Consider the following 57183-nt stretch of genomic DNA (forward strand, 5'->3'; position numbering starts at 1 on the left):
TTTAAATTGTTAAAGAGCGCTAGCGTTTTGTGATTCACATCTCAGTCGCTAGGGGTGCGTACTATACCTGCACCACTTTGAGAGTCAAGGGTTATTTTCAAACTCTTTTTCTCTACCGATTTCGCTGTGTGACTTTCGTCTCACTCCGTGTCGGTGAGGCGGCATTATAGAGAGATTGAGATGGAGCACAAGGGCTTTTTGAAATAAAAGTTTTGTTCGCCTAAAAAGCCACCAGATCCGCATTTTTCGAATAAAAACTAAACATTTGAGACGTATCACAGCAATACATTGGCAAAATGGAAACCATGAACGTAAGATTCATGTATCTATTTTGTTAAGAGTAGATGCGTCTATTTCGTTTATTAATATGTAGTATTCCGATATGAACTCAAAAAAATCGATGTTGTTAATTGTCGCACTAGCTGTTCTAGGTGGCATTGTTTTCTCTCAGGTAGATATATCGCCTGCAATTACCTTTATCCTTGGTGTCTTGGCTTCCGCTTTTGTTGTTAACTTTTCAAGCACCGACTCAAAATCAGATTCAGAACCTAAGGCATCAACAAAAACACTTTATGTAGGTAACCTTCCATACAAAGCGAATGAATCACACGTACGTGAATTATTCTCAGAGTATGGTGAAGTATTTGCAGTACGCTTAATGAAAGACAAACGTACTGGTAAAAGAAGAGGCTTTGGATTTGTCGTAATGGCTAGCAATGATGTAAATCATGCTATTTCAGAACTTAACGATAAAGATTACATGCAACGAACTTTAAAAGTGCGAGTTGCAAATGATCCTAAACATCCAGAAACGGACGAAGCTGAACTGAGCTAAATCCTAACTGCTTTAACATGCTATTTAGTGCACTTTCTTTCTTAGGAAGTGCACTACAAAAAACCTCGCGCACTCCCCCTTCTTTATTACCACTTTCCAAATCCAATAAATCTTGAACTCGCTTCGCAATCGCTTTACCAGAATCTATCAGCACTACACTTTCACCTAGTACTTGTTGAATCTCAGATTTGATCAATGGGAAATGAGTACATCCTAATACAGCCACATCAATCGTGTTGATCATCGGTTGAAGGATTTTCTGTAACTCTTCAAGGCTAATTTCCTCACCTCTGAGTTTATCTTCGGCCATATCCACCAGTCGAGTAGAACCCAACAGCTCTACTCTTTTATTACTCGAGAAGTTTTTGATGAGCTCGTGTGTGTATTCACGAGTAATCGTCGCAGGGGTTGCAATAAGTCCAACCGCTTTATTAGCCAGTAACGAGGCAGGTTTGATTGCCGGGACAACACCGACAATAGGGATAAGGTTATTAGCGCGAAGTGCAGGCAGGACTATCGTACTGGCCGTATTACAAGCTATCACCACAATATCAATAGCGTGACTCGCAACAAAACTGGCGACGATACTTTGGACTCGCTGAATGAGGACTTGCTGATCGAGCTCACCATATGGGTAAGCCTCGTTATCGAATACATAGATATAGTTGTGATTTGGTAGTAACTGGCTTATCTCTTTATATACAGAGAGGCCGCCAACTCCAGAATCAAAGACCAATATGTTTTTTTGTATGCTTTTCGACACAACCATTACCTGTAAGAAGTTCCGCAGCAATGATACCCCTTCACTTAGTTTTCGCCAATCATCACTCTATATAATGCAAGCTCGGTAGCGTTGATGCCCAAAGCGCTCACCCTGCTCTACATTTTCTAGCTCTATCTTAAGCTTACCTTTAAAGCATGGCGCTGACGTGACTAAGGTATGGAACTCACCATCTTCTCCACATGGGTCGACGTGACTTGGCAAACTGTCTATTAGTTCAGGCGTGTATTCTTTCCCGCAATAGCTCATGTCTAATGCATCGCTATCAACTGTGACGAGAAAGGTTTCGATTCCTCTATTTATGATTTCTTGAGCCAGAGTTTGGCTACTCTCTCCCAGTAGAGGAAATACACACTCCCAGCCCGCAGGTTCTATATAACTTCTTCGGTAGTCAGCAATACCATTGCAAAACATATCGCCGAATGCCACGGCATCAATAGATAAACCCGATCCTTTAAGCGCCGTAACAATCGTACTTTGATAGATCTCGTTACTTGGGAAGACTTCCGGCAGCTCAATCGTTATTAATGGCAAGCCGAACAATGTTGCCTGCATTCCGACAACCTCGATTGACGTGACTTGGAAAGGAACCTCATCACCAACATACGTAGTATAGAGAGCAACAACTTCATACTCGGTGCTTTCAAGTAGACGTTCTAGGGTTAATGTAGAGTCTTTACCATTATGTGCAAGCTTTTCTTACGGTAAATCGAAATGTTCATTGATATACCCAATAAGAAAAAACCGCCCGAAGGCGGTTTAGGTGATAATTAGAATTGGTAAGTAGCATTCACGTAATATGTACGCTCTGGTGATGGGTATCCACCAGCAGTCTCGTACTCTTCGTCAGTTAAGTTATCCACTCGACCATTTAAAGTAAGGTTTTCATTCGCATAGTAGTTCACTGAAACATCAAACAAGCTATACGCTGCGAGATCTTCAGAGAAGTCCGGTCTCTCACCTACATATTGGAAACCTAATGAAACATCAACATCATCGAAACTAGCCACTGCATTATACTTGTAAATCTTCTTAGCTCGGCGTATCAGTTGCTCACCAGATTGATCTTCTGGGTCTTGGAAATTAGCGCTCACTTGGTGGTTAATAAAGCTAGTATCAAATCCAACGACCATTTCCACACCACGTAATTGGCTTTCGCCATCGGTATTGTAGTACTTACTTGTCGCGTAGTTGTAATCAATTAAGTCTTCGACGTTCGTGTCATAGCCAGTAATCGACCAATCAACATCCTTGATTAAGCCACCAAAAGTCAGTTCAAATGAATCTGCCTTTTCAGCTTCTAACTGTGCATTACCGTAGTAGCTATATAGTTGATACAAGTTAGGTGCTTTGAAGGATGTGCCATAAGCTGCTTTTACAACAAGCCACTCAGCATAACGATAGCCTAACCCTGTGTTGTAAGTAGTTTCTGTACCAAACTGCTCATTGTCATCAACACGAAGACTCAGTTCTCCGAACACTTTATCCGCATCTGCGTTTAATGCAGCGAAGTACGCAACATTCGTTCTGTCGTATTCAGTATTCGAAGGCTTAACAATATAAGCCTCATCACGCCAATCTACACCACCACTAAGAGTCAGTGACGACGTTAGTTTGTATGAATTCACCCATTGAACATTTAGCTGTTCAAGCTCATCAGATGTTGCTGACGCTGAGTTCTTGCCTAAAGACTGTTCGTAGTTCCAGTTATCTTGATTCTGATAGTTAACTAAGAAATCAGACTTAAGTTCACTGCCACTATATTTAGCACCAGTAGCAAAGGTCGAATTTTGAACTTCAGCTTCTTTGTAAGAATGGTCTGTACCAAATGAACCATCGTACTGAGAAATGGTTTCAAACATACGGAAATTCGCGAAGCCACTCCATTGCTGATCAAAATTATGAACATAACCAATTAGAGCATTGCGTGATTCAAAACCATGGCGATCACCATCATTAACACCTGGTAATGGATGAACGTTGTATCCCTCATCGGAATCGTAACCAACAGATACGTTCAAGTGACCATTTTCACCGACCTTAGTACCACTAACAAAGCTCAGCTCTTGGTAATCTAAGCTTCCTAAACCTGCACTAACTGCCGTTTTTTCATTGTCAGAGTTTGCAACAGTAATAATGTTGATAACACCGCCGATAGCTTCTGAGCCATACATAGCGGCACGAGCTCCTCGAACGTATTCCACTCGGTCAACGAATGTAATTGGTAACTGGCTAAAATCGACACCACCCTTTGCAGCTCGCGCAAAACGAATACCATCAATGAGAACAAGCACTTGATCAGAGTTAGCACCACGAACAAAGATCGAAGCTTGCTGTCCTCGGCCTCCATTTTGTGAAACCTGAATACCCGTCAATCGTCTAAACACATCTGTTAGAGACTTAGCTTGAATTCGATCGATATCTTGGCGTGTTACTACTTCAACTTGAGCGACAACACTTTCCGTGCTTTGCTCAAAACGGTTAGCCGTAACCACCATGGTTTCGTCGGCAGATGCTTGTTGGGCGTGTAAATTGGAGATAGGTGAAAGCAGCGATGCTACAGCAACCGCTAAAAGGGATTTGTTCATGTTGTGATCCTAAATCGCGTAAATTCCTACCAAACCACATGTCATGGTTTAGCCGCTGGCAGGTATTCGGACTCAAGAGCACAACCTTATGGTTACCTGATATTCGACTTCCCACAAAAAGCTATTTGCAGTGTCTGATGAATACTCGTTCTCTTTTACCGCTGCGCGTCAGTTCTGGATTCACACCAGATTCCCTCTTCAGCCATCTATACATCTAAATGGCACCAGCTTGCCGGAGATAGTATTGACCTCTGAATCATTTGTCTAGTCTAAGATAGTTATAAGCTATAGTTTTCATGGTCGATTTACATTGAATGGCGCTCAACACTGGACAAGCGCCTGTGATTGAATAAAATCTGCGCTCTTGATTTAAAAGCACGACAGCAAAAGGCATAACCATGGCGAATTTAGATGTAAACCCGCAACGCTACCAAGAACAACTGGCAGAAAAGACAGAGCGTCTTACAGAAATGTTCTCAGAATATGATGTGCCTGAACTGGAAGTGTATGAATCTCCAGAACAACACTACCGCATGCGTGCTGAGTTCCGCGTGTGGCATGAAGGTGACGATATGTATTACGTCATGTTCAATCAAGAGACTAAAGAAAAATACCGCGTAGACCAGTTCCCTGCAGCTAGCCGTCTTATCAATGACCTAATGCCTCTATTAACAGATGCAATGAAGGACAACCACTCTCTGCGCCACAAGCTATTCCAAGTAGACTTCCTTTCTACGTTAAGCGGCGAAATTTTGGTGTCATTGCTTTACCACCGTCAATTAGGTGAACAGTGGATTCAAGATGCTAAAGCACTTAAGCAGCAATTAAACGATGAAGGTTTTAACCTAAACCTGATTGGCCGTGCGCGTAAGATGAAAATCGTACTGGACCGCGACTACGTAATTGAAAAGCTAGATGTGAATGGTGATAGCTACATCTACCAACAAGTAGAGAACAGCTTTACTCAACCCAACGGCAAAGTGGCAGAGAAAATGTTGGAATGGGCTGTCGATTGTACTCAAGACAGCAAAGGCGACTTACTTGAGCTTTACTGTGGTAACGGTAACTTCTCATTAGCGCTAGCACAAAACTTCGAGCGTGTACTGGCAACTGAACTGGCGAAACCGTCAGTAGAATCTGCGCAATACAACATCGCTGCGAACAACATTGAAAATGTTCAGATCATCCGTATGTCTGCAGAAGATTTTACTGTAGCAATGGAAGGCAAGCGTGAGTTCCGTCGTCTACAGCAAGCGAACATCGATCTTAAGAGCTACAACTGCAACACTATCTTTGTTGATCCACCGCGTTCAGGTATGGATGTTGATACTTGTAAGATGGTTCAAGGCTACGAGCGTATCATGTACATCTCTTGTAACCCTGAAACATTGAAAGAGAACCTAGACATCCTAAGCGAAACGCACGACATCACTCGTTTTGCTCTGTTTGACCAGTTCCCTTACACGCACCACATGGAAGCTGGCGTATTCCTAGAGCGTAAAGCGTAAGTATCGCTTTCAGGTCTAAGCCAAACAGCAGATACAAAAAAACGAGCCCATTGGCTCGTTTTTTTAATTTCTAAATCAGCTTAAGCAGTTTTGCCGATAAAGCCGAGTTTCTTACCTACCCATGCAAGAAGCAACATCGCGACAATAATCGCAAAGAAGTTTGAGCCAGCATCAGGGTGTTGTGCCTTCACAAAAGCCGAGTGGCCAAATGCACCTACAAAGAAACAAGCCAAACCTACTAGTGGAATATCTTCAGATACTGGGTTAGTTAGGTACTCTTGGTAAAGTGCTTGTACAGCCAAGACTAAAGCAATCAGTGGGAAAATAGAGAAGCCCACTTCGCTCATTGTTACCCAAGATAACAGAGCATCACCACACACACCGGCAATAACAGCAAGTACGAGTGTCTTTCTTTCTGAACCACGGTTTACAGTATTATTTTCATTCGACATTATTCAATCCCGCCTTTTAATCGGTTACGTTCACGTTCTTTACGATACCAAAAAGCCCCTTTGGCCATCATTCGCAATTGCATGATCAAGCGTTCAGCCAGTTCATCTCGCTGACGTCGATCTAAATCTAATGCTTCTGCCCCTGAGTTGAAGACCAAGATAACGGAGGCTTCAGCTTGAGTAAAAGCTTCGTCTCGTGTCATGCCAGTCGTTATCAAATATTCGGTTAACTCAGCAGAGAAGTGCTGTATCTCACGAGCTACCGCTGCACGAAACTCAAATGAAGTTCCTGAGCGCTCTCGCAATAACAGTCTGAATACGTTAGGGCTGCTTTCAATGAATTCCATAAAGGTTTCAACCGATGTACGAATCACACTGCCTTCTTTTACTATGCGTTGCCTAGCTTGACGCATTAACTGGCGCAGCAGTAAGCCACCTTCATCAACCATGGTTAAGCCAAGCTCATCCATGTCTTTGAAGTGACGATAAAAGGAAGTCGGTGCTATTCCAGCCTCACGAGCGACTTCTCTCAAGCTTAGATTGGAAAAACTACGATCGGCGCTGAGTTGGCTAAATGCTGCATCGATTAAGCTGCGACGAGTTTTTTCTTTTTGCTGTGCGCGAATGCCCATTGGTTTCATACTTTATCAATTTCTTCTTTTACAGCCTAAACAGGCATGTCTAATACTCTATTCAATATAACGCGAATCACTTATTTATATAAGGCACTCTGGTTATATAAGACACTAAACATACCTCTTTGTTCACGTACCGAAGTAAATACGTTCGAAGAAAAAATTTCAATATCCACGCTGTCATTTGGAGACATACGACATACCAAATATTATTTTTTCGATAACACTGCGTGATCCCACCGACTCTCTGATGCCCTTTTCATGTACCCAAGAACAGAATCAGTTAAAATCTCGCTAAAGCAATGTTACTCAAATATAACAAGGAAGATATCTATGCCGCACTCCAACCACTTTGATGTAATCGTAATTGGTAGTGGCCCCGGAGGAGAAGGGGCAGCGATGGGATTAACCAAAGCCGGGTTGAACGTTGCAATCATTGAGAAAGAGAGCAGCGTTGGTGGTGGTTGTACTCACTGGGGAACCATTCCTTCAAAGGCACTGCGTCATGCCGTAAGTCGTATTATCGAATTCAACAGTAATCCGCTGTTTTGTCAGAACAACAAAAGCATACACTCAACGTTTTCTAACATTTTGGGGCATGCCAAATCGGTTATCGACAAGCAGACTCGATTACGCCAAGGCTTCTACGACCGCAACCAGTGCACGTTGGTCTTTGGTACTGCACGTTTTATCGATACCAACACTGTCTCGGTAATGCAAAGCGATGGCACTGAAGAACATTACAGTGCAGACAAATTTGTTATCGCGACAGGCTCTCGCCCTTACCAACCAGATAACGTCGACTTCCTGCATGAACGTATCTACGACAGTGACTCGATTCTTTCTCTTAAACACGACCCGCAACACATCATCATCTATGGTGCTGGCGTTATTGGTTGTGAATACGCGTCGATTTTCCGCGGTTTGGGTGTAAAAACCGATCTTATCAATACTCGTGACCGTCTGTTGTCATTCCTAGACAATGAAACCTCAGATGCACTTTCTTATCACTTCTGGAACAGCGGTGTCGTGATTCGCAACGATGAAACCTTTGAGAAAATTGAAGGCACTGATGATGGCGTGATCATTCACCTAGAGTCAGGTAAAAAGATGCGCGCTGATTGCCTACTGTATGCCAATGGCCGAACGGGTAATACCGATAAACTGAACCTTGGTGCTGTTGGCTTAGAAGCGGACTCGCGTGGGCAAGTCTCAGTAAATACCAATTACCAAACCAATGTTGACCATGTTTACGCTGTCGGTGATGTGATTGGCTACCCTAGCCTAGCAAGCGCGGCTTATGACCAAGGTCGATTTGTGGCTCAAGCAATTGTGAAAGGTGAAGCTGAACGCCACCTTATCGAAGACATTCCAACCGGCATCTACACCATCCCGGAGATCAGTTCTGTTGGTAAAACCGAGCAAGAACTTACCGCAGCTAAAGTACCGTATGAAGTAGGACGTTCTTCATTCAAACACCTAGCTCGTGCTCAAATTGCGGGTAAAGACATTGGTAGCTTGAAGATTCTGTTCCATCGCGAAACCAAAGAGATTTTAGGTATCCACGTGTTTGGTGAGCGTGCCGCTGAAATCATCCATATCGGACAAGCGATCATGGAACAGAAAGGTGAAGCAAATACCATCGAGTACTTTGTGAATACAACCTTTAACTATCCAACGATGGCGGAAGCTTATCGTGTTGCAGCACTCAACGGGCTTAACCGTTTATTCTAGATAAAGAACCAATAGGAGTATTTGACCACCCATAGGCCAAATACATAAACAGCAAGCCACGCGCTTGCTGTTTTTATTTAAAACACTGAATATTAAGGCATTGATAGTAATTAGATCATGATGTTCTAAATACCCCTTTACCTTACAGCCTCATTTACTCTCCACAAACAGAGCCCTCAGAGCTAAGCGAGAAACTCCCCTTTCTTCCACTGAGAAACAAACAACACACCAAGACCAATTCCGCGCATTGCCATAAAGCTCAGCATCGCTAACCACAGTGCATGGTTCTCTAAACCTGATGCTAAATAGAAAATCGCGAAGAAACTACAGGTCGCAACAAACATACTATTGCGCATATCCTTGCCCTTGGTTGCTCCAACAAAAATACCATCCAACAAGAAGCACCACATAGACACCAATGGCATTGCGATTAACCACGGTAAATACACCTCGGCTTGACTCTTCACGTCTGGGATTGTGGTGATCATATTGATTAAGCTCGAGCCAACGAGTGCGAACACTATGGTCAGTACCAAACAAATATTGAAGCTCCAGAAGAAAGTTCCAATCAATGACTGGTTCAGCTCATCTTTGTCTTTCGCGCCTATCGCCTTACCGACCATCGCTTCCATTGCGTAGGCAAAGCCATCCATCCCATAAGAGATGATCATCAAGAAACTCATCAACACGGCATTGGCCGCAACAACATCATCGCCAAAGCTTGCACCTTGGAAGGTCATGAAAGTGAAAGTCGCTTGTAGGCATAATGAACGAAGAAAGATATCGCGATTCAATTTCACGAAACGACTCAAACCTTGGCTGGTTTTCTTAAGCAGATCCCATGGCGATGGTAACTGCTTCTTCGCCCAGATTCGGTAAACACAAATTAGGCCAAATGTTAGACCGGCATAATCAGCCATTACAGATGCCAATGCAGCACCTTCCACTTGCCACCCTAAGCCGATAACAAAAACGATATCCAAAACGATATTGGTGATATTGGTGATGATCACCATCCACATTGGCACTTTGGCGTTTTGAGTCCCGAGCAGCCAACCTAGAATCACAAAGTTAGTCAGCGCGGCAGGTGCACTCCAAGCGCGGATTGAGAAATATTGCTGACCATAGTGCTTAACTTGATCACTGGCGCTACTCAATGAGAAAACTAAATCGGCGACTAAACTGTGTAAAAGTAAAAAGACACCAGCAAACCCTAAGGCCATGGTCACGCCTTGCACAAAAACTAAGCCTAGTTGCTTGCCATCATTCGCACCATAAGATTGTGCAGCTAGCCCTGTTGTCGACATACGCAGGAAACCAAGCAACCAAAAGGTCACGCTGATCATTGTGCCGCCCAGCGCCACACCACCTAAATACCAAGAGTGCTCTAGGTGACCGATAACCGCCGCATCGACTAAGCCCAACAGTGGAACAGTAATATTAGAGAGAACCATCGGGATCGCGAGCAACAGCACTTTTTTATGCATCGCCTGATTGGATAGCGCTTGAAAAATAGTTTGGGGATTAAATAACTTCACGATCACCTCTTAGATTAGAGGCGATAGTTTAACCTAGTGGGTGGGCTTTCACTATGTTGTGGAATTTTACTTATACCGGCTATGTACTCAGTTACTCGAAATACAAAACACCTAGGATTACCACTTAACGAGCACTAACTGCGGCGTTAAACGCTTTTTGACCTGAGAGATCTTACAAAGAAGTCGCTGCCACAATTTCCAACGGTTGCATTTTTGGTCTAGTGGAGAAAACGCTTTTACCCATTGTGCCCATGGCAACCAATTGAGAACACTGTCTATTGGAGAAGATAGGCCATGCGCATACTTTCCTGAACCAAGTTTTTGCCCCAACGTACTTGAGCTTTTATCTCCAGCTAAGACTAAACACGCATGTGCATGAGTAAAGTAGCGACTCAAAGACTGAATGAAGTTCGCCGTCTGCTGTTCATTGCAATCCAGCAGAGCATGTTCACACACCACCATCACCGAGGCTTGTTCTGGAATATTGAGTTCATCCAACCAAGTCAGGTCATCGACAGAACCACACTCCAAACGATAGCGTTCATTTTTGTGGAACAGACGTTGGCGCCACACAAGGTTTTCCGTGACATCCAGCTCAACCCAATGGCAGCGTCCATTATCTAAACGGTAGAAGCGGGTATCGAGCCCTGCTCCAACATTGATGATCCAAGCATCTGGGTTGTGAGATAGAAATTGCTGAACTTGAGAGTCACAAAGTTGAGTCAGTGTTGCGTAGAGAAGTTGTTGTTGGTCTAGCTCGCCAGTAAGACATTCAGGTGCGAGCTGGCAACGCTTGCAGGCTTGAGCTGCGATGGGGTCATAAACGAGACCATCATCGGCTAGGCTTTCACGACTACGAAACCAAAGATGTTGAACGAGGTTGGTCGGAACTTGGAATTCTTGATGTGCAGACCCTTGTTCAGAAGAAGCCTTTTGAACAGAGGAGCGCGGCTTACGAGTAAGCGGCTTCATTTGAGGTTTGGTTGGGTTTGGCATCATCATCTTCCGTGTATCTCGACAAAGAAGATGATAATGAATATCAATTATAATGACAAGTTATTGAGAATAAATATCAATAAGCTGTTTGTACTGACTACATCCAGTCGGTGTTGCGAATAATACCAACCGCAAGCCCTTCAATAGACAAGTGTTGAGATTCTAGATCGACATGGATTGGAGAAAACTCTTCATTTTCAGCATGTAACAGAACCGTTGAACCTTTACGTTCTAGGCGTTTTACCGTTACATCATCATCGACACGAGCCACTACAACCTGACCATCGCGTACATCTTGTGTTTTATGAACAGCTAATAAATCACCATCCATAATACCGATGTCTTTCATACTTTCGCCATTTACACGAAGTAAGAAGTCAGCTTGTGGTTTAAACATGCCTGGATCAACTTGGTAATGCATTTCTACATGCTCTTGAGCCAAGATAGGCTCACCAGCGGCAACCTGACCGATTAATGGTAAACCTTGCTCTTCGTTTGCTGCATCTTCAAGCAAAATACGAATACCGCGAGACGCACCCGGGATAATCTCAATCGCTTCTTTACGAGCAAGAGCTTTCAAATGTTCTTCTGCAGCATTAGCAGAACGGAAGCCTAGTTCACGCGCGATTTCTGCACGTGTCGGTGGCATACCGGAATCTTCGATCTTACCTTTGATAAGGTCAAAGACTTGTTGCTGGCGGGGCGTTAACGGCTTCATGATTCACCTGTCTTTTTATACAGTTGACTGTGAGTATATCCAGTAACTGAACAAAAGCAAAGCAATTGGTTGTTTTTAGTTCATTTTTAGCAAATTACAAAAACAGGATCTCTAGCCACACATAACCTGCGAGTGCCAAACAGATGAAAACTGCTGCCGAACCGACATCTTTAGCCATCCCAGAAAGCTCATGATGTTCACTGCCGATTCGGTCGACAACCGCTTCAATCGCGGTATTGATTAGCTCGACAACCATCACCAATACCACCGATGAGATCATTAAGATTCGTTCAACTTGGCTTACATCTAGGTAAAATGCCAACGGAATAAGCACGACCGCCATGAACACTTCCTGTCGAAATGCAGCCTCATTTTTAAACGAACTCGTAATGCCTTGCCATGAAAAGCCTGCTGCTTTGATGATGCGTTTGAATCCGGTGTTTGATTTTTTGGTCATTTTTAACCCTATACTCAATCAGTCGATGAATGATTTTCCACAAACTTAACGGCAATATGACTATTTCCATTAAAAGGTTAGACCAGTTTCTGGTATTCTTGCATCGATTAAATTTACGCCTAGGCTTATCCCTATTTCACTCATAGGATTTATCCTTTTTATCAGAGAAATAGAGATACGCTTCAGCACATTGAAATAACTATTGAGGCAGTGAACCTATATGTCTTCTGGACAATCTTTTTCACGTTCATTAATGAAGCTACCTTTATCCGTATTGGTAAAGGGCACATCAATTCCTTCAAACCCTGTTGAGGATTTGAACATTGATTTGAGCAAACCGATTGTATACGCCTTACCGTTTCGCTCAAGTGTCGACATTCTTACATTGCAAAAACATGCACTTGAATTAGGCCTACCTGATCCGTTGAGCAAGCTTGAAATCAACGGCAAATCACTGCAACGCTACGTTTTCATCTCTTCTCGCAAAACTCTGCTGCAAGACGATGATTATGTACCAAGCTCTTCAATTGAAGTGTTCTCTGAATTGCTTTCACTGCACGCCGACGACTCTGAACTCGATGTTCAAGTTATCCCTGCTACCGTTTTGTGGGGGCGCAAACCTGGTAAAGAGAATAACCAGAAGCCTTACCTACAGGCAATGAACGGCTTAGAGAAATCAAAAGCGGTATTGCTAGCCGGTCGTGACTGCTTGGTTCGCTTTAGTCCTGTGGTTTCTCTGCGTTACATGGCCAACTCACACGGCACCGACAGCACCATCGCGCACAAACTGGCGCGCGTGGCACGTATTCACTTCTCTCGCCAAAAGCTTGCAGCATCAGGCCCTAACCTGCCAAGCCGCCAAGCTCTGTTTGATCGCCTGTTAAAATCAGAAGCGATCAAAAAAGCGATTGAAGACGAAGCACAAGCAAAGAACATCTCGATCGAGAAAGCGAGCAAAGAAGCTCAAGACATTATGGACGAGATTGCTGCGAACTTCTCTTACTCGCTGATCAAGCGTGGTGAGAAGATTCTTGGTTGGCTGTGGAATAAGTTGTACCAAGGCCTGCATATCAGCAACGCTTCAACGGTTCGTAAGTTGGCTCAAGATGGTCACGAGATTGTTTACGTGCCTTGTCACCGTAGCCACATGGACTACTTACTGCTTTCTTATGTGCTTTATCATGAAGGCATGGTGCCGCCGCACATCGCTGCGGGTATCAACCTGAACTTCTTCCCTGCCGGTCCTATTTTCCGTCATGGTGGTGCGTTCTTTATTCGTCGTAGCTTCAAAGGCAACAAGCTGTACTCGACGATTTTCCGTGAATACCTAGCGGAGTTGTTCGCTAAAGGTTACTCAGTAGAGTACTTCAGTGAAGGTGGGCGTTCTCGTACAGGTCGTTTATTGCAAGCGAAGACCGGCATGTTGGCGATGACTATTCAAGCGATGCTGCGCGGCATGAATCGCCCGGTGACTTTGGTTCCTGTGTACATCGGCTACGAGCACGTGATGGAAGTGGCGACTTACGCAAAAGAACTTCGTGGTAAGCGTAAAGAGAAAGAAAACGCGAGCTTAGTGATTCGTACCATTCGTAAGCTGCGTAACTTTGGTAAAGGCTACGTGAACTTCGGTGAGCCAATTCAACTGAACCAATACCTGAATGAACACTCACCTGAGTGGACCAAAGACATCGACCCAATGGGCACTAGCAAACCACAATGGATGAACCCGGTGGTTAATGACTTGGCGACCAAAATGATGACGCACATTAACGATGCGGCAGCGACCAATGCCCTGACCCTTTGTGCAACGGCACTATTGGCTTCAAGACAGCGCGCATTGTCTCGTGACTCTTTGGTTTCTCAGATTAATTGCTACCTGTCTCTGCTTAAGAATGTTCCATATTCGGCAACGTTCACTGTGCCAAAAGACAGCGCTGAAGATTTAGTAAAACATGCTGAATCACTGAACAAGTTCTTGATTGAATCAGACTCAATGGGCGACATCATTTCGCTAGACCGTCACCAGTCAATTCTGATGACCTACTACCGAAACAACATCATTCACTTGTTTGCTCTGCCATCGTTAATTGCACAGATGACTATTCGTCAACGCGGTTTATCAATTGACGCGATCCAAGAGAACGTTGCTGCTATCTACCCGTTCTTGAAGAAAGAGCTGTTCCTAAGCTACGACGAAGACAAGCTTGAAGGCGTGGTTTCTAACATCATTGAAGAGCTGGTTAACCAAGGTATGCTTGTGGTTTCTGATAATGAAGTCACCATCAACCAATCAAACAGCCAAGCACTGATGCTGTTAGGTCGTACGATTTCAGAAACGCTACAACGCTACTCTATTGCTTTGAACCTGTTAGCAGAGAACCCTGATCTGGATAAATCCGATCTTGAACAGAAGAGCCAAGACATTGCACAGCGACTTGGTCGTCTGCAAGGCATCAATGCACCAGAGTTCTTCGATAAAGGCGTGTTTGCGTCGATGTTCGCAACTCTGAAACAACAGCAATATCTGGATAACGATGGTAACTGTGATTTAGACAAGACTCAGCAATTCGCTAAGCTTCTCTACTCAATGCTTTACCCTGAAGTACGTTTGACGATTCAAGAGAGTATCCACCAAGCGGAGTAATCATCAGCTTGGTGTCTCTTGAATAGCGAGGCCAAACGCGATCAAAAAAGGCACCCAATGGGTGCCTTTTTCTTTAGCATTCGTTAACTCGAAAAGCGGATGCTTACCAGAAGGTAATGAACAAGCCCGCTGTCACTGCCATTCCAACATAGTTGTTGTTTAGAAAGGCTTGGAAACAAAGGTCTCGATCACGGTGGCGCATCAGGTGTTGTTGATACACAAATAAGCTTCCCGCTACCAACAGTGCCCAATAGAAGGTATCTCCTAGTTGGTAATGCATGCCTAACGCAATCAGCATCGCTAGGGTGACGAGTTGCAAAGAGCCAACAATCAGTTTATCGAAGCGACCAAATAAAATAGCCGTCGATTTAATACCAATCTTCAAGTCATCATCTCGGTCAACCATCGCATATTGCGTGTCGTAAGCAATCGTCCACAACGCGTTAATCACGAAGACAAACCACACAATGCTTGGCAGTTCATTGGTTTGTGCCGCCCAAGCCATTGGTATCGCCCAACTAAACGCTAAGCCAAGAAACAACTGTGGAAGATGCGTAAAACGCTTCATGAAAGGGTAAATGAACGCCAGACCCACACCAATAAATGAGAGCTTAATGGTCAGTGGATTCATGGTGAGTACCAGCAAGAATGAAACTACGGCTAGCACTAAAAAGAGCAGAATCGCTTCCTTACTGGAAACCAAACCTGAGGGTAATGGACGCTGCTTGGTACGTTTAACATGACCATCTACTTTACGGTCCGCAAAGTCATTGATCACACAGCCAGCTGAACGCATCAACACCACGCCGAGTACAAAAACAACCAAGACATCAAAATCAGGCATACCTTGTGCGGCGATAATCAGTGACCACAAGGTCGGCCAAAGGAGTAATAGGGTACCAATCGGGCGATTCATTCGCGTTAATTGCCAATACGCCTTCGCTTTGGTGGCAAGCATTTACACACTCTCCTTAGAGTAAATGGGTGATGTTGGTAAAAACAGTTCTGCCACAAGCATCGGTTTATGGTTCATCCATAATCGAGAACGACGCGCGAGTAATCGCTCATCGCCTGCGATAACCCAACCGACTTGCAGCGCATCTCGCTCCACGTTCTCAGCACTGAAAACGGTCAATCCAAGCGGGACATTACCTTGTTGAGAAAGGTCTGAGTGCTGATGATCTTCTAATGTGACTCGGGGAATCAAGGTTCGACCTAACACCCACGGTTCGTCATCACCCTTTAAAATCACTTTACGCAGTAAGCAATCAAACGATGATAAAAGATGTTCCTCGTCTTGTTGCAGCATTGAGCGTTCTACAACTTGATTATGAAGCAACTCAACAGACAGGTGCTGACAGCACTTCCCCAACTTGCGGGAAAGAGAACCTTGCTCCATCAGCCACTCTTTGGTGGTTTCATTAGGAAAATCAAATGTTTCTGTACTTTGCCAATCTACATTCATTAACGAATTAAGATACAGCGATATTGGCTGATTCATACTAGTATTCAATAGGTGACTTTACACGTACAATAAAGCTTCAACTTTCGAACAAAATTAAAGCGTTCTTCGAATTGTAAACGTATTTAGATTTAGACCGCTCATTGTAACAAGACTAATGCGTTTCGAATATCGCGAATAAACTAAAGAAAAGTCACAAATATGCACAAACGTTATGTAGCCCAAATATTTCTTGCGATTACCCTACTCTTTTCAGCATCAAGTTTCGCGGAAGAGGAGTCGGCAGCTAAACTCGCCTACTTCACGCTAGAGCCAGACCTGACCACCAATTTTTACACTAAAGGTAAAAAACTGGGCTACATTCAGGTTCGCCTCGACATCATGGTGGCAAATAGTAGCGACTTGGCCGCTATTGAGCATCACCAACCACTGATTCGCGATGCGGTGATTGAATTGCTTGGCAAACAAAACGAAGAAACCATTAAATCTCTATCTGGCCGTGAAGACTTAAGAAAATCCTTAGTTGAACACCTCAACAAGATTTTGCTTCCAGAGACAGGTAAAACCCTGATTGCTGACTTACTGTTTACCAAATACCTTTATCAGTAATGATGTAAAGCGAATCCCAATAAAAAAGCGGCTAATCTGGCCGCTTTTTTTGTCTCTATCGTTTGGCTACTCATTAGAAGATATGAATTAGCTTCTTGCCGAGCTTGGTGCTTTCATCGCATCGATAAAGCCAATAATCACACCAGCGGCTAGACCAGCTAAATGCGCCGTATTGGCGATAGCCATAAATGGCTGCATGTACCCAAGCACCAACCACACCAACATAAAGCCGACAATCTGTCTTGGGATACCTAAACCAAGTTGTGGCGCCTTCGCACCAACCACCCATAAGTAACCAACCAAGGCATACACAACACCAGACAAACCACCGAAGTTCGCCCCTTCAACCCAATACTGCCCAGCACCTGAAAGCGCAGAAGAGACAGCAAAGATCTGAAGTAGCTTGAGGCTGCCAAGTTTCTTCTCAATGTCTCCACCTAGCTGCCACCACCACAAAATATTAAATGCGATGTGCATAACAGAGAAATGTAGAACGGCATGACTCAACCAACGCCACAGCTGCCATTGCTGTCCATCCACCGCTGGGAAATGTAGGGCATTGAAAATAGCTTGGCCAAAACCGATCTGTTGCAGCGCAAAAATCACCACACACACCAACATCAGGCTTAGTGTCACTGGGCCTGCTTTGGCTTTGATCATGCCCATGAAGCTTGGCGTGTGGTAATGGAAGTTGCTCTTTCTGGTCTCTGCCATGTCCCAAGATGCAGCTTGATAGCGCTTATGATTGGGCTCAGCCAGAAAACGATTCAGCTCAGCTTCGGTTTCAACCTGAAATTGGCCATCAAGAAGCCAAAGAGCAAAACGCCCTTCTCCCTCTGGAGACATCTGAATAGGGATCTGACGAGAGGCCATATAATCAATAAATGCTTGAGCAAGACGTGGATTGTCTAACACCATCAATCTAATCATTGTTACTTCCTATTCATTCTATGAGGGATGCTTGAGGCGGTTCAGGTGATGAAAGTCATTAACCTGCGATCACTGGAAGTTCAGCACGATGCCAAGCTTCGAAACCACCATCAACACTATATACCTCTTCAAAGCCTTGGTTCACTAAATATTGTGCCGCACCTTGGCTACTGATGCCGTGGTAGCACATCACTAAGATAGGTTGTTCGAACTCAACCTCATCCATGAATGACACCATCGTATCGTTAGTCAGGTGGTAGGCTGTTTTTGGGTGGGCAACCGCAAAAGACTGCGGGTCACGTATATCGACAAGTCGAGCTTCGCCTTGTTCGATGAGGGCTTGAGCGCCTTTAACATCGATATGTTTAAACTGGTCCATGACTTTCTCTTTTTATACTGATTTACTTTGCTGCCATTGTAACCTATCCCAAGGCTAACATTCACATCCACTTAATAAGGTTATCCACCAGCGATCACTTTTACACCATTTGTGGATAAATCTGTGAATTGCGTGAATAAAGTGTCTTTTCAAAAATAGATCCACAACATGTAGTAATGATCCTGATCTAACTGTGGGTTAACTGAAACATATCCCCACTCGAAAAACCCCGTCAAAGCCTTACTACACACTGCTTTTAGATAGCTGACGAATAAACTTCTCACAGAGTTATCCACAAAATCATTTTGCAAATTTCGATCGCAAAAGTTGAGAAATCGATCCAAAACAAAAAGGCCGAGATCTCTCGATCTCGGCCTTTTCAAAATTCAGCTATTTGTTAGCTCTACTAGAAAGTAGAAGCTAATAGAAACTAGATGCTATTAGAAATCACCAACGGCTTGTTTCAATTTCTTCATCGCATTCTTTTCTAACTGGCGAACACGCTCAGCTGATATACTGTAGGTATCCGCTAAGTCTTGCAGGGTTGCCTTGTTGTCGTCTAACCAACGTGAGCGAACAATGTGTTGGCTACGCTCGTCTAAGCTTGCTAGTGCTAGCCCTAGGCGATTATTGGTGTGTGACTCCCAGTTAGCCGCTTCAACCGTCTCAGCAACGTCTGACGCCTTGTCTTCTAGGTAGTAAACTGGAGCAGTGTAAGCAGAACCGCCATCGTCATCGTCCATAGGCGCTTCAAACGTCGCATCTTGTGCTGCTAAGCGAGATTCCATCTCACGAACTTCTGAAGGCTCAACACCCAGTTCACGAGCAACCGTCTCAACTTCACCGTTATTGAACCAACCCAAACGCTTTTTAGACTTACGAAGGTTAAAGAACAGTTTACGCTGTGCCTTAGTGGTCGCAATTTTAACGATACGCCAGTTACGTAGAACGTATTCATGGATTTCAGCTTTGATCCAGTGAACAGCAAACGAGACGAGACGAACACCAACTTCTGGATTGAAGCGCTTAACAGCCTTCATCAAGCCGATGTTACCTTCTTGGACGAGATCAGCCATTGGTAGCCCGTAGCCAGAGTAGCCTCTTGCAACGTGCACCACGAATCTTAGGTGGGAAAGGATCAAGCCTTTCGCAGCGTCGATCTCACCTTTGTAATGTAATCGCTCTGCAAGTCCACGTTCCTCTTCAGGAGTCAGCATAGGGTAGCTGTTCGCTGAGCGGATATAGCTATCTAAACTATCTTGTGTGACTAAAGCCATTTGATACGCTTGGTTTGCCATTCGGTTCCTCATCAATCTCTGATCTGGAGTAATACATCTATTAAAACCCTACAATCTTGAACCTAAAATGAACAGGTTTCAAGGAGGGGGAAGTAATTATGCATAATCAATTCGTCTATACAAGGCAAAAACTGGTTAAGAAGTGCCTATTTTTCGTCTAAATATGACTCTATTCACCTAAACTGGTTCAATTTCTTTTAGGTGACGCTGTGCAGAAAGCTTTGCAGCCACACTACCAAGCAGAGTTCCGACGATCAAAAGCAGTAAAGATTCATCCCAACTCAGGCCAATTAAACGGAAGTGGCTGTCGTATAGCTGAGCCAAGTCATCCACCGCGCTGTTCAGCAATACGGTAATCAATGCCGTCATTACCCAAGCGCTAATCGAACCTAAAACGCCAAACCACATCCCAGCATAAAGGTATGGTCGAAGAATGTAGCTGTCGGTCGCACCAATCAGCTTCATGGTTTGAATCTCTTCTTTATGCGCCAACACATTAAATCGTAGTGTATTGCCGATAATCAGAAATACCGCGCCCAGCATCAATACCGTTAAGGTAATCACGATGACAGCCGCTAATGCTTTGATCGCATCTAATCGCGCTAACCAATCTTCGTCTAGGCGAACATCGGTCACTAATTCTTGTTGTTTAACTGTGCCTGCCAGCTCTTTAATTAAGGTATCGCTGTGCACGCTTGGCGTAATCACCAGCACACCTGGCAGTGAATAATCGTCGAGAATGGTTAGGGCGTCTTCAAAACCAGAATACTGGCTGAGGTCTGCAAGCCCTTGCTGCGGAGAAATGTACTCCACGAGCTCAACTTGATCCCAACTTTCGATTTCATCCTTAAGCACCATTACTCGTGGCTCAGGAATACCATCCTCTACATAAGCACTTATTTGTGACGGGCTAGTGACATCTTGCGCCACTTCCCCTACATTTTTACCTAATAGGTACAAACAAGCTGGCATCGCCAACGCCATAGAGATCACCGCAAGGGTCAGTAAGTTGCCTAACGGGCGCTGCCACATTTGCGAGAACGATGACTTGGCTTGTTTCCAGTGAACAACAAAGAAGCCGTCGCTTGAAGCGCGGTTTGCTGCCCGATTAGATTGAGGTTTTTTGATGCGCTTATTCGCGGCCATAGTCTTCAACCTCACTCAAAAATCCTTGGTTTAATTCAAGATGGCGGTACTGAGGGCGAGTGTTCACTAACCCGATATCATGCGTCGCTAGGATGATCGTCACACCTGCGCGGTTGAATTCTTCAAATAATCGCAACACACGGTTAGATAATTCAGGGTCTAGATTACCGGTAGGCTCATCGGCTAAAAGCAGAGTTGGACGGTTAACCACGGCGCGAGCAATACCCACGCGTTGTTGTTCACCACCAGAAAGTTGGCTTGGCAAACAACGGGCTTTATCTAATAAACCGGTTTTATCCAACGCAGCACTGACTCGGCGTTTTATTTCGTTTTCAGAAATAGATTCAATACGCATAGGCAGAGCGACGTTATCGAAAATCGAACGGTCCATCAGCAGGCGATGGTCTTGAAAAACAATCCCAATATTACGGCGTAAGAAAGGAATGTCTTTGGCTGGGATACGAGTGATATCGTGATCGTTGAACCAGACACGTCCATCAGTTGGACGCTCTATCGCGCAGATCAACTTCAGCAAGGTACTTTTACCAGCCCCAGAGTGCCCACCCAAAAAAGCCATCTCTCCACGTTTCAGGTGAAAGTCCACTTTTTGGAGCGCTTGTCTTCCACCTCGGTAGGCTTTACTCACTTGCTGAAATTTGATCACCGAAAATTCCTCTTACGATCACTCATATCAAATTTAAAAACGGTAGCAGATTAAGGATAAACCACTTTGCTACTCGCGTTACTCTTCGCGGCTAAATAGTGCTTCAATGAAGTCTTTAGATTCAAATGGACGCAGGTCATCAATACCTTCACCCACACCAATGTAGCGGATTGGAATCTGGAACTGGTCAGCAATTGAGAAAATTACACCACCTTTCGCCGTACCATCTAGCTTAGTCAGTGTAATACCCGTAACTGGAGCCACTTCACTGAACAACTTCGCTTGGCTGATAGCGTTCTGACCTGTACCTGCATCGAGCGTTAGCATGATTTCGTGTGGCGCAGAGTCATCAATCTTCTTCATTACACGAACGATCTTGCGTAGCTCTTCCATCAGGTTGCTCTTGTTCTGCAAACGACCGGCTGTATCAGCAATCACAACATCAACACCACGAGCCTTCGCTGCTTCAATCGCATCGTAGATAACAGACGCACTGTCCGCACCAGTGTGTTGAGCGATAACTGGCACATCGTTACGCTGACCCCAAACCTGAAGCTGTTCAACGGCTGCAGCACGGAAGGTATCACCCGCTGCTAGCATCACTTTCTTGCCTTCATTTTGGAATTGTTTCGCCAGCTTACCGATCGTAGTTGTCTTACCTACACCGTTCACACCCACCATTAAGATAACGTAAGGTGTTTTAGTGGTATCAACAACCAGTGGCTGTTCCACTTGGCTTAAGATGTCTGCCATCTCTTCTTTGAGCAGACCATAAAGCGCTTCACCGTCTTTTAGGTCATTGCGAGATGCTTTTTCTGTCAGGTTTTCAATGATCTTAACCGTGGTATTCATACCCACGTCAGCAATCAGAAGTTGCTCTTCTAGCTCTTCAAACAGGTCTTCATCGATTTGCTTGCCTTTGAACAGACCAAAGAAACCAGCACCGATGTTTGCTTTAGTGCGGCTTAGGCTGCGCTTAAGACGAGCAAAGAAGCTTTCTGTCGGCTTCTCTTGTACTTCTTCAACCTTAGCTTGAGGAACTGCCACTTCTTCCTGTTCTGCTTCTGCTTCTGCTTCTGCTTCTGCTTCTGCTGCGACAGGTTGCTGCTCTTGTTGAGCTTCTTCAAGCGCTTGCTCAGATTCAGTTGGCTTAACTTGTTCAGCTTCAGGCGCGACCTGTTCAGCCTCAACTTGTGATTCAACTTCAGTTTGATCTTCAACGCTTTCTACGTTCGCTTCATTCTGAGTTTTTGGGCTTTGTTCTTCTTCACCAAAACCAAGCCACGATAATAATCCGCGCTTCTTTTTTTCCGTCATCAGAGGAGTTTCCTAGATCTACTAATTAGCTGTATTGACTTAATACACGTCGACTCTTTGCTATTGTTATACAATACAAGCTTGTACAAACGAATAGTAAAGAAAAATGACAAAGCAGTGATAAGTTTGCTTTTAGCTTGATACACTTTGTCATTGCAAATTTATTTAATACACGAACCCACTTAAATTGGGCTCGGTATAGTATCACTTTATTAGCGGTCAAAAAATCTATGGTAAGACGTCGCCAGCAAAACACATCACAAAAAAAGCCATCCGGAGGCTTTGTTCGAATTATTAGTGGCTCATGGAGAGGTAGAAAGCTGCCTGTTCATGATTTAGAAGGATTACGCCCAACCATTGACCGAGTAAAAGAAACACTCTTTAACTGGGTGGCTCAAGATATCCCACATTCAATTTGCTTGGATGTATTTGCCGGTTCTGGCGGTCTAGGTTTTGAAGCAGCTTCTCGCCAAGCCAAAATGGTGACACTGCTCGAAATGAATCAAAAGGCGGCTAAACAGCTTTCTGATAACGCGAAAGAGCTCAAGGCAGACAACATTAATGTCGTGAATACTGATGCTATCTCTTTCCTTAAGAAACCAGGCACTCCTTACGATATGGTTTTCCTTGATCCACCATTTCGCAAAGGCTTACTGGCAGAAACAGTACAACTGCTTGAGAGTAACGGTTGGCTTGCAGACAATGCCATCATTTACGTCGAGACAGAGAAAGAACTGAAACTCGAAGCTATGCCAGAGAACTGGGAATTGCATCGCGATAAGACCACCGGACAGTCAAGCTACCGACTGTTCAATCGAATTACTGAAGAATAGGAGTTATTGAATGAAGTTCTTGCTTCCACTAGCAAAAGCAGCCATCGCCTTTGTTTGGTTTATCTTGATCGTAAATATTTTCTACCCGTTCCCGGGTAATGCTGCGATTGCGCTTTATATCATGACAGCATTCTTGTTCTTCATGCACGGCCTGCAGATGCTGATTTTCATCGGTGCTTTCGGCGACAAGATCGAGATGTCACGTTGGGAGAAGTGGTCAATATTGATTTTCGGTGTCTTCGCCTTACTCGATATCCGACGCAAACACATGATGTAATCGAGCTTAAGCCCAGATATAAAACGCTTAGCTACAGAAAACATCATGACAGAAACAGTAGAGACAAAAACGCCGCTCATTTGAGCGGCGTTTTTTTATTCAGCAATGATATTGATGTTAGCCCATGTAGCCTTTCACACCATCGAGGAACATTTGCGTCGACAGCATAACCAACAACAAGCCCATCAAGCGTTCGATGGCTTTAAGACCTCTCTCTCCCAGCACTCGCAGGAAGAAGCCATTAAACATCAGAATAAAGAAGGTAGCACCCCAAGCCAGCATCACTGCGCCTGAAAGCTCTAACATATTGTCAGGGTGCTGTGTCGACAACAGAATCAATGCCGCAATCACTGAAGGGCCAGCAATCATTGGGATCGCCATCGGCACAATAAACGGTTCTTCACCCGCCGCGAGGCCAGTAATACTACCCGCACTTGGGAAAATCATCTTAATCGCGATAATAAACAGAATAATACCGCCAGAGATACTCAAGGTTTCAGGCTGCACGTGCAGGAAGTTCATGATGCTTTGACCCGCAAATAAGAACAGCAGCAAGATAACCAGTGCGAACATCAGCTCACGAATCAGAACAATACGGCGACGCTTCGGGTCAATATGCTTAAGGATAGAGAGCACGATTGGCAAGTTGCCAAGCGGGTCCATGATAAGAAACAGCATGGTTGCTGCAGATAAGATTTCCATAAGTTTGTCTCGAAAAGCGTAAGTGCGCGGAGTATAGCAGCCTCAACATTGATTTTCGAACGCAGTGATAAGCGGGTTAACTGATGCTTTTAAAAGGGGATGTTATAAGAAGGCAAATTAGCGAAAGCAGATTGAAAGGTAATGAAAAGAGTGGAGCCGAAACATGCACCCACTCTTTATTCACGAATAAAACAAGCCACTAAGAATTAGTGATTACACACACGTTCGCGGTTAGTGCAAAGCTTATCATCGACAACGACAACCTTGTCCATCTTCAAGAAAAACTTCAACAGGCTATCTAAATCCAGACCATTGAGCTTACAAGTATGGAAGCGAGCTTCTTCGCCATAGGTTTGAGCAAGCGCTAATGTTAGCTCTTCGCGAGTCAGTGGCTTTTCACTAAGCAGGTTTAAAACGTTGTGTGCGTGAATTTCAGTCGTCATAACTCAATCTCATGTTTAATGAATTACACGTAGAGTACCGAGTTTTAGCAACGCCGTTTTGATGTAGCTCAGGCTTGAGAGAGCTCTACCCTAAATAGTAATCGATGCGACGATGAATGCGTGTGCGAGAAAGTAACTGCCCGTTACCCAAAAGTAAGCGCCCTTGATTGGGCTGCGGTAACTGTTTAGCGCATAAGCTAAGGCCGAAAGGAGCAGCACGCTACAGCCAGCAAAACCGACCGCATGTGACAGTTGAGGATCAAGCAACCAGAGCTCACCAGAAGCCCATGCAAGCTGAATAAGCACGATACCCATGATAACGACAGGAAAGACGAGTTTGTCTAAGCGAGGTAGAAGTAAGAAGAAAGCAACGACACAAGCCGCCAACAGCAGCGCGAACAACCACCAGACCATTTCACCTGATAGCTGTAACCAAAAAGCTTTGCTGTAACAGAGTTGAGCCAATAAGAAGCAGACAAAATGCAGAGGGCGTTTTTGAGTGAGAGTATGAAGCACATCTGCGATCGCAGAGATAGCCAACCCCGCAACTATCCAATAGGTAAAGTCAGCCACAACCGACTGAGTTAAAGCAATTGTCGCTAATAATACAAAGGTAAATACCTTATACGATAAGGCCTGACCGATATGTCCATGTTTCGTTCCTGCTATTGCTCCGATACCAGATAAGGAAACCGCTAACCAACTCCACATACCACTTGCCCTATTGCTTTAAATCGTCGCCAGTCTAGGCACACGAGTGTTGATGTAAAGCCTCAGCCCCTCAAAATTGGATCTTGATTACGCTTCCACTAAAAAGAGTCTCTTTAGATTGAAGTCGTAACAATTACCACCATGACAATGGCCATTCGTTTAAAACTAGAACGAATCATCATAAAACCCATTCAAACTGGCATTAGAGTCGCCATACTTGAATTTTGGCCAATTCTAACCTATCGACCCCACCAAAACCGGCCTAATTCCGTAAAATACCACACTTAAAAAATTAAAATAACCACATTTAAAGTAAATAATAACAATAACTTAAATAAACAAACTCAAGATTAATAGGAAAATAAAAACGCCAACCAAGCCTAGACTTGTAAAGTAGCCAGTTTTCTTTTTTAACGCCCAGTTTTGTCAGGTTATTTAAAGCCTCCGGTAAAAATCGCCACAAAAACCAAGCCGAAAACTTAAAAAACCAACCAAAACCAACCTAGCCACCACCAACCCCTATTAATACAGTTTAACAACCTTTAACAATATAAATTACACAAAACAACCATTACAAAACAACAAGTTAAATCAAATTAGAACAAACATAAATCACAACGAACAAATTAAGAACACACCATAAAACACAGTTAAACACTGCCAAACAAGCCAAAAACTCATAGTTTTCTACTACTTTTAAAGCTTTCGAAAGTAATTCTTGATCTAAGGCCATAAGTAGTGCTATTCTTTAAAACATAGCGAGAGACAACCAAATTTAGGAGTAGTGTTATGATTTCATCTTCGCAAAGACAAGGACTTGTAATGATCGCGGTAGTTGTAGGTCTAATGACACTACCGATGATGTACTAAGCAAGTTACAGATAAAAAAAGGGACGCCATGAGCGTCCCTTTTTTTGTTCAATTTTTTCACTTCGAAAACAGATGCAGTGTTAGCACATCCCAGTTCGCATAATAGAAACCTGCGGCAGCTAAAGTCATTGCCATCATCAGTAAGATCGCAACTCGCCAGATAAAACGACCACTACGTGGAGTCAGCTCCTTCTCACAGTCGTTACACATCATGATGAACTTATGTTGGTCTTCCAACTTAGCCTCATGTTCATTGACTACCTTATTACGACACGTTGCGATATAGCGCAGCTTGCTCACCATATCGTGCGGTAGCCTTTCTTCACAGCTTGTTACAAGCTCATGCAATCCTTCGCCTTCGGCATGATATTGAAGCCTCAATAATTTCTCTATATTGCGAGTTCTTGTCACCACTTTTTCAATATCGGTCATCTTAGCCCTCCCACTCCACACTATAATTCTAGTCGAGCATTTCCCTATTCTTATACAAAATCACTGTTATTTACGAGAGAAAGAGACAATAAATAACAATGCTTTATCCCAAACTGACCATTAAATGTGATGTCTGCCGAAAAATAATCAGCTTGGCTTACAACAGTTCACGAATAACGGCTTTAAACACATATCCCTATTGCCTGAAAGACTAGAATAACCATCACGACTACATGGAGGTTATATGCCTAATTCACTCTTTTTTGCCATCTTTGCTCTCGCTGCTCTAGCGGCTTGGGTATTTATTGGTTTCTATCGAAAACACTCGCAAGGTGAAAATGCGCCAGAGAAGAAAGTGAATGTCACGGTGTTAGACAAACAATCGATCGACCTTCCTGACGCAGAACCGGGCCAAGAAGATCAAGAGTACTGGATTTACGTTCAACGTGGTGTGGTTGGTCCGAAGCGAGAATTCCAAGTCGGCATCCACTATTTCCACGCCCTTAACCCTGGCGACAAAGGAACCTTAACCTACCAAGGCGATAAGTTCTTACACTTTGCGTTGAAGCGCTAAACGTCAGCCGCTTCAACTGTCGTCCCTAAGCAATCCATCAGAAAGCCTTAGCAATCACCGCTAAGGCAATAACCAACGCGTTTTCTCTGACTTAGACACCAACCAGCTCATCCATAATGCGCCAGCTCCGCTGATCACAATCCATAATGGAATAACCCATGCCGGATGTCCTTGGTACCAACCAAACTCTTTCATCGGCCACAAGAAAATCGGGTGCAGCAGGTAAATACCTAAGCTGTGCTTACTGATAAAGCCAACCACTTGGTTACTCTTCTCAGACAGGCCTTCACCATAGTAACGGCATACCATGAACACCATGCTCGCGGCTAATACGGTATTCAACGTTTTGTAAGATAGCCAGCGCCCTACCGTGTACTCTTCTGCTACCAAGCTTGCATCAACCACCATGTAAACCGTGGTTAGTAACGCTAGCCCACCCAGTAACACACTCATGCCAACTGTCATCTTGTTAAGTGGCACAATCTTATAGAGCAAGTAACCCAATGCTAAGTAACCGGTGTACAACCACAATTCGTGACTCCAAGGGCCATCGATTTTCAGTAAGAACAGCAATGTTGTGAACAACCATACCGCCGTAAAGGCATAGACCGATCTATCACCGTACTTTCTAACCATGATCTGCAAGAACGGAATCACAAAATAGAGTGGGATGAAGTAATAGAAGAAACCAAGGTGGTAATAGGTGTAATGATGGTAGCTATTAAGCAACACGTCCCAACTGACGTCGGCATCAAAGCCCATTGCCGACCAGCCCGACAGATAGGTATAGAAAAGCGACCAGACAATGAAAGGTATCAGTACCTTGCCCAAACGACGCTTGAGGTAGTATTTGGCGTCAAACGGGCGCTGATCACTGAGCATCAGTGCGCCAGTAATCAAAATGAACACAGGTACTGCCCAGCGGCTGAAACCGTTTACCGTAATGGCAGTAAGCCATTCACCGAAAGGAATAGTGCCCAACTCATTGCGATAAGGCGCCAAAACATGAATCGCGATAACCGCTACGGCCGCGACACATCGTGCTAAATCAAAAAAGAGAATTCGCTGCTTCATGTAAATGCCTGATTAATATTCAATCATTCTACTATAGCAATAAAAAAGCTGACCGGAATAAATACCAAGTCAGCTTAGTGTTAAAGGAGATACTTATCGCGAATTTAGCTCATACGACTCTAGCTTCTGCGACTTGAGCTCTCACAAATGAGGCTCATGTGGCTGAAGCTTATGCCGCTGAAATTTGCGGCACTTTCGGTAAACGGAGAGAGATCACCGTCGTTATCGCCAAGAATGCGAAGGAAACCCACAGACACGCAGACAAACCTGCCATTTGAAATACCAAGCCCGACAATATCGTGCCAATCAAACGGCCCATCGCGTTTGCCATGTAGTAGAAACCGACATCAAGAGAAACGCCATCGCCTTTCGCATAACTCACAATCAAATATGAGTGAAGTGATGAGTTCACCGCAAAGATGACACCAAACACCATCAAGCCACCGATAATAACTAACTCGGGTTGCCAGCCAATCTGTACCGCATAAGCGATAGCAGCGGTCACTATAGCCAGCGCACCAGCCCATAACAGCGCGGCATGGCCATCTGGCACCTTACCTTGAGCTTTACCAGTAATCTTCGGCGCTATGCCCTGTACAAAGCCATAAGCGATAGTCCAAGCAGCTAAGAAACCGCCAACCCATGAGTGATCCCAACCAAACACACTGCCTAGGTAAATCGGCAAAGCAATCACAAACCACACATCACGAGCGCCAAACAGGAACATACGTGCTGCGGATAGGATGTTGATGGATTCAGACTTAGAGAAGATCTGTTTGAACTTAGGCTTGGTTTTCGCTTTGCCCATGTCCGCTTCTAAGCTCAACACACTGCCAACGAAGACCAATGCCAACACGGCTGCCATCGCGAGCACGGCGTATTGGAAGCCAATCGTTGAAAGCAGTAAACCACCAATAAAGAAGCCTGCCCCTTTAAGCGCATTCTTAGATCCGGTCAGAATCGCAATCCACTTATAAAGCGCGCCTTGTTGTTCATCAGGAACCAGAGTCTTAATTGAGCTCTTGGCACTCATCTTATTGAGGTCTTTAGCGATACCAGACAAGGCTTGCGCCGCCATGACCCAAGGAATGGTCAGCATTGCCGTTGGCACCGCGAGCATACCCAAGGCGACGACTTGCATGCCTAACCCAATGTTCATGGTCTTATTGAGGCCAAGACGCGCCCCTAACCAGCCACCGATTAGGTTAGTCACCACACCAAAGAATTCATAGAAAAGGAACAGTGAGGCGATTTCTAACGAACTGTAGCCAAGGTCGTAAAAATACAGAACCACCAACATGCGAAGTGCACCATCAGTAATGGTGAAGTTCCAGTAGTTAAAAGTCACCAACATGTATTGGCGAACGCTCTTACTTAGATTTGAAAACATAACGCTATCTCTGCAATCTAAACAAAAAGAGCTTTTGGATCATGATAAGTTCAACACTCCAGATACCAAAAGCTCCCTGTCTAACACTGATGACTATTAGCTATTCGCTACGCCATTAATGTATTCAACCTGGATAGGTTTAGTGAAGGCACCTGGACGCAGTGCCTGCACCTCTTGAACTACCTTGCTCAAATCCCAGCCTTTTTCTAACAGTAGGTGAGCTGCGAACAAACCAGTGCGACCAGAGCCGCCCATACAATGCATTGCAACCTTGCCGCCGTTATCGACGATGTTATGTAGCTCAGGGCTAGCTGCTTGCCACTTCGCAGCAAAACCAGCACCCGGTGCACAGTCGTCTTCAATTTCGATCTGGAACCATTGCATACCTAACGCACGTGTTTTTTCACCAAGTGCCGCCACGTCTTTGCTTGCAAGCTCATGGTCATCAAGTGCTGTCACGATAGCTTCAACGCCTTGCTCTTTTAGCTGAGCCAGTGATGCATCAAGCGTTGCTTCTTTTGTGCCTGGGCACGGAGTAAGCACTAGCGCACCTTGCTCTAGGTCTAGTTGCCATGTTGGATGTATCATTATATCTTCTCCAGATTCTTATTAAGCAAGGCCAACGGTACGAACAAGCTCAGCGGTACGTGTTGCGTAACCCATCTCATTGTCGTACCAAGCGTAGATCTTAACCATGCGCTTACCGACCAACATCGTTGATAGTGCATCCACGATTGTTGAGCGTTGGTCGCCTTTGTAATCGATAGAAACCAGTGGACGCTCTTCAAAGCCAAGAATACCTTTTAGTTCATTCTGAGACGCTTCTTTCAGCATCGCGTTAACTTCTTCTGCCGTGGTGTCTTGCTTCACTTCGAAGATGATGTCTGTCAGAGAAGCGTTCGCTAGCGGTACACGAACTGCGTGGCCGTTGATGCGGTTTTCTAGCTCAGGGAAGATCTCAACAATCGCCTTAGCGCTACCCGTTGTTGTTGGGATAAGACTCATGCCACATGCACGTGCGCGGCGTAAGTCTTTGTGCGGCGCATCAAGAATAGTTTGCGTGTTAGTTAAATCGTGAATAGTGGTGAAGGCTGCGTTCTCGATACCAAGCTTCTCGTTGATCACCTTAACCACTGGCGCGATACAGTTCGTTGTACAAGACGCTGCCGTTACGATTTTGTGTACCGCAGGGTCGAAGATATTGTCATTCACACCAACAACGATGTTTGCGATGCCTTCTTCTTTCACTGGCGCCGATACCACAACACGTTTCACGCCCTGCTCTAGGTATTTGTTTAGGAAAGAGGTCTTACGGTGAACACCTGTCGCTTCGATAACCACATCACAACCAGACCAGTCGATCGCATCGATGTCGCGCTCTTGTGTGGTTTTGATGCGCTGACCGTTGATGATCATCTCATCGCCTTCTGCAGTTACTTCGTGGTGAAAGCGACCTTGAACTGAATCAAATTCTAGAAGGTGGGCCAGTGTTGTTGTGTCGCCAGCAACATCGTTAATTTGAACAAATTCTAGCTCATCCCAATCGAATGCTGCGCGAAGTGCTAGACGGCCGATACGACCAAAACCATTAATACCTACTTTGACTGTCATTTTCTGTTCTCTCAGTTAATTGCCTTCATATTTGAAGCCGCAGCGTTGTTGACTACGTTCACTTACCGGAGCGCCGGCCGCCCTAATTACATAGAGCCACTATGCTCATAGGGATAAGTTCACTTGTCGCCTAGCTGCAACTACAACTATTTCGGCATTAAGTTTTAATGTATTTAAACGCAACATACTGGGCGTGAGTTCATCGACTCTAAGCGCTCAATATCTTGCTGGTATTCAGTTTTCAAACAGTTCGATGCAATAAGGTCGTCAATTAACTTTAGCATCCAACCTGGTAAATCTTGTGACAGGCGGTAAAACACCCACTGCCCCTGGCGAACATCAATCAAAACACCGTTTGAACGCAGCTGCGCAAGATGGCGTGAAACCTTTGGCTGACTTTCTTGCAATGCCTGAGTCAACTCACCAACCGATAAGCACTCATTGCGAACTATCAACATTAAGCAACGCACTCGCGTTTCATCGGACAGTAATTTAAAAAATTGGTGAGGAAGCATAAAAACATACTCATATATGGATATGCACATATCTTAGATATAAAAAAACGCACGTCAAGGCGTGCGTTTCAATTGTCATAAAAGTTTAACGAAGAAATATCAGAGCTTGTTGGTCACGGTATGGCTCCAACGGCGCGCTTCAGTAAGCTCCGTTTTAACCTGATCCACGCTTAATCCTAAATCGGCGCAGTGCTCATCAATCTGTTGCCAATCGGCATGCTCAAAGCTCTCTTCAAGTGCGAGCAAGGTACCATATGGCCCTTCTCTACGTAATAGAGCAACCTTGATACTTTTACACAGCGGCAACTGCTCGACTAAGTTATCTAACGACAAGTCCAACAGAGCATCCAACAAGGAGAATAAGCCAATCATAAAGGCCTGTTCTCTATACCCTTCAAATGCCTGATAGCGAGACATACGCTGACAAAACTGAGCACGCTGTAGAGACAATCCATACAGCTCTTTAGGCTTTTTATCGGACACATAAGAGGCGACGGCTAACGAGACAAACATTTTCAGTTTCTCTTGACCTAGATATACCAAAGCCTGACGAAAAGAAGAGATGGTAACTTCAAGGCGCGGCGACATAGTATTCACAAAACGCAGCAGCTTATATGAGAGCGCCACATCTTTCGCGACAATGCTCTCCACCCGTTGAAAGTCCACATCGGGCTTACACACTTCTTGAAACAGCTCCATAGCAATCACTTGCTCAGGGCTAATGTATTTACTCTTGATGATTTCCGGTTTATTGAAAAAGTAACCTTGGAAAAACTTAAAGCCAGCCTCTTTGGCTTGCTGGAATTCTTGTTCGGTCTCAACGCGCTCCGCCAAAAAGCTAAACTTTTTCCCTTGATGCGCCCTAACCAAATCACACGCTTCATCCAAACCCATCTGCATAATATCGAGCTTTACGATATGCGTGTATTTAAGGAAACGTTCCCATTCTGGGGTCGAAGTAAAATCATCTAGGGCAATCATGTAACCCGCTTGGTAAAGGTCTTTAACCGCTTCCAACAATTCATCTGTTGGTTTACAGGTTTCCAGAATCTCTACCACCACCTTATCTTTCGGCAAACTTAAGGGCAGTCGACGAATCAAACTTTGATAAGGGAAGTTGATAAAGCAGCGTGAAGATGGAATAGAAGGGTTAAGACCAACAGACAAGAAGTTCTCAACAATCAGACGATACGTTGCTCGATTAGACTCAATATGCGCTGGGTACGCATTCTTTTCTCCATCGCGAAATAACAACTCATAGCCGAGTGTATTCCTCTTGCGATTTAAGATAGGTTGTCGAGCAACGTATGTAGCGGTCATTTCTTGATAACTCTGATTGGTTTAACTATAACTCAGTCGCTTAATCTAAGCTTTCGCGGCAGCTAGCAAAGCACCGCAGCCCATGAACATACCACCAAATATTTTATTTATCTTACCCATTATGCGATCAGAGCGAATAAAACGTCCCATTTGTGACGCTAATGAGGTGTAACCCAACATAACAACGCTATCAATGAATACTGTCGTCACACCTAGCACTAATAACTGAGGTGCTTGAGGTTGTGTAGGGTCAATAAACTGAGGAAACAAAGCCACCAAAAACACGATTGATTTCGGGTTAGTTAGGTTGATAAGCACAGCGTTTCTCAGCAGTTTGCCACTCGACAGAGTAGAGCTTTCTTCAGATGCTACTAGGCTCGAGCTATCACGCCACTTTTGAATACCTAACCAAAGTAAGTACACCACGCCGACCCACTTAATGATGGTGAACGCCAACGCAGACTTAGCAACGAGTGCACCGATACCCGCGCCCACCAGCATAATGTGAAACGCAAGACCAAGCTGTAAGCCAACAATTGATGCGAGTGACTTTTTAGTGCCATAGCTAAGCCCATTACTGATTGAGTTAACGGTACCCGAGCCCGGAGCCAAGCTAAACAAAATCGCTGTGACAACATAAGCAAGCCAAACATGAGTATCCATTTGCATTTCCTTACTAGTTCTTTAATCTAACAACATTAGTAGCAATAAAGCTCTCACACGCATCAGTTCAGGTAATTTCCCATGGAAAACCACAGCGAAGCCACCTTCCCTTACACTCAAGAACCTCAGTTCGATCATGCGATTAAACACCCGATCAACGCTCTTTGGCAACAAAGAAAAGAGGGGTTTTTAACATCGTCTGGTAAAAAGAAACTGTACTGGTGCAGCCTCACCTCAGAAAAGCACAGCAAAGCTATTGTGATTTCAAATGGCCGTATCGAATGCTGCCAAAAATACCAAGAAATCTTTTATGATTTTTATCAACAAGGCTATGACGTTTATTCATTTGACCACCAAGGTCAAGGCCAGTCTGAACGTATGGTAACAGGCTCTGACATTGGTCACATTCATGAGTTTGATGATTATGAATCTGACATGTCTGACGTCATTGCCAGTTTTGATCTCAGTAAGTATTCCAATCGCTACCTGCTCGCACACTCAATGGGCAGCACCATAGCCACTCGCTACCTACAAACCCATCCAGACCACCCGTTTGATAAGGTGACTCTGTGCGCTCCGATGTTTGGTATCAATACCGAGTGGTACCTGAAACCTATCGCGATGATCGTTGGACAAGTGCTTACCGCTTTTTATGCCAAGCCAACTTACGCGCCGGGCCAGCAAGCATATTATTCGAAGCCTTTTGAAAACAACTTACTGAGCCACAGTAAGGTTCGCTATCAGTGGTTCCGCCGCTTATATGACGAGTCTCCATCTTTGCAGGTGGGTGGACCAAGCACGCGTTGGGTGTGGCAAGGGTTAATGGCCGCCAAGCAAGCAATTCAACAAACTCGTCAAATCAAGATCCCTCTGCTATTGATTCAAGCTGGGGATGAAAAGATTGTCAGTAACAGTGCTCAAGTAAAGTTCATCTCTAAGCTGAAGAAAACCAACTCTGATTGTCAGTTTAAGTTGATTGAGGGTTCTAGGCATGAGGTGTTGTTTGAGCAGGATGAATATCGCAATCAAACACTGGATGCGATCAATCAGTTTTTCGCCTAGAGCTAATAGGCTAAGCAACCTACCAAGAAAATAAGCGCTAAAGAGGAAGAGAAGTAAGTGAGCTTTGCCCTCTTTTCTTGCATGAATTTGGCATACAATTTCTACCTAGAGATATTGTAGTTAAAACGATTCTAGCGCTGGCTAGCGTCAATATTGGTTAAGCATTTTGCAATGAGGGTTAAATGAGTATTCCTGCACTAAAAGATTCCGTGAAAATTGTTGCTTCTGATTTAGATGGTACGCTTTTGGCTCCCAACCATCAGCTAAGCGACTTTACCAAGCTAACGCTTAAGAAATTACACGACCAAGGTTATACCTTCATCTTCGCTACGGGTCGTCACCACGTCGATGTGGCGGGTATTCGTCAGATAGCAGGTATTCCGGCGTACATGATCACTTCAAACGGTGCACGCGTGCATGACCAAAACGATCAACTGATGTATAGCCAGAACGTACCTCAGGAACTCGTTCAGCCAGTTATTGATATTGTGCGCCAAGATCCAAACCTCTTTATTCACATGTACCAGAATGAAGATTGGTTACTAGACCGTGAAGATGAAATGTTGGCTAAATTCCACAGTGAGTCTGGCTTTAGCTACAAGCGCTTTGAAGCTGAAAACGCACCAAGCGAAGGCATCGCGAAAGTCTTCTTCACACATCCAGAACAAGACCACGAATATCTCGTCACGTTTGAACAAAAGCTAAGAGATGCTTTTGGCGACAAACTGAACATCGCCTTCTCTACACCTTGGTGTCTGGAAGTGATGGCAGCTGAAGTCTCTAAAGGCCACGCTCTAGACGCTGTTGCAAAATCACTAAACCTGACTCTGGATAACTGTGTTGCCTTTGGTGATGGCATGAACGACGCTGAAATGCTGGCTATGGCGGGTAAAGGTCTAATCATGGGTACATCACATGAGAAAGTGATGAAAGCACTACCTGACAATGAAGTGATTGGCAGTAACGCAGACGATGCCGTTGCTCACTACCTAGAAAAGCATCTGCTCTAATCTCGCTCGTTGAACAGATCTGAATAAATAAAAAGGCAGCCAACTGGCTGCCTTTTTTGAACCTTACGTAAAAAGCTCTCTCTAACGCTATCGAGAACCTAACACTTCTTTGCTTAAGATTGCCTGCCACTCTTGTTCGGTAACCGGCATGATCGATAAGCGATTACCGCGTTTCACCAAGGGCATTTCGGAGAGTTCAGGCATGGCTTTAAGCGTAACCAAAGGAATCAAGCGCTCAGTCACTCGCACAAACTCGACATCCACCATGATCCAGCGTGGGTTATCGGGTGAAGACTTAGGATCGTAGTAATCACTCTCAGGGTCGAACTGAAAGTGGTCTGGGTAGGCTTCTCTGGTTACTTTAGCGATCCCCGCTACGCCAACTTTTTCACATGATGAGTGGTATATCATCACCAAATCGCCAAGCTTGACGTCATCACGCATCATGTTTCGAGCCTGATAGTTGCGTACACCCTCCCAACAAGAGGTTTTTTGTACTCTAAGAGTCTGAATAGAGAAGGTGTCGGGTTCTGTTTTAAATAACCAATATGCCATAATAAATCCAATTAACGGTTGCTCCGAGGAAGATATAACATGAAGGTAATGAAAAACCCAGTGACATGGCTAGTCGCGTTCGCTCTGCAAGGCTGTGTTACGGCACCTGATACGCCGCAACAACCTGAACAGCCCCCAGCAAACTTGGATGAGCCACTGAGCATTCAACCGCAAACCTTCATCATGCGTGGTCAGGTGGTGGTTGGCCATGAAAGCCGAACCTTCACTCCTTGCGGTAGCCAACAACAATACTGGTTAGACTTATCTCCAGAGTTAGCGTTAGAAGCACAAGGGCTCTCAACGAGACCTTACCAAGCCTTATATGGCGAGCTGATTGGTCACCTAACCGTGCCGAGCCAAACGGGTTATAACGCAGATTTCACAGCGCGTTTCGTGGTTGACCAAGTGAACATCCTAACCGCAGAGAACCCAGATCGCTGCGTCCAACCGCTGCGCTCAACACGAGTATTTGGTAATGAACCCTTCTGGTCAGCAACCTTCGATAAAGACCAGCTGAAATACACCAAGATGGGCGAACAGCCACAGACCCTCGATATTGAATCAAGCCGCACCACATCGAGCAGCCGTGACTACCAATTAGAAGGTAAAGCTGCACAAGGCAAACTCAACCTTACGAAAGAGAGCTGTAGCGACGGCATGAGCGATTCTATCTATGGATGGCATGCCAAGCTTAACCTCAATGACAGTAACTACAATGGCTGTGCGACGGTCTCTAACCAAGATCCAACGCTGGACTGGAGCGGACTCTACTTCGCTAGCTCAACGCAAAACTCAGGGTTCTCTATCAACCTTGAACTCAACAATGACCACAGTGCTATCACGACTTATTCATACAGCAATGGAGACCCTTCTATTGTTGAACAAGGCTTCTGGCAGCAACTGAACCAAAATCAGGTACAAGTGGTTATGACTCGCCACCAGCAACAATATTTGATCTCCGAGCGCATCTTCACACTCGATAATGGCAAGCTAATCGCTGAAAAAGAGAAAGTGGGCAACGTGGTGTATCCGATTGCCAATGGCGGTCTGGTGCTATTCGAAGCTAAGAGTGCGCAAGCACAAGTAAACACCACCACTAACGTTGATCTAACCGCAAAGCAGGTGAACTCCAGCGATCAACTTGATCCAAAAGTCGACCAAGCGATCCGCGAATACTTTAAGATCAACAACAGCTCACCTGACGACACTAAATACCGCTGGTTAACCTACGACCTCAACGGCGACGGTAAAGAAGAGCTGTTCGCCCAACTCGATTGGTGTGGTTCTGGTGGCTGTACACTGCTAATTTTCGAAAACCATCAAGATAACTGGCGCTTCAATAGCCGAGTGACACTGGTTAAGGGCGACATACGCTTAGGTAAATCGCAAAACCACGGCTGGCAGGATCTGATCTTCAATGTCAGTGGCGGCGGTGCAACACCGGCGAAACACACACTTTCATACTCTGGTGTCAGCTACCCGCTAAACCCAAGTGTCGCTCCAGTTGCAGATGATGCTGATATCAGCGACGTGGTTTTGTTTGCTGATGGTATCTCACCCGCACAAAGTGGAGTTAAGTTGTAAACATGAGTAACCAACAAGCTTGCCATGGTTGTAGCTTCACTCACCAATGTATTTGTCACCTGATATCTAGTGTCGCAAGCCAAATCGATCTTGTACTGCTCACTCATGAGAATGAACTGTCACGCGATACCAATACAGGGAAGCTGCTTCAGCAATCCCTTGATCAGTGTCAGTCCATTGTATGGCAAAGGAAAACACCACCAGCGGAGCTCATCGCACTGCTTGACGATGAAACACGACAACCGTTTCTTTTATTCCCAAGTGATCAAAGTGTCGAGTGCCAGCAAGCTGTAATGACCCAAGCCCAGAGCCGTAAGCCGCTATTCATCATCTTGGATGGCACATGGCAAGAAGCGAAGAAGATGCTTAACAAGAGCTCGTGGTTACAAGCCGTTCCGCAAGTTCACCTCGATATTACCAGCGAATCTTCATACACCTTGCGCCGCAACCAAGACAGTGGCCACTTGTGTACTTGTGAAGTGGGTATTGAGTTACTCAAATCTTTAGGTGAAAGTGAATCTGCCAAGCTCATTGATGACTACTACCAGCATTATCTAAAAGTGTTCCACGCCGACAAGTGTGGCCACGCCCTCAAATAGACCAAGCAGGCGCGCGGGAAGGTAAAAACACATTTCGGGACGAGACAGACACTAAAAACAAAAAGGGTGAGCCATAAGCTCACCCTTTTTACATCGTATTTTCGTTATTGAGCCAACCAGTGTTTCACGTGAAACGCTCGCTCCATCAAAACAAACGCTGAGGTTGACCAAAGTAATACCCTTGCAAGTAATCGACCCCCATGTCTTCAGCAATACGGCACACCTGCTCATTATGAACGAACTCCGCCACCGTCTTAGCATTCAGAATCTGGCATAAGCTCACCAACTGCTGAGCGATCTTGCGCTGCTTTTTATCTTTATCAATATTGCGAATCAAACTGCCATCAAGCTTGATCACCTGTGGTTCTAGCTTCAATATCTCATCAATGTTCGAATAGCCCGAACCAAAGTCATCAACAATAATATTCACACCAAGATCGCGGAAGTGATTACACACCTCAATCAAGCGACCGTAATCCTGAATTTGTTCCGTTTCTAACACCTCCAAGCCAATACGCTGTGGGTGACTGATTTTCTTGATCGCTTGTTCAAGGTGAAGAATGGTTTTCTCATTGCTGAAATCTTGTGGCGCTAAATTAATTGAGAACGAATCGGTTCGCTGACTCATAAAATCGAAGGTGCGCGTTATCATCTGACGACTGAGGCGTGTATAGAGATGGGTTCCTTCAATGATTGGCAAGAACTTACCCGGTGCAATTAACTGACCGTCCTCTTCAATTCGAACCAAACACTCGTAGCTCTCTACCTGATGACTGTGTGCTGAAACTATGGGCTGAGAGCACGCCACAATATTCTGATTAAGCACCGCGCGACTCACGCACGACAGCCAACCAAGTTGCTCTTGGCGATGCTTCTCCAATTGAATGAGTGCCTTGGCGCTCACTAGGTGCTTGTTCTGGCTGACAGCGCTGCGCCTCGCATCAATCGCCTTCAACAATAAGTCATCAATAGAGGTAGTCGGGAAATCTCGACGGCTGGCGATACCCGCACAGATAGACACCGACAAGTAATCAATATCGGGTAAACCGGTAGGCTCAAAATTCACATGCTCGGTTTGATCGGCAAATTCCGAGAATCGCTGATGAATATGTTCTTGGCTCGCCCAACTATCAAACACCACCGCCCACTCACCAATACCGATACTGTAGAGCTGACAGCCCTCATCAAAGAACTGCCACAGCGCCTTTTGAAAGTACTCACTCAAATCATGCAGAAGCTTGTCACCTACTCGATAGCCATACTTCTCATTGATCTGACCAAAGGTCGTGACCTTCAAAGCTAACAAGTGGCTGTCACTGCTCATTTTCGACAGTTTCTCACGCAGCACACTTCGATTGGGTAAACCTGTACGGTGATCAATTCGATAGCTTGCCGTCAATGCAGTGGCTTGCTGCTGAATCTTACTCGCCATGCTGTTGTTCATGTCATCGACATCAAGCAGTGCATTTCGGATCAATGAAAACAGAGGGGATATGTTGGTCGCGGGTTGCGTCTCTAATGGCAATACCGCCTTACCCTCGCCTTCTCTAAGCGCAAGATAAGTGAGGCTATGGTGCAAGATTCGCTGTTGGCCATTCTCTTGATAAAGTTCTCCCATGCAGTAAACGCCATAGCTGTCGGCCAATTTTTGGAAAACCTCAACCTCTTGGTTGCCATCAATAAAGTCGATACGAGATGTACAGTTATAAATGAAGAACTGTTCTGGCCTATGAGAGGCGATCTGCTGCACGCCCAGTCGTATCTGCTCTAAGGTCAGTGATGGATGGTCATAACAAAACCGGACCTCATCGCCCACTTGGAACAGGCCGCTGAATTCTATCTCTCCACTTTCCGTTACCTTGAGCGGTAAGTGAATGTTTTGCTCTTTCGGGTCACCGACCATCAAGGGAAAGTTATGCAGTTGCTCAAAAGGCACTTCGAGGCCATCAGCGAGGTAACGATTGTAGAGTTCGCGAACAGGCATCCCATCCAGTTCCAACAACCGGTTCTCTTGAGCACCTGTCACTCGAAAAGTTCGACCAATCGGATTCCATTCAGTGTAGTAACCCTTAGCGATGGAGAGCTCAACACTGTGCAGCGCCAACATCACATAGGCATTTTCATAGCAAATGCCGTCTAACATCACCCATCGCCCATTATCTGTGATGGTCGATGCACCGCCACAGATCGGTAATGAATACATCGACTGCTCAAACGCTGAAAATAGATCTCGGTTATTTATCTGCAAGCGGTCTGCGAAACAGATGATGCTTTGAGTATTATCATTGCACTCAAGCTGTTGCCACATAGCGTGGCTATCGAGCAATGGTTGTTCGCTATATTCGACAACACCACAAGAGTAAGACGTCGCGTCAAAGCGGGTAACAATCAGATAAAGACCTTGGTGCAGGATGACACCTTGACTAATGTAGTGGTTAGCACTGCAACCAATCAATTTGGCATTGGGAAAAGTCGATTGAATCACTTGGCAGGCAGCCAAAACAGAACCTTTCTCGAAAGACGAAAACACCTGAATCAGTAGGCTTTCATGTTGATGAAAATCTATCTTTTCCAATTCACGTTGGGTTTGCTCAATGTCTTGTATCAGGAGAGAAGTCGACTGCATATTCACATTAATCGTTACGTTAATGATTTATTATTGTGCTTATTATAGATAAGGCTTGCACGGAATACTTGCGATCGCGTTATGAATAATGTGACCTTAGTTAGACATCATTCATTCCGCCAAAAAGCAGTCATTAATGGCGGCGCAGTACTTTTATAGCCAGTCGTTACACAATGCGGGAAGCTTTAACTGCTAAAACAGTCGCTTAGGCTCACCGAAGTAGTAACCCTGCAGATAATCGACACCCATTTGCTCTGCTATCTCACAAACCTGTTGGTTATGGACAAATTCAGCGACCGTTTTGGCATTGAACACTTGGCACAAACGAATCAACTGAGAGGCTATGTTTCTTTGTTTTTGATCTTTGTCGATATTACGAATCAAGCTACCGTCGAGCTTAATGATCTGTGGCTCAAGCTTAATGATTTCCTCGATGTTGGAGTAACCAGAGCCAAAGTCATCAACAATGATTCTCGCCCCGAGAGCACGGAAGTGATCACACACCTCAATCATGCGACCATAATCTTTAATCTGCTCAGACTCGAGAACCTCTAGGCCAAGTCGAGTGGGATCGTTCATAGCACTGATGGCGGTCTCGAGCACCTCAAGCGTCTTGTCGCTCAACAAATCTTGCGGGGATAGGTTGATAGAAAATGGGCTTTGCTTATCCGCCATATAACCTATGGTGTTCTTAATCATGTGTCGGCTGAGGCGAGTGTAAAGGTGCGTGTCGGCAATGATAGGTAAGAACTTACCTGGTGGCACAATGGTACCGTCTGACTCCATGATTCTGACCAAGCACTCTTGGCCAATCATTTCGTGCGTAACCGACTCCACAATCGGCTGGGAATAGGTGATGATGTTCTGATCTAGAATCGCACGACTTACACAACTCAACCAACCGAGTTGCTCTTTGCGGTCCTCTTCGCTCACCTGAATATCTTTGGCATTGGTGATGTGGGTATTGTTACGTACTCCATAGCGTCGAGCTTCGATCGCTTTCAATAAGATCTGGTCACCACTGTCGGTTAAGAAGTCACAACGACTAGCAAAGCCGCCACACAGAGAAACTGACAGGTAATCAATATCAGCCAAACCATATGGCTCAAAATTTATGTGTTCGATGTCATCGGCGAACTCAACGAAACCTTCTTTTATTTTCGTACTACCAACACTAGCATTGAAGATAATCGCCCACTCTCCAACACCAATACTGAATAGCTCTACCTTCACGCGAGGCTCTTTAACCACACGAAGCTGTAATCGCTCGATAAAGTGATTAGACAGATCGAGTAGCAGCTGATCCCCCACTTGATAACCATACTTCTCGTTAACCTGATGGAAGTTGGTTAGCTTTAAGGTCAGCAGATGTTCACTGAACAGAATCGTATTGAGGCGCTCTTTCAGTACGATACGGTTCGGCAAACCAGTACGCGAGTCAATGCGATAGCTTTCGGTTAAGCGACGCGCTTGTTGATGGAGTTTCTTTTCCATCTGAGTATTCATACTGTCGAGATCAGCGACTGCATTTCTGACTAGGTTAAGCAATGGCGACACGGTTGAGCCACACTGAAAGTCTTCGCAATGAAACTCTTTAATCTCGTCAGACTCGCGCATAGCGATATAAGTCAAGCTGTGGTGCAGTATCTCTTGGCGGTCTTCATTACGGTATAGCTCCCCCATGCAGTAGGCACCACATGTATTCACTATCCCTTCAAATGGCTTGAGCTCAAGTTTACTGTCGATAAATTCAAGTCGAGATACGCAGTTATAAATGATCACCGATTCAGGCTGATGCATGGCTAGCATCTCGGCACCGTGGTGCACCTTTTCTGCAGTGAGCGATGGGTGGTTATAACAAAACTGCGCCTCTTCACCGACATGCCAAGGGCTATCAAACTCAATACTGCCATCATCATTAATACGTAGCGGCGTCGAGATACCCTTCTTTCTGCCAAGTTCTCGATAAAGTGGAAAGCTCATCAGTTGACTAAAAGGAAGGTCTTTGCCATCCGCAAGGTAATGTTTGAATACTTCAATAGCCGGCTTGTCGTTCAATGCGTATAAGCGATTTCCGATTGCGTGTGTGACTCGTAGCTTCATCCCAATCGGGTTCCACTCAGAGTACGCGTCCGACCAAACCTTCAATCTTGGGTTAGTCAGAGCCACAGCAACACAGGCGTGCTGGTAGGTTTGCTCGTTATACATAACCCAACGGCCAAATTCATTCTCATGGCACAGTCCACCAGCTATCGGCAAGGCGTAAGGCAAATTTTCAAAAGCGCTATAAATAGGATAATCACGCCCTTCAACCTGATCGCACAAGCTGATGACCGTTTTGGTTTCTTCTGTAAGGCGCAGCTGAAAAGCTAAGTCTTGGCTGTCTTGATTTGGATTGCCGGAAAAAGGCTGGACCGCAGAGGTTAGATGGGTTTCGTTGAACTCACTGATGATGACTAAGGTGCATGCACTTTCAAGGCAATTATCACAGATAACATGACGAGCACTCTGGCCAATTAGCGTCGCATTATTTAAACGATTGAGGGCAACACCCGCGATTTGACGAGCTAGATCTGAAGATTGAGCTGAGAAAATTTGAATAAGGTACTGTTTGCTGTCACACCATTCTCGCTGATCAAATTGAGCTCTAAATAACGCCTCAGTATTTGCGAGAAATGTAAATGTTTGCATGCCAACCCTTGTTCAAAATCGAGTGAAGTAACAACCCGCAACCACTGCTATGACTGAAATGAATCGATAAAAAGTAGTCGCCAATTATCCTAGCCTAATCAGGCTTTTATAGGCGACTAATGTAACAATTCAATAGCATAAATGCGACACAATAAGCTTACCGAGCCATTAAATTAGTCGCATAAGATCGCTAAGTTGGTCTATTTCAACATCAGGGAGCACACTCGCCTTCGGGGAGCGGTATAAATTGGAACCAGTGTCATTAAACCAGCACGCTTGGAAGCCATTTTGCTTGGCTCCATAGACATCCGTTTTGAGGTGATCGCCAACATGAAGAATATTCTCAGCGTCACAACCTAGGTGTTGCTGAGCTTTTTCAAACATATCTGGATAGGGTTTTGCTCTGCCATCAGGGCCGGCTTTAAGGATTAATTGAAAGTACAGCCCTAAGCCAATTTTGTGTGGATCGACATTGCCATTGGTAATCGCAACCAGAGGTATACGTTGGCTAAGTTCAGTCATCACTCGATGCGTTTCTTGAGGGACATCGACTTGATTACGCAACCACAAGGCATGCTCAATGCCCTCTCGAGCCGCTTGCTCTGCTTGCTGCAGAGAGTAACCCAATTGCAGCAAACCACTCTTAATCTGAGTTTCACGCCACACGGTGACATCATGTTTCAAAGCTGGGTTTTCAGATGCGACTTGCTGCTTAATGCCCTGCCACTCTTCAAGCGATAAAGAAGCCGACACTGAGTGCTTTTGATAAAGCCACTGTGCCATCTCTTTCTCAACCTTCATGATCACAGGCCAGTTGTCATACAGGGTGTCATCCAAGTCAAAGGTCATGGCTTTGATGGGCTTTAACCCTCGATAAATTCGCATAGTAAACCCTTTAATCTAATCTTTATTCTTCTTACGAGCTCTCGGGTGAGCCTGATCATAAGCTTGTGCTAAGTGTTGGAAATCTAAGTGGGTATACACTTGGGTCGTCGAGATGTTTTCATGGCCAAGCAACTCTTGCACAGCACGAAGATTTTGGCTCGATTCCAGCACATGCGTTGCAAAGGAGTGACGCAGTTTATGCGGGCTGATGTGGCTCGCGACAGATTGCTTCTTGCCCCACTCTTCCATGCGCTTTTGCACGCTGCGGTGAGAGATACGAGTCCCGAGCTTAGAGACAAACAGCGCGGTTTCACCCGGTGAAGCCAATTCACCACGAACTTTGAGCCATTTATCGACCCACTCTTTAGCTAAACCAGAAAAAGGCGCTTTGCGTTCTTTGTCGCCTTTACCAATCACTCGGATTTCGCCTTGTCGACCCAACACATCTTTCAGATTGATGCCGACCAGTTCTGCCAGTCGTAATCCAGCACCATACATCACCTCCATCATCGCTCGATCACGAATCGACAATGGATCGTCCTCATTCACATCAAGCAGTTGACCCACTTCATCAACATCGAGGTTTTTAGGCAAAGGGCGTTGTTTGCGAGGTGCAGAGACACCTTTGGCTGGATTGGCGGTCATTTCGCCACGCAACACAAGGAAATCAAAGAAGCTGCGCAGTGACGATAAGCGCGTTGCAATGCTGCTCGCTTTCATTCCCTCACGCATGCCTTTACTGGCCAGTTGTCTGACCCACGCCGCATCGACTTGACCCCAATCCTTTAGCCCTAGAGTGACTAAATGACCGGCCATGGTTTCAAGTTGTTGTTTGTAATTACGTTGGGTGTGTAGGCTGAGTCCCTTCTCGCTTCGGAGATATTCATAGAAGCGAGAAAGTGGCTTTTGAAGGCTGTTAGGAAGAGGTATTTTGGGCTCTAGGCTCATTATTTATCTGCCAAGGTAAGGTGTCCGCCAAATGAGCGACAACAAGTGCTAAATGGCGTAAAAAGAGCGTATCCATATGGGGTTGGAAATGTCCGCCATCTTCACTAGAAAAGGCGAGCAAACCCAATGGAGACTGCTTAGCAAGCGGTAGTACTACATAAGAGCCTAGCTCTGGAACTGGATAATCACCAAACAAATCGTGTCTGTCGGCTTTTCTCAAGCGTCCAAGATAAGCATCTTTGCCATTGAAATGGTTAAGCGAAAACTTAGAGTAACCCTCAGCACTCAACTGATAAAAGCCAGATTGCGAAAGAATACGAACATGAGCCTTAAGCCCAAGATCTAACGCTTTTTGTTCAACGGCTTTTATCACCTGCATGAAGTCACTGCATTTCAGCACTTGCGCTTGCAGATCCATAAACTCATAGAAGGTTTTATCGTTATTTGCTGCCAACGACATCAAGCCAGTGATCTCTTCTTCAAGCTCTTCGATTCGATGACGTTGGCGTTTAAGCTGAACCTCAACCAGAGAAACAGCGCCCTGCTCAACGTTATTGATAGCAAGGCGATCAACCAAATCTTTTCGGTCTTGGAAAAAATCTGGGTTATCACGTAAATATTCCGCGACCACTTCTGCGGTGAGTGCGTCGGCTTCAACGTAAGACAAAACCTATCCTTTATTTTTATGAATATATTTGTTTTGGGTCGTTATTAGCAAGAAAGTTGACCATCAAACACATGCGTTGCAGGGCCGGTCATAAACAGAGGTTTACCCGGGCCTTGCCAGCTAATGTGTAAGTCACCGCCTGGTAGACGAACCTTCACATTCTCAGCCAGTAAGCCTTGAGTGATACCCACTGCAACTGCGCCACACGCTCCGCTGCCACATGCCTGAGTTTCACCCGCGCCGCGTTCGTAAACACGTAGACGAACTTCTTCACGGTTAACGACCTGCATAAAGCCAGCATTAACACGCTCAGGGAAACGTTCATGTGATTCAAGTAGTGGGCCTAAGGTGTCCACATCAGCCGTGTCGACGTCATCAACCACGGTAACCACATGTGGGTTACCCATGCTTACCGCACCACAGAATAAGGTGTGTACATCCGTTCTTAGGATATACGTCTTCTCTGGCTGCTTGGCCTTGAATGGAATCTTGCCGGGTTCGAACTCAGGAATGCCCATGTTCACCGTGATCAGGTCATTCTCTTCAATCTTGAGAACCATTTTACCTTTCTTGGTACTCACGTTGATGCTGTACTTATTCGTTAAGCCTTTCATGCGAACGAATCGTGCAAAACAACGTGCACCATTGCCACACTGCTCCACTTCACTGCCATCCGCATTGAATATGCGGTAATGGAAATCAGTTTCTGGATCATAGGGAGCCTCAACCACAAGTAGCTGATCAAAGCCCACGCCAGTGTGACGATCCGCCAAACGACGGATCAAATCTGGAGAAAAGAAAATATTTTGAGTAATGCAGTCCACGACCATGAAATCATTGCCCAAACCATGCATTTTAGAAAAGTGGAAGTGCATAACGCTTAAAATTACTCCGGAAGAATGTTTTCAAGTTCCCACAGACTCGTAAGCTCTTCACGCTGACGAACCAAGTGAGTTTTATCGCCATCCACCATCACTTCAGCCGCACGCGAACGAGTGTTGTAGTTAGATGACATCGCGAAGCCATAAGCACCCGCTGAACGAACTGCTAGCAGATCACCTTCTTCAAGAACAAGGTCACGATCTTTACCTAGGAAATCGCCTGTCTCACAGATTGGGCCAACCAAATCGTAAGTCACAGCTTCACCCTGACGAGGGCTAACAGGAACAATATCCTGCCAAGCTTGATAAAGTGCTGGGCGCATTAGGTCGTTCATTGCTGCATCGATGATGGCAAAGTTCTTGTGCTCTGTTGGCTTGAGGAACTCGACTTTCGTTAATAATACACCAGCGTTAGCAGCAATCGCTCTTCCAGGCTCGAAAATCAGCTCTAGATCAGAATGATTGTCTAGGCGAGCCAATAAGGCTTTCGCGTAGTCAGAAGGCTGTGGTGGTAATTCATCACGATAAACCACACCCAAACCGCCACCGACATCAAGGTGTTTGATGTTGATACCGTTAGCACGTAGCTGGTCGATCAGCGCAAGCAGGCGATCGGTTGCATCGATGAAAGGTTCGATATCCGTTAACTGAGAACCAATGTGGCAATCAATACCATGGATAGACAAGTTATCGAGTGTTTTTGCAAACTCATAGACAGCAGGAGCACGGTCGAAAGCGATACCAAACTTGTTATCACGCAGACCAGTAGAGATATAAGGGTGAGTGTTCGCATCAACGTCTGGGTTGATACGCAGTGAAATCGGCGCTTTAACACCAAGCTCACCAGCTACTTTATTCAGTCGCTCTAGTTCTGGTTCAGACTCTACGTTGAAACACTTAATGTTCAACTCAAGCGCACGCTTCATTTCAGCGGCTGTTTTACCGACACCAGAGAATACAACTTTTGCTGGATCGCCACCGGCAGCAACCACACGCTCTAGCTCACCGCCAGAAACGATATCGAAGCCAGAGCCCAAACGAGCCAAAGTATTCAACACGCCAAGGTTTGAGTTAGCTTTAACGGCATAACACACCAAGTGCGGATGCTCACCAACCGATGAATCAAACGCATTCCAGTGGCGTTCTAATGTTGCACGAGAATATACATACAGCGGTGTACCATATTGCTCTGCTAGTTGTGAAAGTGCGACGTCCTCAGCCCAAAGCTGGCCATCTTCCTGATAGTTGAAGTAATCCAAAGTTCTTATCCCTTATAAATAACGATTTCTGCGTGTTTTCACTTATTGTGATTGTTCGGTTTGCTGAACTTCATCAGGATCGTACAAAGGACCCGTTTGACCACAACCAGAAAGTCCAATAACGGACATCATAAATAGAGCAGCAATTAATTTTTTCATTTTGCATATCGTGATTATTAACTCAATGCCCCCTATAATCGCACCACACTCAGGAAAAGCAATAGGATAGAAAGGATGAACGAGACTGAATTTCATCAGCTGGTCGATATACAGATGCAAAACATCGAAGAAGCTATCGATGAATCAGAGGCAGATATTGATTACGAAGTGACTGGTAACGTGATGACGCTGGAGTTTGAGAACCGCAGCCAAATCATCATTAACCGCCAAGAACCAATGAAAGAAATCTGGTTAGCGTCTAAATCTGGTGGCTTTCACTTCAAGCTAGTTGACGACAAGTGGACATGTTCAAAGACGGGCATGGAGCTGTTTGAGATGGTTAAAGAAGAATGCGTGAAGCACGCAGGTGAAGCGATCGATTGGGTCTAATCATTTGTAAGCAAAACTAAAAAGGAGTGAATCAATCACTCCTTTTTTTAAAATCAATCGGGCTTAGTAAGACTAGATGTTAACTATCTTTGAGCTCCGAGAAGCTAAAGTTGCATCGTTACGATAAGGCACAACGTAAGAATTGCCTTCTTCAGGATGAACGATTTGGTAGTACTGAGGTAGGTTAAAGTTAATCAACTTAGACGACATCTTCGACTCATCTTTTACCGATGTGTAGAAAGAATTCACGCTCGCGATCATCTCATCTTTTTCACCGCTGTACTGGTGGTAGACCTCAACTTGGTTCGACTCGTCCAATACATAAATATTGAAGCCTTTGTCGGTATCTTCGAAAAAGAACTGAATCAAGCCCTCACTCGCAAAACCATCCACCACTTCTGGTAGCTGATACTCTTGCTCTTTATCGAGCATCAGTAAAGGTGAGCCTTTGAGCTTATTGGTTGAGATGCTACGGTAGAAATCGACCGAGTTTTCCAACATCTGTACCGACACACCACGACGTTCGAAGAACAGACCAAACATCTTATTAGCTAAACGAATAGCCTTAAAGCGGCGGCGCTTCTCGGGTTCAATCGGTTTCAATCGTAAATCGATACACTCAGCAAGCAGTTGATACACCATGTTACGCATCACACCACGCAGGTTTTTGCTGTAACAGAACACATCAACCGATTCTGGCGGTAAAGCATCTTGGTGCATTTTGCCAAGTACCGTCTTCAGCGCATCCAGCATTGCCGTATCACCTTGGAAATGCAGCGTACGTACTTCATGCCAAGAGTTACGATAAACTAAGTCGACACTGCCGACTAAGCTCTTACCTTCCTCACCAAAGCTGAAGATATCGGCGTTCTTGAGGTCCACTTTTAATGCACGACCACTTAATTCAGACGTCGGGTCATTTTCAAAGTTGATGAACATCGCTAGCTGGCTTATCTCACACGGGCTCGCCAGTGCTTGCATACTTGGGCGACGCTTACGCAAAGAAAACGTATTACGCAGGTCGCTCACCATTTGATAGAACTTATCGATATCGATGTGAGCGTCACGTACCACAGAGTGCAAACGTGTCGACTCGGTAATCAAGCCATTAAAAAACGACCATGCTACCAACTTACTCAAGTACTCATGGTGCTCTAGAGAAGGCTGACCAAGAATGCGGTGTGCAACCAGTGGCTGCTTATACAAGTACCAACCTGCTTTATTCGACTGACCCTGACGAACTTCGATGAAGCTCAAGTCGGGTTCATGCAGATCCGGAGAGATTTGTGGGTTCAGCAGTGTCACTTTACCTGGCAATACCTCAAACGCAGCGTAAAGCTTACGTGCCAAGATACTGATATCTTGTGGGCTGATTGCCGAAGTGATGTCGTTACGACGCGCAAATTGAATCAGATTACGGTAGCTCAGCATCAAGGCATCAAGCAGTGCATGGTGCACCACTTTAACCTGCTCAACCTTCCAGTTACGGCGGTTATCGAGCTCAGCAATGGTTTCATGTCCCCAATTCCAAGACTTAGTCATCTCAGTCAAGGCTTCACGACGCCACGCAACAGAACCAATGCCCGCATCTCGTGACAGCTTCTCGTGGGTCTTAAGATAAAAACAGCGTCTTACCAAGTCCAATCGAGTGTGGTCGTTAATGCGTTCTAGATAGCGCGTTACCTTTTCAAGCATCAGATAGTAGCTATCCATGCCATACAGATCCGGTTCATCCGCAAAGAAGCGGCGCTTGGTATCAATACTCAGCAGTTGGGTGTTTGGGTATTCCCACGAATAGGCCTCTAACAGGATCGCCTTCAAAACCGATTTATACGGTGAGTCGATACTCTTATAGAGCTGCCACAGGTTTGAACCAAAGTACTCTTCAGCGGGAATACGATTCAGCTTGCCGAAATCGATCCACTGCGAGCAATCAAGATAACCATCCTGACACAAACCTTGAACATACTCGTCGTAACACTCTTCCATTTCTGGCGGAATGATTTGCCACAACAAACGCTGACCAGCTAAACGAACCGCAGAGCGATAGAACTCATCAAGCAATAATAAATGCTGTGAAGAACCACAGTTATCGCCTGTCATCTCTTCTGAATGGTTCGAACGGAAACGCTCTTCATCCATCAAGAAGAAGTTCGCTTCAACCCCTAAGGTTTCAGCCCAATCAGTAATCAAGAGACACTTGTTGGTTAGGCTATCGCGAGATGCGCCATCCATATCCGGGGAAACACACACCCAGATATCAAGATCACTTGAAGTGCTTTGACCAATAGAAGAAGTACTACCCATGGTGTACAAGCCAAGGATTGCAGGTTCATCAGCTTCGGTGAGTTTGCCACCCAGCGTTAATTCGGTATCAGAGACAAATTGCTTTTGGAATTCATTAAGCGTGAAGCTACGAATTCCAAAAGGAACTTGTTGGTCATAATAACCAGGCATCATCGGGTGATTGAAGTGAAGCAGTGCGGGAATAAGGTTGAATACTCGCTGGCCTTGCACATTCATCAACGCCAACGCACGATCAATGCGCTGCTGATTTAGATTGTCTAATCGTTGAATCAAAGTTTGAGTGTAAGCCTGCAAGGTAAGTCCTTGGTTTGAGGTTAAGTGCAGTTCTGTTTAGTTACTGAACGAAAGGAGCAACAAAACGTGATCAATTTAACACTTTTACCCTTAATGGTAAAGCAAAGGAACCCGTCATACTGGTCAATTCCTTGATGACAGAAAGTTAAACTCACGGCGTCGTAGTGTCCTCTTTATTGACTATTTCTAATAATAGCCCATGTTTCAAATGAGATACCAATCACACTATTTTGGTGAACTCATGAAAATCTCTCAGCTATCAAAGTATGGAATGATCAAACAGTAAGAATTCTCGCCTCATAATGGTAGGATTAGGCTATTACAGAACCTATATCGGAAACACCATGACAAATTCAGCACCAATCCGTATCGCGACCAGAAAAAGCCCTCTTGCCCTTTGGCAGGCATACTTTGTAAGGGATGCACTGCAAGCTGCTCACCCTGGTTTAGAGGTTGAGTTGGTAACTATGGTGACCAAAGGTGACATCATCCTAGACACTCCGCTTGCTAAAGTGGGTGGTAAAGGACTGTTCGTTAAAGAACTTGAAGTAGCCATGCTAGAAGGTCGTGCTGACCTAGCCGTTCACTCAATGAAAGATGTACCTGTCGACTTCCCTGAAGGTCTAGGTCTGGTAACAATTTGTGAGCGCGAAGATCCGCGTGACGCTTTCGTATCAAACACTTACAACAACATCGACGAACTCCCACAAGGTGCTGTCGTGGGTACGTGCAGTCTGCGTCGCCAATGCCAACTGTTAGAATACCGCCCAGATCTGATCATCAAAGAGCTGCGCGGCAACGTTGGTACTCGTCTAGGTAAACTCGATGATGGTCAATACGATGCGATCGTACTGGCTGCTGCAGGTCTTAAACGTCTAGAGCTAGAAGAGCGTATTCGTAGCTTCATCGAACCAGAGCAGTCTCTCCCTGCTGTTGGCCAAGGCGCTGTTGGTATTGAGTGTCGCCTTGATGACGAGCGTCTGATTAAACTCCTTGAACCACTGAATCATAAAGACACGGCTGATCGTGTACTGTGCGAACGTGCAATGAACCTTACCCTAGAAGGTGGCTGTCAGGTTCCTATCGGCAGCTACTCATTATTAGATGGCGAAAACATCTGGCTACGTGCATTAGTTGGTGAACCGGACGGTTCTAAGATGGTTCGTGGTGAGATCTCTGGCCCTCGCAAAGATGCAGAAGCACTTGGCGTGACTCTGGCAAATCAATTGCTGGATGATGGCGCGAGAGAAATCTTAACCAAGCTCTACGTTGACCAAGAATAATCATGACAGTGTTGGTGACTCGTCCCGGTTCAGAGGGACAATCGCTTTGCCAACAACTAGCGGATGAAGGGGTTCAAGCAATCCATCATCCGCTGATTCGTATCGTGGATAATCCCAACTCTGCGGATTTAAGCACCCAGCTTAATAACAGCGATATCATTATTGCAGTCAGTCACCACGCCGTGGCGGCTGCCCAAAGCATCCTTTCAAAAACCTCATCCATTTGGCCTACTTCGCCGCTTTATCTTGGCGTTGGTCAAAAAACTGCGCACGTTTTAAGCAAAGTCTGTAAACAAAAAGTAAACTATCCTCAAGTTAGTGATAGTGAACATCTTCTTAAACTTACTGAACTTAATGGCGTAGAAAATAAGTCCATTTTGATACTACGTGGCAATGGTGGGCGTGAGCTCATTAGGGATTCTCTACTCAATCGAGGTGCACAAGTCTCTTATTGTGAGACCTACCGTAGAGAATATATTCCTATTAGCGACCACAATACCTATCAAACATGGATAAACAAAAAAACGTCCAAAGTTGTCATCACTAGTCAGGAACAATTGGAGTATCTCTGCTCAATTACCCCTGATGAGTATTTGGCTTGGCTTTCAACAAGACATCTATTTGTCCCAAGCCAGCGCATTGTAGAACGAGCACAACAACTCGGCTTCTCGAATGTGACCAATACTCACAGTGCTACGAACCAAATATTACTGGCTGCTCTCCGGCCCTAGCTAGAAACAGGAAATAAGCATGACAAGCAAAAAAAATAATGAGCATATTGAACCTGAAAAGAAACAAGATACTCAGCCAGTAGTTGTTGAAAACGAAAAAGCTGACTCTACAGAGACAAAACAACCTGAACAGAAGCTTGATGCCTCTGCTTCAAATACCGCTAAAAATGAGCAGCCTCAAGCTGAGCATAAAGAGCAAATAGAGAAAGCAGAAAAGCAAGGTAAGCGCGGTGTCAAACTAGGCGCTATTGCGATCGCTATTTCAATTATCTTCAGTGGCGGTATCGCATTTCAAATGCAGCAAAAGAGCGCTGAATACTCGGCTCAAATAGCCGCTCTTCAAGCACAACTTCAAAATACCCAATCTGCGGTAAATAAAGACCTACAAACCATCAAGCAAGAGACTATCCAAGAAGCCTCACACGCGGTGGAGAAAACTCAGGTCGTGCAATCTCAACAGCAGAAGAGCATTCAAAGCCTGCAGTTAGCAGTGGCTGACGTGAAAGGTCGCCGCCCGAATGACTGGTTGCTTGCTGAAGCTGATTACCTTGTGAAACTAGCAGGACGTAAACTGTTCCTCGAGCATGATGCCGTTAGTGCAACCAAACTAATGGAAAGCGCCGATCAACGTATCGCCGCACTGAATGACCCAAGCTTGGTCTCTCTTCGTCAATCAATGACCAATGACATTACTAAGCTTCGCACTATTCCTCTTATCGACCGTGATGGCTTAGTTCTACGCATCACAAGCCTACAACAACAAGTCGATACGCTGCCGCTTGCCAATGCAATCCTGCCTGAGGCTGCCGCTGTTGAGAAAAAAGCCGTATCTCAAGATATTAATGACTGGCAGAACAACCTGATGACGTCGATGAAAGACTTTTCAGAAAACTTCATCACATTCCGTAGTCGTGATGGCGAAGTTATCCCTCTACTATCACCAGAACAGCACTTCTACCTTCGTGAAAACATCAAAGGTAAATTAGAAACCGCGATTCGCGCTGTCTACAAAGAACAAGGTGAACTCTATAGCGCAGCTCTTAATACCGCTAGCGAGTGGTCGAAAGCTTATCTAAACCAAGATAACAACTCAGTGATTGAATTTGAGAAAGCGATTAAACAGCTAAGTGAACAGAACATCTCTGTGAAATACCCTGTAAAGCTTGAATCTCAAAATGAGTTGTCAGATGTGATACGTGAGCGCCTACGTCGTGAAGTCACCGTTATGACCACGGAGGAAAAATAATGATTCGTTGGATTTTTCTTTTTCTCGTTCTAGGTGCTGGGTTAATTGTTGGTACTCAGTTCTCTGGTCAACAAGGCTACGTTCTGATCTCAATTGCGAATAAGACCATTGAGATGAGCGTGACAACACTGGTTATCTTCGTCATCGCTCTTCTAGCGGCTCTATTCGGCTTAGAGTACCTATTTAAAAAGCTTATGTACGCAAGCTCGACAACTTGGAATTGGTTCAGTGTTCGTAAGCTGAAGCGCTCTCGTCGTTATACCAATGAAGGCATCATCAAGCTGCTTGAAGGTGACTGGAAAGGCGCTGAGAAGAAAGTAACTCGCTGGGCTAATCATCACGACATGCCTCTACTTTGTTATTTAGTCGCTTCTCAAGCGGCACACGAGCAAGGTAATACAAGTGAGCGTGATAAGTACATCGAGCTTGCTAGCCAACAGGACGACTCTCTACTTGCGGTAGAGCTAACTAAAGCTAAACAGCAAATCAGCGAGTCAAACTACGAAGCTGCATTCGATACACTTTCTACCCTAAAAGGCACATACCCTAATAACACTGCTGTGCTTGGCCTGTTAAAAGCTACTTACTTGCAACTGAAGTTATGGCAGCCATTGCTAGAGTTAACGCCTAAATTAGTTAAGAATAAGCTTCTAACAGCTGATGAGCAACGTGAATTAGAACAGAAAGCACAATGTGGATTACTTCATGATGTAGCTCAACAACAAGGTAGCGAAGGTTTAATCAGTCATTGGAACAAGCTTTCAAGAAAGCAGAAACAAAGTTCGCACCTTGTATCTTGCTTTGTGAAGCAACTGATCGCTCGTAAAGCTGACTCAGAAGCGTTCACAGTGATCAAAGAGAACATTGCGAAGAGTGGTTCAAATGAGCTCTACATGTTGCTTCCAGAGCTGAACCTAGCCGATCACCACCCAGTAGTGGTCATGCTAGAACGTGCAATCAGTAAAGACAGTGGTAATGCCGAAGCACACAGCGCGTTGGCTCAGTTCTATCTAAGAGAGCAGAAGTGGGCGGAAGCACAAAGCCACTTTGAGAAAGCCCTAGCACTTCGTTCAAATGTTTCAGATTACGGATACCTATCTGACGCACTAGAGAAGCAAAACTTAACAAAAGCAGCTCACGAGGTTTCTCGTAAAGCGCTCGCTCTAGTTCAACCCGCTTAACTCTAAGCGACTCAAACTAAGCCGATGTCTAGCATCGGCTTTTTTGTATCTGCTATTTAACCCTAGATAACTTCTACAATAGCTATAAACCAAGCTCATCAAACACTTACCTGCCCAATACCAACTAACCATGAAATTGCTCAACTGGGCTTCTCAAACACACGGAGAACGACTTTAGTTGTGTCTGTACGTAGTTTTACCATTCTTATAAACAAGTCCTTATAAGAGGTTCGAGAGGAGTCATAGAGAAAAGTGATACCTTGAAGTTCAAGAACAAATGGAGATCAGCTTGAGAGAAGGCGCTTAAAGATATTTACCCGCCGACAGATGCCCACTTAAAGTCACGTTGAATTAACAATTAAATAGCCATCAACGTTCCAACTATAAACCGTTATAACCGGGGAGTTCACGTAACTGCCTGTAGATTAATCTATTAAGTAGAGGGAGATAGCAAGAGTTACCGACCAACAAAACCTTGTTATTAGAAACGAGGCATCTTTATCAGCCAGTTCAAATTAGTAGGAGATAGAGCTCTCAAGACGCTCAGGAAAAGTTAATCAACGAACCAATAGCCACAAGTATAAACTTACGTAATCAAGCGCTGCTAGAGAGAGCAGAGCTTAATAATAAGTGTCGGAATATCAGAGCTCGTGATCAACGTAAAGCGCCTCTACAAACTCTGAGACGAATAATAAGACTCATACCAATCCGGAAAATTA

54 protein-coding genes, 1 pseudogene and 1 riboswitch are annotated in these 57183 nt (G+C 44.9%); of the genes and pseudogenes, 17 read left to right on the forward strand and 38 right to left on the reverse strand.

The features are described 5' to 3' along the window. The first annotated feature begins 382 nt into the window (after positions 1-382). Positions 383-835: an RNA-binding protein gene (locus tag AB4329_RS14500; protein ID WP_004736687.1), complete on the forward strand. Its 453-nt coding sequence runs from the start codon at positions 383-385 to the stop codon at positions 833-835. On the opposite strand, the gene murI is transcribed toward AB4329_RS14500, so the two are convergent. From murI to btuB, 3 genes and pseudogenes are all read right to left on the reverse strand, one after another. After that, positions 798-1604 (reverse strand): glutamate racemase, encoded by an 807-nt coding sequence (gene murI / locus AB4329_RS14505; protein ID WP_372138636.1) that lies wholly within the window; start codon positions 1602-1604, stop codon positions 798-800. The genes AB4329_RS14500 and murI overlap by 38 nt on opposite strands. Positions 1605-1664: 60 nt before the next feature. Beyond that, positions 1665-2300: pseudogene (locus tag AB4329_RS14510) on the reverse strand (ATPase); the annotation flags it as partial. 86 nt (positions 2301-2386) lie between these two features. Beyond that, positions 2387-4204 (reverse strand): TonB-dependent vitamin B12 receptor, encoded by a 1818-nt coding sequence (gene btuB, locus AB4329_RS14515; protein ID WP_372138624.1) that lies wholly within the window; start codon positions 4202-4204, stop codon positions 2387-2389. 39 nt (positions 4205-4243) lie between these two features. Then, positions 4244-4448, reverse strand: a riboswitch (cobalamin riboswitch). Positions 4449-4602: 154 nt separating this feature from the next. On the opposite strand from btuB, the gene trmA reads away from it, so the two are divergent. Further along, positions 4603-5712, forward strand: coding sequence for a tRNA (uridine(54)-C5)-methyltransferase TrmA (gene trmA, locus AB4329_RS14520; RefSeq protein ID WP_017061050.1), 1110 nt, complete (start codon positions 4603-4605; stop codon positions 5710-5712). Between the two features lie 80 nt (positions 5713-5792). Here the strand turns inward: trmA and AB4329_RS14525 are convergent, their stop codons facing one another. Together AB4329_RS14525 and fabR are read right to left on the reverse strand one after the other, a co-directional pair. Further along, positions 5793-6164: a YijD family membrane protein gene (locus tag AB4329_RS14525; protein ID WP_017061049.1), complete on the reverse strand. Its 372-nt coding sequence runs from the start codon at positions 6162-6164 to the stop codon at positions 5793-5795. Then, positions 6164-6805: an HTH-type transcriptional repressor FabR gene (gene fabR / locus AB4329_RS14530; protein ID WP_010438693.1), complete on the reverse strand. Its 642-nt coding sequence runs from the start codon at positions 6803-6805 to the stop codon at positions 6164-6166. The genes AB4329_RS14525 and fabR overlap by 1 nt, the downstream gene beginning before the upstream one ends. 327 nt (positions 6806-7132) lie before the next feature. Between fabR and sthA the strand changes: the two genes are divergently transcribed. Continuing rightward, positions 7133-8533 (forward strand): Si-specific NAD(P)(+) transhydrogenase, encoded by a 1401-nt coding sequence (gene sthA / locus AB4329_RS14535; RefSeq protein WP_017061048.1) that lies wholly within the window; start codon positions 7133-7135, stop codon positions 8531-8533. Between the two features lie 182 nt (positions 8534-8715). Here sthA and dinF read toward each other — a convergent pair whose 3' ends face one another. From dinF to AB4329_RS14555, 4 genes are all read right to left on the reverse strand, one after another. Continuing rightward, positions 8716-10071 carry an MATE family efflux transporter DinF gene (gene dinF / locus AB4329_RS14540; RefSeq protein ID WP_372138626.1) on the reverse strand — a complete coding sequence of 452 codons (1356 nt, stop codon included), beginning with the start codon at positions 10069-10071 and terminating at the stop codon, positions 8716-8718. A gap of 117 nt (positions 10072-10188) precedes the next feature. Beyond that, entirely contained in the window at positions 10189-11067 is an 879-nt protein-coding gene (locus AB4329_RS14545; protein WP_065584274.1) for a class I SAM-dependent methyltransferase, read from the reverse strand. Between the two features lie 97 nt (positions 11068-11164). Continuing rightward, the gene (lexA, locus tag AB4329_RS14550; protein WP_019820514.1) at positions 11165-11785 is read right to left on the reverse strand and encodes a transcriptional repressor LexA; all 621 of its coding nucleotides are present in this window, start codon (positions 11783-11785) and stop codon (positions 11165-11167) included. 94 nt (positions 11786-11879) lie between these two features. After that, entirely contained in the window at positions 11880-12242 is a 363-nt protein-coding gene (locus AB4329_RS14555; RefSeq protein WP_017061045.1) for a diacylglycerol kinase, read from the reverse strand. Between the two features lie 220 nt (positions 12243-12462). Between AB4329_RS14555 and plsB the strand changes: the two genes are divergently transcribed. Continuing rightward, a complete protein-coding gene (gene plsB / locus AB4329_RS14560) occupies positions 12463-14886 on the forward strand; it encodes a glycerol-3-phosphate 1-O-acyltransferase PlsB (protein WP_017071790.1) in 2424 nt (807 codons plus the stop codon). A 103-nt stretch (positions 14887-14989) separates the two neighbouring features. Here plsB and ubiA read toward each other — a convergent pair whose 3' ends face one another. Beyond that, entirely contained in the window at positions 14990-15844 is an 855-nt protein-coding gene (gene ubiA / locus AB4329_RS14565) for a 4-hydroxybenzoate octaprenyltransferase (protein ID WP_017061043.1), read from the reverse strand. Next, positions 15845-16387: a chorismate lyase gene (locus tag AB4329_RS14570; RefSeq protein ID WP_164091128.1), complete on the reverse strand. Its 543-nt coding sequence runs from the start codon at positions 16385-16387 to the stop codon at positions 15845-15847. Between the two features lie 162 nt (positions 16388-16549). On the opposite strand from AB4329_RS14570, the gene AB4329_RS14575 reads away from it, so the two are divergent. Then, positions 16550-16957 (forward strand): flagellar basal body-associated protein FliL, encoded by a 408-nt coding sequence (locus tag AB4329_RS14575; RefSeq protein WP_017063771.1) that lies wholly within the window; start codon positions 16550-16552, stop codon positions 16955-16957. Between the two features lie 87 nt (positions 16958-17044). Here the strand turns inward: AB4329_RS14575 and glpG are convergent, their stop codons facing one another. The 6 genes from glpG to ftsY all read right to left on the reverse strand — a co-directional run bounded on the left by glpG (position 17045) and on the right by ftsY (position 22691). After that, positions 17045-17887 carry a rhomboid family intramembrane serine protease GlpG gene (glpG, locus tag AB4329_RS14580; RefSeq protein WP_017063770.1) on the reverse strand — a complete coding sequence of 281 codons (843 nt, stop codon included), beginning with the start codon at positions 17885-17887 and terminating at the stop codon, positions 17045-17047. A 58-nt stretch (positions 17888-17945) separates the two neighbouring features. Continuing rightward, entirely contained in the window at positions 17946-18266 is a 321-nt protein-coding gene (glpE, locus tag AB4329_RS14585) for a thiosulfate sulfurtransferase GlpE (protein WP_017061039.1), read from the reverse strand. A 440-nt stretch (positions 18267-18706) separates the two neighbouring features. Continuing rightward, a complete protein-coding gene (gene rpoH / locus AB4329_RS14590) occupies positions 18707-19564 on the reverse strand; it encodes an RNA polymerase sigma factor RpoH (protein WP_017055518.1) in 858 nt (285 codons plus the stop codon). Between the two features lie 177 nt (positions 19565-19741). Beyond that, complete coding sequence (gene ftsX, locus AB4329_RS14595) at positions 19742-20710, reverse strand: permease-like cell division protein FtsX (protein WP_017061038.1); 969 nt, start codon at positions 20708-20710, stop codon at positions 19742-19744. Further along, positions 20697-21374, reverse strand: coding sequence for a cell division ATP-binding protein FtsE (ftsE, locus tag AB4329_RS14600; protein ID WP_004736585.1), 678 nt, complete (start codon positions 21372-21374; stop codon positions 20697-20699). Before ftsE ends, ftsX begins: the two co-directional genes overlap by 14 nt. A 78-nt stretch (positions 21375-21452) precedes the next feature. After that, a complete protein-coding gene (ftsY, locus tag AB4329_RS14605) occupies positions 21453-22691 on the reverse strand; it encodes a signal recognition particle-docking protein FtsY (RefSeq protein ID WP_017063769.1) in 1239 nt (412 codons plus the stop codon). 230 nt (positions 22692-22921) lie between these two features. On the opposite strand from ftsY, the gene rsmD reads away from it, so the two are divergent. Together rsmD and AB4329_RS14615 are read left to right on the forward strand one after the other, a co-directional pair. Then, entirely contained in the window at positions 22922-23524 is a 603-nt protein-coding gene (rsmD, locus tag AB4329_RS14610) for a 16S rRNA (guanine(966)-N(2))-methyltransferase RsmD (RefSeq protein ID WP_372138629.1), read from the forward strand. Positions 23525-23534: 10 nt separating this feature from the next. Next, positions 23535-23801: a DUF1145 domain-containing protein gene (locus AB4329_RS14615; RefSeq protein WP_016784000.1), complete on the forward strand. Its 267-nt coding sequence runs from the start codon at positions 23535-23537 to the stop codon at positions 23799-23801. Positions 23802-23918: 117 nt separating this feature from the next. On the opposite strand, the gene AB4329_RS14620 is transcribed toward AB4329_RS14615, so the two are convergent. The 4 genes from AB4329_RS14620 to AB4329_RS14635 all read right to left on the reverse strand — a co-directional run bounded on the left by AB4329_RS14620 (position 23919) and on the right by AB4329_RS14635 (position 26959). Next, positions 23919-24503 (reverse strand): YhgN family NAAT transporter, encoded by a 585-nt coding sequence (locus tag AB4329_RS14620; protein WP_102321185.1) that lies wholly within the window; start codon positions 24501-24503, stop codon positions 23919-23921. A gap of 206 nt (positions 24504-24709) precedes the next feature. After that, positions 24710-24946: a YecH family metal-binding protein gene (locus AB4329_RS14625; RefSeq protein WP_136981722.1), complete on the reverse strand. Its 237-nt coding sequence runs from the start codon at positions 24944-24946 to the stop codon at positions 24710-24712. 90 nt (positions 24947-25036) lie between these two features. Beyond that, a complete protein-coding gene (locus tag AB4329_RS14630) occupies positions 25037-25657 on the reverse strand; it encodes a lysoplasmalogenase (RefSeq protein ID WP_017068600.1) in 621 nt (206 codons plus the stop codon). A 927-nt stretch (positions 25658-26584) separates the two neighbouring features. Beyond that, a complete protein-coding gene (locus AB4329_RS14635) occupies positions 26585-26959 on the reverse strand; it encodes a hypothetical protein (RefSeq protein ID WP_004736595.1) in 375 nt (124 codons plus the stop codon). Positions 26960-27203: 244 nt separating this feature from the next. On the opposite strand from AB4329_RS14635, the gene AB4329_RS14640 reads away from it, so the two are divergent. Beyond that, positions 27204-27533, forward strand: coding sequence for a DUF2500 domain-containing protein (locus AB4329_RS14640; RefSeq protein ID WP_017061032.1), 330 nt, complete (start codon positions 27204-27206; stop codon positions 27531-27533). Between the two features lie 60 nt (positions 27534-27593). Here AB4329_RS14640 and AB4329_RS14645 read toward each other — a convergent pair whose 3' ends face one another. The 7 genes from AB4329_RS14645 to rhtB all read right to left on the reverse strand — a co-directional run bounded on the left by AB4329_RS14645 (position 27594) and on the right by rhtB (position 34106). Continuing rightward, positions 27594-28607: an acyltransferase gene (locus tag AB4329_RS14645; RefSeq protein ID WP_372104432.1), complete on the reverse strand. Its 1014-nt coding sequence runs from the start codon at positions 28605-28607 to the stop codon at positions 27594-27596. 169 nt (positions 28608-28776) lie between these two features. Beyond that, positions 28777-29997, reverse strand: a complete 1221-nt coding sequence (gene arsJ, locus AB4329_RS14650) for an organoarsenical effux MFS transporter ArsJ (RefSeq protein WP_029235838.1) — start codon at positions 29995-29997, stop codon at positions 28777-28779. Between the two features lie 96 nt (positions 29998-30093). Beyond that, complete coding sequence (locus tag AB4329_RS14655; RefSeq protein WP_017061028.1) at positions 30094-30585, reverse strand: cyclin-dependent kinase inhibitor 3 family protein; 492 nt, start codon at positions 30583-30585, stop codon at positions 30094-30096. Between the two features lie 21 nt (positions 30586-30606). Next, entirely contained in the window at positions 30607-31608 is a 1002-nt protein-coding gene (locus AB4329_RS14660) for an ArsJ-associated glyceraldehyde-3-phosphate dehydrogenase (protein WP_017061027.1), read from the reverse strand. Positions 31609-31781: 173 nt separating this feature from the next. Continuing rightward, positions 31782-32123 carry a metalloregulator ArsR/SmtB family transcription factor gene (locus AB4329_RS14665; protein WP_017063763.1) on the reverse strand — a complete coding sequence of 114 codons (342 nt, stop codon included), beginning with the start codon at positions 32121-32123 and terminating at the stop codon, positions 31782-31784. 99 nt (positions 32124-32222) lie between these two features. Continuing rightward, positions 32223-33443, reverse strand: coding sequence for an EAL and HDOD domain-containing protein (locus AB4329_RS14670; protein ID WP_017061025.1), 1221 nt, complete (start codon positions 33441-33443; stop codon positions 32223-32225). A 45-nt stretch (positions 33444-33488) separates the two neighbouring features. Further along, entirely contained in the window at positions 33489-34106 is a 618-nt protein-coding gene (gene rhtB, locus AB4329_RS14675) for a homoserine/homoserine lactone efflux protein (protein ID WP_017061024.1), read from the reverse strand. A gap of 81 nt (positions 34107-34187) precedes the next feature. Here rhtB and AB4329_RS14680 point away from each other — a divergent pair, with 81 nt between their 5' ends. Both AB4329_RS14680 and AB4329_RS14685 read left to right on the forward strand, forming a co-directional pair. Continuing rightward, positions 34188-35168, forward strand: coding sequence for an alpha/beta fold hydrolase (locus tag AB4329_RS14680; protein ID WP_372138631.1), 981 nt, complete (start codon positions 34188-34190; stop codon positions 35166-35168). A gap of 182 nt (positions 35169-35350) precedes the next feature. Next, a complete protein-coding gene (locus AB4329_RS14685) occupies positions 35351-36178 on the forward strand; it encodes a Cof-type HAD-IIB family hydrolase (RefSeq protein WP_017061022.1) in 828 nt (275 codons plus the stop codon). Between the two features lie 87 nt (positions 36179-36265). Here the strand turns inward: AB4329_RS14685 and AB4329_RS14690 are convergent, their stop codons facing one another. After that, positions 36266-36733 (reverse strand): EVE domain-containing protein, encoded by a 468-nt coding sequence (locus tag AB4329_RS14690; protein WP_372138633.1) that lies wholly within the window; start codon positions 36731-36733, stop codon positions 36266-36268. Positions 36734-36772: 39 nt separating this feature from the next. Here AB4329_RS14690 and AB4329_RS14695 point away from each other — a divergent pair, with 39 nt between their 5' ends. Beyond that, positions 36773-38317, forward strand: a complete 1545-nt coding sequence (locus AB4329_RS14695; protein ID WP_017061020.1) for a COG3650 family protein — start codon at positions 36773-36775, stop codon at positions 38315-38317. A 2-nt stretch (positions 38318-38319) separates the two neighbouring features. Continuing rightward, positions 38320-38916 carry a tRNA-uridine aminocarboxypropyltransferase gene (locus tag AB4329_RS14700; protein WP_372138635.1) on the forward strand — a complete coding sequence of 199 codons (597 nt, stop codon included), beginning with the start codon at positions 38320-38322 and terminating at the stop codon, positions 38914-38916. 145 nt (positions 38917-39061) lie between these two features. On the opposite strand, the gene AB4329_RS14705 is transcribed toward AB4329_RS14700, so the two are convergent. The 8 genes from AB4329_RS14705 to lptM all read right to left on the reverse strand — a co-directional run bounded on the left by AB4329_RS14705 (position 39062) and on the right by lptM (position 49032). Beyond that, positions 39062-41542 (reverse strand): EAL domain-containing protein, encoded by a 2481-nt coding sequence (locus AB4329_RS14705; RefSeq protein ID WP_017063759.1) that lies wholly within the window; start codon positions 41540-41542, stop codon positions 39062-39064. A gap of 192 nt (positions 41543-41734) precedes the next feature. Further along, entirely contained in the window at positions 41735-44233 is a 2499-nt protein-coding gene (locus AB4329_RS14710) for an EAL domain-containing protein (RefSeq protein WP_017061017.1), read from the reverse strand. 168 nt (positions 44234-44401) lie between these two features. Further along, positions 44402-45118 carry a 5-amino-6-(5-phospho-D-ribitylamino)uracil phosphatase YigB gene (yigB, locus tag AB4329_RS14715; protein WP_371725446.1) on the reverse strand — a complete coding sequence of 239 codons (717 nt, stop codon included), beginning with the start codon at positions 45116-45118 and terminating at the stop codon, positions 44402-44404. Positions 45119-45133: 15 nt separating this feature from the next. Next, positions 45134-46066, reverse strand: coding sequence for a tyrosine recombinase XerC (gene xerC / locus AB4329_RS14720; protein ID WP_017061015.1), 933 nt, complete (start codon positions 46064-46066; stop codon positions 45134-45136). After that, complete coding sequence (locus tag AB4329_RS14725) at positions 46035-46733, reverse strand: DUF484 family protein (RefSeq protein ID WP_017061014.1); 699 nt, start codon at positions 46731-46733, stop codon at positions 46035-46037. Before AB4329_RS14725 ends, xerC begins: the two co-directional genes overlap by 32 nt. Before the next feature lie 44 nt (positions 46734-46777). Next, positions 46778-47608, reverse strand: coding sequence for a diaminopimelate epimerase (gene dapF, locus AB4329_RS14730; protein ID WP_017061013.1), 831 nt, complete (start codon positions 47606-47608; stop codon positions 46778-46780). 11 nt (positions 47609-47619) lie between these two features. After that, the gene (gene lysA, locus AB4329_RS14735) at positions 47620-48873 is read right to left on the reverse strand and encodes a diaminopimelate decarboxylase (RefSeq protein ID WP_017061012.1); all 1254 of its coding nucleotides are present in this window, start codon (positions 48871-48873) and stop codon (positions 47620-47622) included. A 42-nt stretch (positions 48874-48915) separates the two neighbouring features. Next, positions 48916-49032, reverse strand: a complete 117-nt coding sequence (gene lptM, locus AB4329_RS22520; RefSeq protein ID WP_017063757.1) for an LPS translocon maturation chaperone LptM — start codon at positions 49030-49032, stop codon at positions 48916-48918. 75 nt (positions 49033-49107) lie between these two features. Between lptM and cyaY the strand changes: the two genes are divergently transcribed. Beyond that, positions 49108-49422: an iron donor protein CyaY gene (gene cyaY / locus AB4329_RS14745; protein WP_017061010.1), complete on the forward strand. Its 315-nt coding sequence runs from the start codon at positions 49108-49110 to the stop codon at positions 49420-49422. Between the two features lie 72 nt (positions 49423-49494). Here cyaY and AB4329_RS14750 read toward each other — a convergent pair whose 3' ends face one another. Further along, positions 49495-52023 carry a class I adenylate cyclase gene (locus AB4329_RS14750; protein WP_017063755.1) on the reverse strand — a complete coding sequence of 843 codons (2529 nt, stop codon included), beginning with the start codon at positions 52021-52023 and terminating at the stop codon, positions 49495-49497. A 344-nt stretch (positions 52024-52367) separates the two neighbouring features. Here AB4329_RS14750 and hemC point away from each other — a divergent pair, with 344 nt between their 5' ends. Genes hemC through AB4329_RS14770 form a run of 4 tightly spaced genes read left to right on the forward strand, consistent with a single transcriptional unit; the run spans position 52368 to position 56464 of the window. After that, positions 52368-53306: a hydroxymethylbilane synthase gene (gene hemC / locus AB4329_RS14755; protein ID WP_017061008.1), complete on the forward strand. Its 939-nt coding sequence runs from the start codon at positions 52368-52370 to the stop codon at positions 53304-53306. A 2-nt stretch (positions 53307-53308) separates the two neighbouring features. After that, entirely contained in the window at positions 53309-54037 is a 729-nt protein-coding gene (locus AB4329_RS14760; protein ID WP_017061007.1) for a uroporphyrinogen-III synthase, read from the forward strand. Positions 54038-54056: 19 nt separating this feature from the next. Continuing rightward, a complete protein-coding gene (locus tag AB4329_RS14765; RefSeq protein WP_065584265.1) occupies positions 54057-55283 on the forward strand; it encodes a uroporphyrinogen-III C-methyltransferase in 1227 nt (408 codons plus the stop codon). After that, a complete protein-coding gene (locus AB4329_RS14770; RefSeq protein WP_017063752.1) occupies positions 55283-56464 on the forward strand; it encodes a heme biosynthesis protein HemY in 1182 nt (393 codons plus the stop codon). The genes AB4329_RS14765 and AB4329_RS14770 overlap by 1 nt, the downstream gene beginning before the upstream one ends. Positions 56465-57183 lie beyond the last annotated feature (719 nt).

The organism is Vibrio sp. 10N.261.54.A5 (assembly GCF_041471145.1).
Lineage (GTDB): Bacteria > Pseudomonadota > Gammaproteobacteria > Enterobacterales > Vibrionaceae > Vibrio > Vibrio crassostreae_C.

What these genes read in the sequence shown, in the direction of transcription:
- AB4329_RS14770 (WP_017063752.1), top strand. Translation starts at nt 55,283, where the DNA reads ATGATTCGTTGGATTTTTCTTTTTCTCGTTCTAGGTGCTGGGTTAATT.
- AB4329_RS14640 (WP_017061032.1), top strand. Translation starts at nt 27,204, where the DNA reads ATGCCTAATTCACTCTTTTTTGCCATCTTTGCTCTCGCTGCTCTAGCG.
- trmA (WP_017061050.1), top strand. Translation starts at nt 4,603, where the DNA reads ATGGCGAATTTAGATGTAAACCCGCAACGCTACCAAGAACAACTGGCA.
- AB4329_RS14690 (WP_372138633.1), bottom strand. Translation starts at nt 36,733, where the DNA reads ATGGCATATTGGTTATTTAAAACAGAACCCGACACCTTCTCTATTCAG.
- dapF (WP_017061013.1), bottom strand. Translation starts at nt 47,608, where the DNA reads ATGCACTTCCACTTTTCTAAAATGCATGGTTTGGGCAATGATTTCATG.
- rhtB (WP_017061024.1), bottom strand. Translation starts at nt 34,106, where the DNA reads ATGGATACTCATGTTTGGCTTGCTTATGTTGTCACAGCGATTTTGTTT.
- sthA (WP_017061048.1), top strand. Translation starts at nt 7,133, where the DNA reads ATGCCGCACTCCAACCACTTTGATGTAATCGTAATTGGTAGTGGCCCC.
- AB4329_RS14620 (WP_102321185.1), bottom strand. Translation starts at nt 24,503, where the DNA reads ATGGAAATCTTATCTGCAGCAACCATGCTGTTTCTTATCATGGACCCG.
- AB4329_RS14710 (WP_017061017.1), bottom strand. Translation starts at nt 44,233, where the DNA reads ATGCAAACATTTACATTTCTCGCAAATACTGAGGCGTTATTTAGAGCT.
- AB4329_RS14655 (WP_017061028.1), bottom strand. Translation starts at nt 30,585, where the DNA reads ATGATACATCCAACATGGCAACTAGACCTAGAGCAAGGTGCGCTAGTG.
- murI (WP_372138636.1), bottom strand. Translation starts at nt 1,604, where the DNA reads ATGGTTGTGTCGAAAAGCATACAAAAAAACATATTGGTCTTTGATTCT.
- ubiA (WP_017061043.1), bottom strand. Translation starts at nt 15,844, where the DNA reads ATGCTTGCCACCAAAGCGAAGGCGTATTGGCAATTAACGCGAATGAAT.
- plsB (WP_017071790.1), top strand. Translation starts at nt 12,463, where the DNA reads ATGTCTTCTGGACAATCTTTTTCACGTTCATTAATGAAGCTACCTTTA.
- ftsY (WP_017063769.1), bottom strand. Translation starts at nt 22,691, where the DNA reads ATGACGGAAAAAAAGAAGCGCGGATTATTATCGTGGCTTGGTTTTGGT.
- AB4329_RS14500 (WP_004736687.1), top strand. Translation starts at nt 383, where the DNA reads ATGAACTCAAAAAAATCGATGTTGTTAATTGTCGCACTAGCTGTTCTA.
- AB4329_RS14570 (WP_164091128.1), bottom strand. Translation starts at nt 16,387, where the DNA reads ATGAATCAGCCAATATCGCTGTATCTTAATTCGTTAATGAATGTAGAT.
- AB4329_RS14660 (WP_017061027.1), bottom strand. Translation starts at nt 31,608, where the DNA reads ATGACAGTCAAAGTAGGTATTAATGGTTTTGGTCGTATCGGCCGTCTA.
- btuB (WP_372138624.1), bottom strand. Translation starts at nt 4,204, where the DNA reads ATGAACAAATCCCTTTTAGCGGTTGCTGTAGCATCGCTGCTTTCACCT.
- arsJ (WP_029235838.1), bottom strand. Translation starts at nt 29,997, where the DNA reads ATGTTTTCAAATCTAAGTAAGAGCGTTCGCCAATACATGTTGGTGACT.
- AB4329_RS14760 (WP_017061007.1), top strand. Translation starts at nt 53,309, where the DNA reads ATGACAGTGTTGGTGACTCGTCCCGGTTCAGAGGGACAATCGCTTTGC.
- lexA (WP_019820514.1), bottom strand. Translation starts at nt 11,785, where the DNA reads ATGAAGCCGTTAACGCCCCGCCAGCAACAAGTCTTTGACCTTATCAAA.
- glpG (WP_017063770.1), bottom strand. Translation starts at nt 17,887, where the DNA reads ATGATTAGATTGATGGTGTTAGACAATCCACGTCTTGCTCAAGCATTT.
- AB4329_RS14625 (WP_136981722.1), bottom strand. Translation starts at nt 24,946, where the DNA reads ATGACGACTGAAATTCACGCACACAACGTTTTAAACCTGCTTAGTGAA.
- cyaY (WP_017061010.1), top strand. Translation starts at nt 49,108, where the DNA reads ATGAACGAGACTGAATTTCATCAGCTGGTCGATATACAGATGCAAAAC.
- AB4329_RS14525 (WP_017061049.1), bottom strand. Translation starts at nt 6,164, where the DNA reads ATGTCGAATGAAAATAATACTGTAAACCGTGGTTCAGAAAGAAAGACA.
- AB4329_RS14630 (WP_017068600.1), bottom strand. Translation starts at nt 25,657, where the DNA reads ATGTGGAGTTGGTTAGCGGTTTCCTTATCTGGTATCGGAGCAATAGCA.
- AB4329_RS14555 (WP_017061045.1), bottom strand. Translation starts at nt 12,242, where the DNA reads ATGACCAAAAAATCAAACACCGGATTCAAACGCATCATCAAAGCAGCA.
- AB4329_RS14575 (WP_017063771.1), top strand. Translation starts at nt 16,550, where the DNA reads ATGCACAAACGTTATGTAGCCCAAATATTTCTTGCGATTACCCTACTC.
- AB4329_RS14665 (WP_017063763.1), bottom strand. Translation starts at nt 32,123, where the DNA reads ATGCTTCCTCACCAATTTTTTAAATTACTGTCCGATGAAACGCGAGTG.
- rpoH (WP_017055518.1), bottom strand. Translation starts at nt 19,564, where the DNA reads ATGGCAAACCAAGCGTATCAAATGGCTTTAGTCACACAAGATAGTTTA.
- glpE (WP_017061039.1), bottom strand. Translation starts at nt 18,266, where the DNA reads ATGGACCAGTTTAAACATATCGATGTTAAAGGCGCTCAAGCCCTCATC.
- fabR (WP_010438693.1), bottom strand. Translation starts at nt 6,805, where the DNA reads ATGAAACCAATGGGCATTCGCGCACAGCAAAAAGAAAAAACTCGTCGC.
- AB4329_RS14545 (WP_065584274.1), bottom strand. Translation starts at nt 11,067, where the DNA reads ATGCCAAACCCAACCAAACCTCAAATGAAGCCGCTTACTCGTAAGCCG.
- yigB (WP_371725446.1), bottom strand. Translation starts at nt 45,118, where the DNA reads ATGCGAATTTATCGAGGGTTAAAGCCCATCAAAGCCATGACCTTTGAC.
- hemC (WP_017061008.1), top strand. Translation starts at nt 52,368, where the DNA reads ATGACAAATTCAGCACCAATCCGTATCGCGACCAGAAAAAGCCCTCTT.
- AB4329_RS14695 (WP_017061020.1), top strand. Translation starts at nt 36,773, where the DNA reads ATGAAGGTAATGAAAAACCCAGTGACATGGCTAGTCGCGTTCGCTCTG.
- AB4329_RS14685 (WP_017061022.1), top strand. Translation starts at nt 35,351, where the DNA reads ATGAGTATTCCTGCACTAAAAGATTCCGTGAAAATTGTTGCTTCTGAT.
- lptM (WP_017063757.1), bottom strand. Translation starts at nt 49,032, where the DNA reads ATGAAAAAATTAATTGCTGCTCTATTTATGATGTCCGTTATTGGACTT.
- rsmD (WP_372138629.1), top strand. Translation starts at nt 22,922, where the DNA reads ATGGTAAGACGTCGCCAGCAAAACACATCACAAAAAAAGCCATCCGGA.
- AB4329_RS14700 (WP_372138635.1), top strand. Translation starts at nt 38,320, where the DNA reads ATGAGTAACCAACAAGCTTGCCATGGTTGTAGCTTCACTCACCAATGT.
- AB4329_RS14705 (WP_017063759.1), bottom strand. Translation starts at nt 41,542, where the DNA reads ATGCAGTCGACTTCTCTCCTGATACAAGACATTGAGCAAACCCAACGT.
- AB4329_RS14645 (WP_372104432.1), bottom strand. Translation starts at nt 28,607, where the DNA reads ATGAAGCAGCGAATTCTCTTTTTTGATTTAGCACGATGTGTCGCGGCC.
- AB4329_RS14670 (WP_017061025.1), bottom strand. Translation starts at nt 33,443, where the DNA reads ATGACCGCTACATACGTTGCTCGACAACCTATCTTAAATCGCAAGAGG.
- AB4329_RS14765 (WP_065584265.1), top strand. Translation starts at nt 54,057, where the DNA reads ATGACAAGCAAAAAAAATAATGAGCATATTGAACCTGAAAAGAAACAA.
- AB4329_RS14680 (WP_372138631.1), top strand. Translation starts at nt 34,188, where the DNA reads ATGGAAAACCACAGCGAAGCCACCTTCCCTTACACTCAAGAACCTCAG.
- AB4329_RS14615 (WP_016784000.1), top strand. Translation starts at nt 23,535, where the DNA reads ATGAAGTTCTTGCTTCCACTAGCAAAAGCAGCCATCGCCTTTGTTTGG.
- AB4329_RS14635 (WP_004736595.1), bottom strand. Translation starts at nt 26,959, where the DNA reads ATGACCGATATTGAAAAAGTGGTGACAAGAACTCGCAATATAGAGAAA.
- ftsX (WP_017061038.1), bottom strand. Translation starts at nt 20,710, where the DNA reads ATGGCCGCGAATAAGCGCATCAAAAAACCTCAATCTAATCGGGCAGCA.
- xerC (WP_017061015.1), bottom strand. Translation starts at nt 46,066, where the DNA reads ATGAGCCTAGAGCCCAAAATACCTCTTCCTAACAGCCTTCAAAAGCCA.